Below are 57,671 nucleotides of genomic sequence, written 5' to 3'. Positions count from 1 at the left end.
ATCAACGCCCACTCCAGGCGACCAGTTATCAATAACCGCATCATAATCGCGGTTATTGTCACGCATGGCCTGATCGAACTGGTTGCGGAACGTCAGTCCGAGATTGATGCCGTTGACAATCACATTAACAACTCGCCACCTACCATCAGAAAGACGAAGGCTGTAGCTGACGGGATAGACAGTGCCATCATTCGCCACGATTTCCATATCCACGCTGGCTTGGTCTTCATAACGCTGGGCGCGCTGGTTGTCCAGAACACGGATCTCATCGTAGTCAAATGTCACCAGACCCTGGGTGTAGGTATCGATTAGGGTCTGGCGGAAAACTTTTACAAACTTACTGCGCTGCTCGGGGGTCGCATTGCGAAAGTAGCTACCCATGACGCTTGCCCCGATATAGCGAAAATCAGCCACATTCTCCAGATTTTCGTCGACAAGCTTTTTCAACTCATCAACGTTATTGGCGTAATAGTCTTTGCGCGATTCCAGCTCACCCATAAAGGTGTCGATATTATTACGCACGACTTCTTCAGGCCCCATGGATTGAGCCTGAGCCGTTGGCGCAAGCGCCAGCAGGAGAGCAAATAATGTTGCCAGCCATACGATTGGCTTACGAAGTCCGTTGTTACTTACCATCATCATGCTGTTCCTTTTAATTACTGATTCACGCAGTGTCATTTATAAAAAGATAAGACACTGCGTAGCGTCAACCGTTCGCCATACTCGACACAAACTGCTGTATCAATTCTTCCAGCACCACGGCTGACTGGGTATCACGTATGGTGTCTCCATCTGCCAACATCTCCGGGTCACCACCAATGCTCAGGCCAATATACTGCTCACCCAACAGGCCAGCCGTCAGAATCGCGGCGGTTGAATCACGGCTGATCTGCCCTTCAAGATCACTGTTGAGCTTCATGACAACCCGAGCATCATACCATTCGGTATCCAGCTCAATGGATTCCACCCGCCCTACGGTAACGCCTGCCATGGTGACCCGCGCACGCGGTTTCAGACTACCGATATTGGCAAAGTTGGCTTCGAGGTGAAATGTCTGTGTTGAAGAAGTGAGCGACAGGCCACTGACCCTCAAGCCTAGAAAAATCAGCCCGACAATACCAGCCAACATGAAAAGTCCAACGCCCAACTCCATGGTTTTACTGCGTTTCATGTATTTTCTCCAACGTTAAAGGCCGCCAAACATCACGGCGGTCAAGACAAAATCCAACCCTAGTACTGCCAGCGACGAATACACCACGGTGCGGGTTGTAGCGCGTGAAATACCTTCGGATGTTGGCACCAGGTCATATCCCTGAAAAACGGCAATCCAGGTCACCACCACAGCAAACACCATGCTTTTGATCATGCCATTGCCCACATCATTCAAGAAGGTAACGCTGGCCTGCATGTTGCTCCAGTAAGAGCCTTCAAATACGCCCAGCCATTGCACACCCACCAGATAACCGCCCCAGACCCCTACAACGCTGAAACCAACAGTAAGAATCGGCAGCGACACAAACCCGGCCCAAAGACGAGGCGCTACCACACGGCGGAGTGGGTCGACTCCGATCATCTCCATGCTCGACAACTGTTCAGTGGCTTTCATCAGGCCAATTTCAGCGGTCAAGGCTGAGCCCGCTCGGCCCGCAAACAAGAGTGCCGCCACCACAGGTGCCAGTTCACGCAGCAAGGATAAGGCGACCATCTGGCCCAGCGCTTCCTCAGCGCCAAACTCAACGAGGATGGTGTAGCCCTGGAGTGAAATCACCATGCCAATAAATAACCCTGACACCAGCACGATCGCCAACGACAGAACGCCGACAAAATGCATCTGCTGCATCCATAGCCGCCAGCCTTCCCGCGAAGGAAAACTGATCGCCGACTGGCCAAGAAACAGGCCAGCCCGACCCAGGGCTTCCAACAGGTCGCATCCCTTGCGTCCCAGCCTGGTTACCCGTGCAAGGGCGTGGGAAAAGTTTGCATCCATCTAACCGATCCTTGTGGTTGCATCGTCATTAAGAATGTCGTCGTAAAACGGCTGTGCCGGATAGTGAAAGGGCACAGGCCCATCCGGCTGGCCATGCATGAACTGCTCGACCCGCGGATCTTGATGCGTATCCAGCATCTGCGGTGTCCCGTGGGCGACAACCTCGCCGTCAGCAATCAGATACAGGTAATCCGCAATACTCAAGGTTTCCTTGATATCGTGAGATACCACCACTGAGGTCAGCTCAAGCGCCTGATTAAGCCGCTTGATCAGCTGCACCAGCACCCCCATTGAAATAGGGTCCTGGCCGACGAAAGGCTCGTCATACAGAATCAGCTCAGGGTCCAGGGCTACCGCACGGGCCAGGGCTACGCGGCGAGCCATGCCCCGGAAAGCTCGGACGGCATCAACTCCCGAGCCCCTCTGAGGCCCACTGCCTGCAGTTTCAGAAGCACGATATCGCGCACCATGGCATCTGGCAGATTGGTATGCACCCGAAGAGGAAACGCCACATTTTCGAACACATCCAGATCGGAAAACAAAGCGCCGCTCTGGAACAGCATTCCCATACGTTGACGCAGTTTGAACAACGCCTTCCTGGAAAGCGTATTGACATCCTGACCGTCGATCAGGATTCGTCCACTGTCTGGCGTTAACTGCCCGCCAATCAGCTTCAACAGGGTGGTTTTGCCCGTACCGCTCGGGCCCATGATGGCGGTGACTCTACCGCGAGGAATGGACATATTCACGCCACGAAAGATCTCGTGATCCCCTCGCGTAAAGTACAGATCCTGTATTTCAATAAAAGCAGTATCAGTCATATAAAACCCGGCACTCACCTTGTGCGCAGAAATCATCAGATACTTGACGACAGGTTAAGCGTGGCCAAGCATCTAACGTTGAAGGGCGTTCAAAAAGATTATCGAACATTGTATTCTAACTCAATTCAAAGACCCTGAAACATCTATTGTCGCACGCAAGCGGGAATAAATATGCGGCCATCTAGCTGCAGATGTTAATATTGAATGCTTTCATTTACCGATCTGTGATCGTCAATTGAGTCACACCATGCCCCATGCGATACCCCCAACCACCAGCTTGATGCGTGAAAGCGCACTGCGCACGCTGCAGATAGAACAGGAAGCAATCGGTCACCTACAGGCCAAGCTTGACGAACACTTTGACCGCGCCTGCGAATTGATCCTGGCCTGTAAAGGGCGCGTGGTCGTCACGGGCATGGGCAAATCCGGGCATATTGCTGGCAAACTGGCCGCCACCCTGGCCAGCACCGGCACGCCCGCGTTTTTTGTCCATCCCGGAGAAGCCAGCCACGGTGACCTTGGCATGATTACCCGCAGCGATGTGGTCATTGCCCTGTCCAATTCTGGCGAAACCAGCGAAGTAACCGCCCTGCTGCCGCTTCTCAAGCGCCTGGGAGTGCCATTGATCAGCATGACTGGGCGGGCGCATTCCACCCTGGCGCGCCATGCTGATGCCCACCTTGACAGCGGCGTTGACCGAGAAGCCTGCCCTCTGGATCTGGCGCCGACCAGTTCCACAACAGCAGCGCTCGCCCTGGGGGACGCTCTTGCAGTGGCACTGCTCGAAGCGCGGGGGTTTACCGCTGAAGATTTTGCCCTTTCCCACCCAGGCGGCACCCTCGGCAAGCGCTTGCTACTGTGCGTCAAGGATGTGATGCACGACGGCGAACGCCTGCCTAGCATCCCCTTGGGCAGCCCTTTACGGGATGCCCTGCTGGAAATCACCCGTAAGGGGTTAGGCTTTACCTGTGTGACCGATCCTCAGGGTCGGCTTGCCGGGGTATACACGGACGGTGATTTACGCCGCACCCTGGATCACCACTATGACCTGCGTGACGTTCTGGTGGATGATGTCATGACTCGCCCCGGCAAACGCATCGCTCCCAGCATGCTCGCCGCTGAGGCCGTGCGCCTGATGGAAGAAAGCAAGATTACCGCCCTTGCAGTCGTCGATGATGAACAGCGCCCGATCGGCGCACTGCACATGCATGACTTGCTCGTCAGTGGCGTTATCTAGCATGCTGGCATGCCAAAGACATCAACTACTTTTTTAAACTGGAGCCCTTATGAGCCTACCTGCCAACCTGATTGATCAACTGCGCCGTGTGCGCCTATTCGCCATGGACGTCGACGGCGTGCTGACTGACGGTCGGCTGTATTTTCAGGCTGATGGCGTGGAAATCAAGGCCTTTCATACTCAGGATGGACAAGGCCTTAAGCTACTCAAACGGGCCGGATTACACGTCGCCATCATCACCGGGCGAGATTCCCCATGGTCAGCCAACGGGCTGCTGCGTTGGGCATTCCACACGTCTATCAAGGCTGTGAAGATAAACTGACCACCCTGCGTCAGCTTTGCCAGCGCCTTAATATCGAACTCGATCAGGTCGCCTACTGTGGCGATGATCTGCCTGACCTGGCCGCTATCAAGCGTTCTGGCATCGGTATCACGGTACCCAATGCCCCCGATTACCTGCACACTCATGCAGACTGGGTCACTGAGCGGCTGGGCGGACACGGTGCGGTGCGCGAAGTGTGCGATACCCTGCTCGAAGCTCAGGGCCACTGGGGTGCCGTGATTGACACCTATCTGCACGGTCGTCGCTAAAAATGTCCCAGGGCAGCCCAGTCGTTACCTTGCAGCGTCTGATCCTAGCCGGGGTTATTCTCGCTTTGGGTGGCCTGCTAGCCTGGTTTGACTGGCAGTCAGGCTCACCCTCGGCAATCGACCCTGACGCAAGAGCTGAGGAGCCCGGGCATGTGGTCGAAAACGCCACTCTCACCCTGTATAACGAGCAAGGCAATCGCCATCAGCGTATAGCGGTCGAGCAACTTACCCACACGCCCCAACGCCAGGTCACTCAGCTTGAATCACCGCGCGCCTTGCTGGTCGATAGCCAACAGCGCGAATGGCATGCTCAAGCACAAAGGGGGCATATCGACAATCAGGGAGAGCATCTTGTCTTGCGCGGTGATGTGCGTCTTCAGGAGCCTCAGGAAACCTGGCAGCTGACGACTCAACGCCTTGAATATCACAGCGCCGAGGCGCATGCCTTCAGCAATAGCCCCGTCACATTAGAACAACCGCCTCAATCCATGCAGGCCCAGCGGATGGATTTATGGCTTAATGAAGACCGCTTGCAGCTAGGTGGTCAGGTGCGTGGTTATCACCCGACCGAGACGGCCCCGTAAAGGAGCAATACTTGATGAATATCCATGCCTTGATCCTTCGTGTGTTTTGCAGCCTGATACTCAGCGCTGTCAGCTTTCAGTTACTGTATGCCGCGCCCGGTGACCCTGTTGAAGTGGAAGCCGACCAGCTGGATATTGACCAGAACGCAGGCACCGCCGTTTACAGTGGTGATGTGCGCATCCGCCAGGGTGACCTGCATATCAATGGAGCACGCGTGGAAATTCAGCGCAACGCCAATGGCGAACTATCCAGGGCCATTGCCATCGGCGATCGCGCCTATATACGCAACCGCTTCGAAGACCAGGAAGGCATCACCGAAGGCCAGGCCAAGCGCATCACCTACCATGTCGCCGAGCGCCGTGTGGAACTGATAGACCGCGCTGAACTCAGCCAGGGAGGCGACCGTTTCACCGGCGGTAAATTGGAATATTTCATCGACCGGGGCGTTGTTCAGGCCCGCTCGGATGTCGAAGGCAGTGAAAATCAGCGCATCCGCATGATCCTGCAACCTGAGCAGCAATAGGAGCCTTTAGTGTCTTTTGATGATGTAACGGCCTCAGCGCCGAGCCCATCCGGCAAAACGCTTTCGGCACGCCACCTGGCCAAAAGCTATAAGCGTCGCCGGGTGGTCAAGGATATCAATCTCGATATTGCCCAAGGTAGCATTGTCGGGCTTCTCGGCCCCAATGGCGCGGGCAAGACCACCTCTTTCTACATGATTGTTGGCCTGGTCAAAGCAGATGCTGGGAAGGTATATATTGATGAACTGGACCTGACTCGGGCGCCCATGCATGAACGCGCGATTGCCGGTATCGGCTACCTGCCACAGGAAGCCTCGATTTTCCGCAAGCTGAGCGTTGCCGACAACATCATGGCGATCCTGGAAACCCGCAAGGGGCTTTCCCGCGCTGAACGCAAAGGTCTACTGGAGCAGTTACTCGAAGACTTTCATATTACCCATATCCGCGACAATCTTGGTATGAGCCTGTCTGGCGGTGAAAGGCGCCGGGTTGAAATTGCCCGATCGCTGGCCACTGACCCGCATTTTATTTTACTTGATGAACCTTTTGCCGGGGTTGACCCGATTTCCGTCGGTGATATCAAGACCATCATCCGTGCGCTCAAGGCACGTAATATCGGCGTATTGATTACTGACCACAACGTCAGGGAAACCCTGGATATCTGTGATACCGCCTATATCGTCGGCGATGGTTATATCATTGCCAGCGGTTCCCCGCATACGATTCTGGATAATCAGCAGGTCCGGGATATCTATCTCGGCGAAGATTTCAAACTGTGATTTCTGCTGCTATGCAGCCTGTTAGCCGCCACGCCCACTGGTAACTTTTTATCGATGGCATGCTTATTGCTACTTGCGCCTGAAGGCCACTGCTTTTAGGGTAAAGCTTTACATGCCACGGGTGGTTCACGAATGGTCATGAAAGCGTCCCTTCAACTGCGTCTTGGCACTCAACTGACAATGACACCTCAGTTGCAGCAGGCAATCGCCTTGCTGCAGCTATCGACTTTGGATCTTCGTCAGGAAATCCAGAACGCACTCGACACCAATCCCTTGCTGGAACAGGAAGAGGAGTTTGGCGAGCAGGTTAGCCAGGAAGACAAGGAGGCTGACTGGTCAGAAGATATTCCCAGCGAGCTTTCTGTCGATAGCGACTGGTCAGACACCTACCAAGATGTCGCCAGCGCAGGCAGTAGCAGCCAGGAAGGCCCAGACTTCGAACGCGACGCAGCGGTGCAAAGCCTGCACGGGCATTTGTTGTGGCAGCTTGCCATGACGGATATCAGCGCCCGAGAATACAGCATCGCCGAAACGCTGATTGATGCCGTCGATAACAATGGCTATCTGTCACTTTCGTTAAGCGAGATTCGCGAGAGTTTGCAAGCCACTGCCCATGAAGGCATTCAGCAACGTGAGATCGAAGGCGTCCTGTTGCGCCTGCAACAGTTTGAGCCTACCGGCGTCTTTGCCCGCGACTTACGCGAATGTTTGATGCTCCAGCTGGCAACGCTGCCCGACACGACCCCCTTGCTCATCCCGGCCAAGCGGCTGGTCAGACAGTTTCTGGAAATACTCGGCAAACATGATAGCCGCACCCTGAAACGCCGCCTGAATCTGGACGACGACCAGCTCAGCGAGGTGATTGGCCTGATACGTAGCCTTGACCCTCGCCCAGGTAGCACTTTTGGCGGCGCCGTCAGCGGCTATATCACCCCGGATCTGGTCGTACACTACGATCACCAAGGCTGGCATCTAACGCTTAACCCGGAAGCCATGCCTCGGCTGCGCATCCAGCCAGAATATGCAAGCCTGATCAAGCGCGCCGACAAAAGTGAGGACAACCAGTTTCTCAAAGATCACCTGCAGGAAGCGCGCTGGCTGATCAAGAGCCTGGCCAGCCGCAACGACACCTTGCTGCGGGTAGGCCAGGAAATCATTGTTCGCCAAATCGGATTTCTGGAACATGGCGAAGAGGCCATGAAACCGCTGATTCTTGCCGATATCGCCAGCGCCGTAGACATGCACGAATCAACCATTTCCCGTGTCACTACCCAGAAGTTCATTCATACACCGCGTGGCGTATTCGAGCTTAAGTACTTTTTCTCAAGCCATGTCAGCAACCAAGAGGGAGATCATCACTCCAGCACCGCCATCCGCGCACGGATCAAAAAACTGATTCAGGATGAACCACCTCACAAACCACTATCCGATAGTCGCTTGGTGACCCTGTTGAATGAGGATGGTGTCAGTGTGGCCCGTCGCACCGTTGCCAAATACCGTGAAGCCATGGGCATCCCCTCTTCCAGCGAACGCCGTCATCTGAGTTAATTCATAACCGTCGCTAGGATCTGTTGAAAAATTTTGTGAAGAAGTCGCTGAGTTAAAAGGAAACTTGCCCTAAAGGGCTTTGCTTCATAAAAAAAAGGGTTACAATCAAAGTACAGTCCGATGATAGGAGTACGCTAATGCAAGTCAATATTACAGGCCATCACGTAGAATTGACCGACGCCCTGCGCGACTACGTCAATGAGAAGCTCGCCCGCGTCGAGCGCCATTACGACAACATCACCACGGTTCAGGTCACCCTGTCGGTAGAGAAAGAGCGTCAACAAGCTGCCTGTACTCTGCACGCTTCCGGCGCAGACTTGCATGCTGAAGCTACGGATGTCGATATGTACGCAGCTATCGATGCCCTGGCAGACAAGATTGACCGTCAGCTGGTCAAGCACAAGGAAAAAGCACAAGCTCGCGCCCAGGGCGCAGGTGTGCGGTAACCCGATGACATTAGAAACCATCTTGCCTCCTGAGCGCATTCTTTATGATGTGCCTGGAGGCAGCAAAAAAGGGTGCTGGAGTTTTTCAGCACCTTTATTGCCCAGAATACGCCTAGCCTCGACAGCCAGGAAGTATTTGGTCGTCTAATCAACCGGGAGCGACTGGGCAGCACTGGTATCGGCAATGGTGTTGCCATTCCGCATGCCCGCAGCCCGCACTGTTCAACCCCGATTGGCAGCTTTCTTAAACTTACCGAAGCCGTTGATTTTGACGCTATTGATGGCGAACCGGTCGATCTGGTATTTGTGCTTCTGGTACCTGAAGAAGCAGACGATACCCATTTGGCGCTGCTTGGCCAGGTCGCCACTATCATGAATGACGCAAACGTTAGGGCTCAACTTCGCAAGGCTGGCAGTCAACGGGAGCTCCTTGACCTGATCAGTGAGAAAATACGCGATAGCGCCTTCTGATCCTGATGCTTTCAGTACACCCGAAAACACTTTCAGGGTGAACCCACGCAAGAGAGACGCTATGCAACTGGTCATTATCAGCGGCCGCTCCGGCTCGGGAAAATCCATTGCCCTGCAAGCGCTGGAAGACCTTGGCTACTACGCCATTGATAACCTTCCTGCCATGCTGCTAGGCTCATTGGTTGATGAATTGCGCGACCAGGGAGAACAATCGCGCTTAGCCGTCAGTATTGATGCCCGCAACCTTCCCGGCGCACTTGAAAAGCTCCCCGGCTACTCACCGAGCTGCATCAGCGTGATATCCATTTCCAAATTGTCTACCTAACCACAGATGCACGTATTCTGCTTGAACGCTACTCGGCAACCCGTCGTCGCCACCCGTTGACCCGCAATAGTGACCTGACGCTTGAGGAAGCCATCAGCAAGGAAGAAGACACATTGAGTGAGGTGCGCGATCTTGCCGATCTGACCATTGATACCTCAAGGATGACCGTTCATGATCTGCGTAGCCGCATCACTGACCAGGTAGCGTTGCACAAGAGCGACAAGCTGACCATCACCTTTGAATCCTTTGGCTACAAGCGCGGCGTTCCATTAGATGCCGATCTGGTGTTTGATGTGCGCTGCCTGCCCAATCCCTACTGGGACCCGATGCTGCGCGAGTCCACCGGACGCGATGCCGATGTTCAGGCCTTCTTGAGTGAGTACCCGATTGTCAAAGCAATGGGCGACGATATTCATGCCTGGATCAGCCGCTGGCTACCCGCTTACCAGAGCAGCCAGCGCAGCTATATGACCATTGCCATTGGCTGTACTGGCGGGCAGCATAGGTCAGTGTATACCGTAGAGCAATTGGCCAAACGCATGGCTGAGGATGGCATTGAAACCCATATTCGCCATCGTGAACTGGGGCTGACGTATTCAACCGCGACAGATGCAAAGGTGGCGGATAGCAGTACTGCCAAATGAGCTGACCGCCGACACCGCTTGGAAAAAGGAACCAGGGTGCCTGAAAGAACACTGACACTGACCAACAAACGCGGCCTGCACGCCCGCGCCGCCACCAAACTCGTCACTTGCTGCCAACCCTTTGATGCTTGCATCAAGGTGAGCAAAGGCACTCAAGAGGCGGATGCCAGCAACATCATGGCGTTACTGATGCTTGCCGCCCCCTGCGGCACCCAGCTGAACATCAAGGCCGAAGGGGACGAGGCAGAACAGGCCCTGGAAGCCATAGAAGCCCTGTTCACTGCCCGCTTTGATGAAGACGCCTGACAGCCAACCTTCGTCTGTCAGTCCCCGGCAACGGTCATATTGTCAATCAACCAACTACCGGTGTGAATGCTTCCTCGCGTATCGGTATCATTACCCACCGCCACCAGCCCGCTGAACATGGTGTTCAGATTGCCCGCAATGGTGAATTCTTCAACCGGGTATTGCACCTGGCCATTTTCGATCCAGAATCCGGCCGCGCCCCGCGAATAATCTCCCGTCACGCTGTTAACCCCCTGACCCATCAGCTCGGTTACCCAGACACCACGATCCATTTCCTTGAGCAAGGCCTCAAATGAGCGCAACGGAGCAGTCAGCCGCAAGTTACGCGCGCCACCAGCGTTACCCGTGGTTTGCATCCCCAGGCGTCGTGCACTGTAGGAAGACAGCATATAGCTGGCTACCTGGCCATCGACAATAAAGCGATTATTGCGAGTCTGTACGCCTTCACCATCAAAGGGGAACTGGCAGTGGCACCCACTTCCATGGGGCGTTCTTCCAAGCTGAACCACTCAGGGAAAAGAGGCGTACCGAGCCGATCACACAAAAAGGAGGCTTCGCGATACAGGGCACCGCCGGCCAGAGCTCCCATCAGATGACCGACCAGCCCGCTGGCCAGCGTCGGATCAAACAGCACAGGAAAACTGCCGGTTTTAGGCCGCTGCGCGCCCAGGCGGCGTAAGGTGCGCCGAGCTGCTTCTTCACCTACTGCACTTGGCGCTCTCAACGCTTGGGAGTCACGTGCCGACGTATAGTCGTAATCACGCTGCATGCCCTTATCGTCTTCGGCGATCAACATACACGAAAGCGAATGGCGACTGCCTTTCTGTGTACCCAGAAAGCCATGACTGTTGGCATACACCCGAACGCCTTCACCGGTGGAAAGAGAGGCGCCGTCAGACTTGGTGATACCTGGGTAGTCACGCCCGGCCCGTTCGCACGCCAGGGCAATAGCGGTTGCTTCCTCGATGCTCAGTGCCCAGGGGTAATGGACTTTAAGATCCGGCAGCTCACGCGCCATCAGCTCAGCATCGGCCAAACCGGCCGCGGGGTCTTCACCGGTGTAGCGGGCAATCGACAAGGCTTTTTCAACCGTTGCACGGATTGATTCAGCGCCAGCATCGGTTGATGACGCACTGCCTTTACGCTGGCCCACATAGACGGTAACGGCAATCCCCTGATCTCGGGATAACTCGACGGTTTCCACTTCGCCCAGACGCACACTGACGCCAACACCCTGATCGACACTGGCGCCTACTTCAGCACTATCGGCCCCCAGCTGCCTGGCGAGCTGCAGCGCCTGTTCAGCGCGTGAAGCGAGCAGCGCTTGCTGTGCGTTTGCATCAAATGCCTGTGCCATACTGTCTCCTTTACCTTATCTCGATAGGCGAGATAACCTGTTATTTCAAAACGGGCTGTTATAATGCCGTCTTTAAAATCCACGTTGTGAATGATCCATGCCCAAAAAACGTCCGCTGCACGATGAAATTGATGATCAGCCAGTACCGCCCAGTAAATCGCAGCTCAAGCGGGAAATGCACGCTCTCCAGCAGTTAGGCGAAACTCTGATTGCCATGACACCTAACGAGCGCAGCCGCTTTCCGCTGTCTGATGACCTACTGCGGGCCATTGATGAGACTGCGCGTATCCACTCCCATGAAGGGCGCCGGCGCCATATGCAATACGTTGGCAAGCTGATGCGCAAGGAAGACCTTGATGCCATACAGGCCCAATTCGACGCCATCGAAAACGAGCGTGAACAGCGCGACCACGCCTTTCATCGTCTCGAAAAATGGCGTGATCGGCTGGTCGACGAAGGAGACGCAGCCGTTGATCTCTTCCTTAAAGATTACCCTGAAGCCGACCGCCAGACGCTGCGCCAGTTAGTGCGCAATGCCCAGCGTGAGCGCGAACAGTCCAAACCGCCAACCAGTGCCCGCAAGCTTTTCAAGCACCTGCGCGATGCAGCCGCCCTCTAAACCTGGCGGCTATCAGGACTGAGTGCCGCCAACGGTCAGCTCATCCAGCTTGATGGTAGGCTGACCCACCCCTACCGGCACCCCTTGGCCCTCCTTGCCACAGACACCAATACCAGGATCGATTTCCAGGTCATGGCCCACCATGGAAACATGCTGCATGGCTTCCGGCCCGTTGCCGATCAGGGTGGCGCCTTTTACCGGCGCGGTAATTTTGCCGTCCTCGATCAGGTAAGCTTCGCTGGCAGAAAAGACAAATTTGCCGGAGGTAATATCTACCTGGCCACCGCCAAAACTGACTGCATAAATACCGCGTTTAACGCTGGATATAATGTCATCCGGGCTTTCCTGGCCCGCCAGCATCACGGTATTGGTCATCCTCGGCATGGGCAGATGGGCAAAGGATTCACGCCGCGCATTGCCGGTAGGCGCCATACCCATCAAACGGGCATTGAGCTTGTCCTGCATATAGCCGGTCAGGATGCCGTCCTCGATAAGCGGCGTGTTCTGTCCCGGCGTGCCTTCATCATCAACGCTCAGCGATCCCCGCGAATCTGCCAGGGTGGCATCATCCACCACTGTCACACCCCGCGCCGCAACGCGCTGGCCCATTTTACCAGCAAAGGCAGAACTGCCCTTACGGTTGAAGTCGCCTTCCAGGCCATGGCCCACCGCCTCGTGCAGCAGAATGCCCGGCCAACCTGCGCCCAACACGACCGGCATCTGCCCTGCTGGGGCATCGATGGCCTCACAATTGACCAGCGCCTGGCGCACGGCCTCCTTGGCGAAACGCTCGGCAACGTTGTCATCGCGCAGCCTGGCCATTGAGTAACGTCCACCGCCTCCGGCGCTACCCCGCTCACGACGGCCATTCTTGCTGACAATCACACTGACATTGAAACGCACCAGCGGGCGAATGTCTGCTGCCAGGGTGCCGTCGCTGGCACGCACCAGCACGACTTCATAAGTACCGGAAAGCGAGGCGCTCACCTGGATAACGCTAGGGTCTGCCCCACGGGCAATGCGGTCAGCCTGTTTAAGCATTGCCACCTTGTCATCGGCACTCAAGCCAGCAAGCGGGTCAACACCGGCATAGAAAGGCATGGCGCTGACAATATTCATCGCCTGCCCGGGTAATTGCTTACCGCTGCGTACGATGCCAGCGGCTGTTTTACCGGTATCCAGCAGAGCATCCGCGGTGATCTGGTTGGAATAGGCAAAACCGGTTTTTCGCCCGCCAGCGCCCGCACGCCAACTCCACCGTCAATGTTGTAGCTGGCTTCCTTGACCTTACCGTCTTCCAGCATCCAGCCTTCTTCCCAGGTGCGCTGAAAATACAGATCTGCATAATCAATGCCGGCGCCCATGGCATGGCCAAGCCCCGCATCCAGAGCATCAATATCCAGGCCACCCGGTGTCAGAAGAACCGAAACAGCCTGATCAAGATCAGAAGCATAGTGCGTCATTGAGAACCTTTTCGAATAACTTGCGGTGCGGCCCAAGGGCCCTGAATAAGATAGTTGATCGTTGTCACTTGCCCCAGCGTATCACCGAACAGGGAGTGTGCAAGCAGCAGCGCCCCACCTACCACGGGAGCGCCTACCGCCAGAGCGGCAATCGGCAGGCTCTGGCTGATGGGCAGCGCAATCGACAGACGCTGGTCAAGCTCACGGCTGAGCAGGTCAGCGCTCCCTGCGACGCGGATCTGGGTGGCCGGTGCTTCAATGATAAGTGGGCCATCAAGACGCAAGTGACCATGACCCACATTGGCGCTACCATAAACACGGTCAAATGCCGTACCTTCGCCAGTGAGGTCGGAGAAATCCAGACGCAGGCGGCGCAGAATATTGTCCATATTCAAGAGTCCGACCAGCCGAGCAGTCGTCGAGTTCAAGCTGACAAAACGTCCGTCGCGCACATCGGTTGTCAAGCGACCCTGAGCACGGGTCAGCGAGAACTGCCAGGGAGCACCGGGCCAGTTCAGGTCGGCCTGCACATCCGTGGTACGGCTGCGCATTACCACCGGCTGGCCAAGGCGCTCAAGCGCCGTCCCCACATCGCCGCCCTGAATCGTCACATCGGCGCTGGTGGTACTGCGGGCTGATGAGCCTGCCCATTCAAGTTCACCACGCAGCGAAAGCTGGCCCAGTGTCAGGCCCACCGGGGCCAGGGTAAAGCGCTGACCCCGGGTATGCCAGTAGGCTGTCATCGGCCCCAGGCGTTGCCCCACAACGCCCACTTCTGCCAGGCGTAAACGCCCATTCGGCAACTTGGAAAGCCATTCAGGCATCCCTGCCAAGGTGGGTTTTTGAGTTTCCACCTCGTCCCACCAGGCATCCGGCTGAGCGACTTGCGGCTCCTCCAGCGGCGATGAGGGTATCTCCAGCAAGGTATCCAGATCGATATGACCAACCGCTATGTCCAGCGGGTATTGAGCCTGCTGACGGTAGCGCACTCGGCCTGAGAACACCTCACCATCGACATTAAGGTCAATGCCTTCAGCGGTTTGCTTACCGCTGGCTGACAGACTACCCAGGCAGGTTTCCTGCCACTCAAGGCAGCCGGTATTGAAGGCAATCTGCCAATCAGGCACTCCGCCCGACGGCCCAGCAGCTGAAGATGAGCCTTGCCCCAGTGGTGCCAACGCTGCCTGCCAGCCTAATAGATCAAACCGCTCCAGATCCGCCCGCAGCTGCCAATCCGGCTGAGAAGGCCACTCAGGCGTATCAACTGACTCACCCAGGTGCAGGTTGGCTGCCATCTGGCCGCTGACCGGCTGGCTGCGCCAATGCGCCCGCCCATTCAGGTTACTTTCAATCCGCCCGCTGGCCATATCAGCGGTCAGCGTCCACGGCCAGGCTTCGCGCGCTGGTTTAGCAAATGGCGCTGGCAGATCCATACGTACCCCCTCTAGCGCGCTTTCAATCTGGAGTCTGGGCTCCTCGCGCCAGTCCAGCTGTCCTTGCCAACGGGTAGTGCCCGAAAGCCATGGCAGCTGTGTTGCGACATTCATCCGGGTCAGCAGGGCCGACAGCGCCAACTGCCCTTCAAGCGCCACCTGACGATCAGCTTTGAGTGTTGCCTGCACCTCGCCATCCAGCCAGCGCCCAGCCAGGTTGCCCAGTAGCTCCCCTGGCTGGCCTGCTGCTTGCTGCCAGTTCAGTTCGCCGTCTATGTCCTCGAAACTCAGGTCATGGGGAAGATAGGTCACTTCACGGATATCGGGAGTAATGCGTACTGCCAGCTCAAGTTTTTCAGGCGCATCAATTGGCAGTGCCAGCTCAAGTTCTGCGGCAAGCCGCCCTTCAGCGCGAACGTCATCCAGTTGCCCATCGGCTAGCAGAGGCGTCGCCGCAAGAAATTGCTGCAGTGATGCCATGTCACTACCCAGCTGGCCATCCACCTGTAAACGTCCATTCTGAATTCTGACCTCACCCTGGCGGACTTCAACACCCTGGCTGAAGGCCTGCTCAACTTGCGCATGCAGCCCCTCTTCCGGGCGCCAGCTCAACGTTCCTGCAATATCGGTTAACCGTGGCCAGTCGGGCAAAAGCGGCAGGCTTCCCTGGCTGATCTCCAGATCCACGATTGCCGTTGGCGTGGTGTCAAATCCGGAAGCCCCCAACGGCAGGCCGACTTGAAGACTACCCTGATCAACGACGCCGTTGACGCCGGATAGCCAGTCACGCAGCCCGGCATCAATGACCGATACCGGCAACCATTCATCCAGCGAACGGTTAACCGCATCCACATCGCTAAAGGCCAGATCCAGACCAAAACGCCCCTGCTCTTGAGTATTCACCAGGCCAAAGCCGCCGCTCACCTCAGCGTCATTCCAGTTGACCTTTAGCTGCTTTCCGCTGACCAGCGCCGTCGGACCATCGTACACCCATTGAATCTCGCCTTCTGCGTGGGTTAACTCAAGCGGGTCTGCAAACAGCTCAGGTAAATTCAGGGTACTTTCCCCTGCGCTTGAAAACAGTACCCGGCCGCGTACATCGCGTGCCTGAACCCAAGCGTCAAAGGGTCCACCGCCGGGCGCCTGCTGCCAGGGAGACGCCATCAGACGGCTAATCGCCGCATCCACGCGCCATTCGCCATCCTGTTGGCCGAGGCGCAGACCGTTCACCTGGCCGCGTGGGTTCAAGGTGCGCAGTGCCCGGGTCACCGATTCAGGCAACAGCATGTATTCCCGCCAGGCGGCCAGAGACGCTAACTCAAACTCACTGGTCAGTAACTCCCAGCGACCTGGCTGATGAGTAAATTGCCAGTGGCGTGGCAACGCCGGGCCTTCTCCCACCGCCTCCGGCTGCACCCATTCAACACTTTCAGCATCACCGCTCAGCCACGCCTTGCCGCCTTCGCCATCACGCTGCCAGATCCCACTGGCCTGGATGTTACTAAGCACAGCGCGCTGCTGATCCTGCTTTAGTGTCAGCCGAGGCATATCCAGCCCAAGGCGCGCCTCCTGCAGCCTTGCTGATTGCCAGCGCCCCCACAGCTGCACCTCACCACCGGCTTCGGTAAACTGAGGGGTATCTTCTGGCTGCAGAATAGCGGCCAGTAGGGCCAAGTGATCAAGTTGCATATCCAGTTGCATGGCGGCAGAAAAGTCGCGCAGACCCTCATTGCCCGGCTGAACCTCGGCACGCAGATGGGCGGCCGGCAACTCTAACGCTTGATTCATCTGGCTGGCGGGCGTATTGATATTGATCTGCCCCTGCAGGCGGGTGCGACGCTGGTCGCCGGAAAGGCTCAGCAAGGGGGCATGCAAGGTCAGCTGATCGCTGGCACCGTGAAGCACGATGCGAGAATGCTCAACCTGGATTTGCTGACGCAGAATCATGCCTACCCAGGCATCGATCACTGCCAGATCAATATCCGGCTCTTCCCCCAGAGCAAGCGGCAACTTGGCTGGCTTCGGCCACTCCCAGGCCATGCCGGATGCCTGGTAAAGATGCACGGCAAAGCCTTGCATATAGGCATCATTGAATACCGGGGTAAGGGTTTTTAGCGTTTGCCAGCTGTCCAAGCGCAAGTGTAATTCATCTAGCGCAAACAGCCTCTCTCCCGCCGGGGTAGTGGCGCTAACACCACTAAGCGTCAGGGAAGGATCATTACCTTTTAGCGATAACGCCAGATGCTGAATATCCACCGGCGCCAAGGCGGCTTTCAAGCAGCGTTTCCAGATGCGGTTCTAGCCACTCCGCCTGGCTCATGGCCAGGCGGAGCAACAGCAGGGCCCCCGCCAGAATGCCAAGGCAAGACGCCAGAAAAAACACAAGCCATTTGCGCAGGACAGGAAGATTCATCTATTTACATTAGCACAATATCATACTGCTCTTGCGAGTAGTGTTGCTCAACCTGAAAGCGAATGGTCTTATTGATAAAGATTTCCAGGTCAGCCACTGAAGCAGACTCTTCATCAAGCAGGCGGTCAACCACCGGTTGCGACGCCAATACCATATAGGTTTCAGCACTGTAGGCGCGCTCTTCACGTAGAATCTCGCGGAATATTTCATAACAGATGGTTTCAGGGGTTTTCAGCGTGCCCCGGCCTGCACAGGTGGGGCAGGCTTCGCACAGGGTCTGCTCAAGGCTCTCACGGGTACGCTTGCGTGTCAGCTGCACCAACCCAAGCTCGGTGACCCCGGTACACTTGGTTTTGGCGTGATCTTTTTCCAGTGCCTTTTCCAACACGCGCAACACCTGACGCTGGTGCTCAACATCCTCCATATCGATGAAATCAATAATGATGATGCCTCCCAGGTTACGCAGGCGCAGCTGCCGGGCAATGGCCGTTGCGGCTTCCAGGTTGGTCTTGAAGATGGTCTCTTCCAGATTGCGGTGCCCGACGTATCCCCCTGTATTGACATCGATGGTAGTCATCGCCTCAGTTGGGTCAATCACCAGATAGCCACCCGACTTCAGCTGCACCTTGCGCCCCAACGCTTTTTGAATCTCGTCCTCAACGCTGTAAAGGTCAAAGATCGGCCGCTCGCCGGGGTAGTACTCGATGCGCTCCACCGCGTCCGGCATGAACTCCTCGGCAAACTCGACCAGGCGGGTAAAGTTTTCCCGGGAATCAATACGTACCTTCTCTATGTCATCGCGCATGACATCCCGCAGAGTGCGCATAAAGAGCGGCAGGTCATCATAGATAACTGAAGACGGCGCGGCGGTCTCCTTGCGCTGGCTGACTTTTCGCCACAAGCGCAAGAGAAAATACATATCACTGGCAATTTCTTCTTCGCTGACGCCTTCGGCGGCCGTGCGCACAATAAAACCACCGCTGACCTCAATGCTCTGTTGAGCAATGCCTGTTTCCAGGGCGACTTTCAGGCGCTCACGCTCGCGCTCATCTTCAATGCGCTGTGAAACACCGTGATGGGGCGAATCCGGCATATACACCAGATAACGCGAAGGCACAGACAAATGGGTCGTCAGGCGCGCCCCCTTGGAGCCAATCGGGTCTTTGGTGACCTGCACTACCAGAGCTTGGCCTTCGTGCAGTAACTGACCGATGGTTGACTGCTCATCACTGGGCGTTCCTGAGGGCGTCACCTCATGGGCATGGATAAAGGCGGCGCGTTCCAGGCCAATATCGACAAAGGCAGCCTGCATGCCAGGCAATACCCGAACCACCTTGCCTTTGTAGATATTGCCCACGATACCGCGACGACGTGACCTTTCGATCAAGGCTTCCTGCAAGACACCGTTTTCAACCAGCGCTACGCGGGTTTCCATCGGCGTCAGATTGATGAGAACCTCACCACTCATTCCCGTTCCTTACTGGTTAGAAAAAGGGTTAAAAAACTGCTTGCTGATCTGCCTGGAAAACCCACCCAGGCCTGACCACGATTAGCTAAGCACATTATTCCATATCGGGACGCCCTGCTGGCTAAGCAGTGCCGCTGTTTCGTAGAGCGGCAAGCCCACAACAGCAGAGTAACTGCCTTCAATAGATGCCACAAACACGGACGCTAACCCCTGAATAGCGTAGCCGCCCGCTTTATCGAGAGGTTCTCCCGTCTGCCAGTAGGCGGCTATTTGCTCATCATTGATCTCACCAAGGCGTACCTGGGTTGTCACGCAGCATGCCAACACACCGGCAGGGCCTGTTAGCGCAACTGCCGTCAGCACTTCATGACGACGCCCGGAAAGCGCGGCCAGCATCTCAGCGCCATGTGCCTGGTCACGCGGCTTACCCAGGATATGGCCGTCAAGCACCACGGCTGTATCAGAGCCCAAGGTCGGCAACGGCGTCAAAGCGTCGGCAGCCAGTGCCTTTTCAACCGCCAGACGCACGACATAATCACCGGGAGATTCGTTAGGCTTGGGTGTTTCATCAATATCGCAGGGACGGATATCGGCGTCCACACCAATTGACAACAGCAGGTCACGGCGACGTGGCGATGCTGATGCCAGACATACCAGAGGTTGACGGGCAGGCGTCATCTTCGCACCTCGACTCTATGGCTATCAGGAAAACAGACGACGTTCCAGCGCCAAGAACATGGTCGCCAACCAGGGCCAGAGTACAGCACTGATAAAAGAGGGGATCAAGAATGCCAGATGGATTGAAAAATCCCCCGACAGCGTACGCACCCATTGCTCTAGCAGCTGCACCAATCCCAGCAGCACCAACACCAACAGCGCTTGCTGAACCAGTGAATAGGTACGAAAACGCGTGTAGACCAGCGCACACAGAAAAGCCAGTACCGAAAGCGTCAGGGCATTCTGGCCCAGTGGCACGCCTTCAATCAGATCCAACAGCAGCCCAAGCACGAAACCGTGAAAGACACCCACTCGATCAGGTGCACGCATGCACCAGTAGATAAACAACAACCCTAACCATTCAGGCCGGTATACCTGCCAGCCTTCAGCCAGCGGCATCACCTGCAGGCACAAGGCGAACAGCAGAGTGAACCATACCATTATTAACGGTACGACCGGTGCTTTCGCCATCAGGGCAGCTCCATGGTTGACGGGTCGGCTGACAGCGGAAAGAGCCCATTAATCTGCAGTACACTTTGCAGGGTTTCATAGGACAGCGCGAATGAATCGTCCCAGATCGCGATCTCCGCATAGGGTAAGGGCTGAGGAAACAGCAACAAGAAATAGCGCGAACGCTGCAAGCGTGCCAGCGGTTCAGCCCGCACCTGGGCAAATGGCTCGCCAGGGTCATGAACCACAGAGGTGACTCTAGCCACCGGGTAACCGGCAGGAAAACGCCCTGCAAGACCTGAGGTGGTGAGCAGGTCACCTTCGCGCACATCGGCCGTATCCGGCACATGAAGCACATCAAGGGCGTCATAGTTACCCGAACCTTGAACGATATAACGCAAGCCATTGCGGTTGATACGCACGGGCAGCGCATGGCTGGCATCCCCCAGCAGCAGCACTCGGCTGGAATAAGCGGATACTGCCGTCACCTGGCCGACCAGACCAAAGGCATCAATTAACGGCTGACCAACGTACACGCCATTACGATGACCGCGATCAATCACCATCTGGTGGCTGAAGGGGTCATTGTCGAGAGAAATCAGCTCAGTGCTGATGAAATCAACCTCCCGGTACTCAGCGGCATTCAGCAGGCGGCGCAACTCGGCATTTTCAGATACCAGGCTGGCGATGCGCTGGCCACGATGGGACAGGGTCAGCATCTGCTCACGCAAGCGCTGATTTTCATCCAGCAGTGCCTGATGATCAGAAAGCGTTACCGTCCCCCAACTGAGCAAGTCGCTTGGCAGGCTGACCACCCATTGTACCGGGGCCACCACCATCGATAGCTGAGCGCGTACCGCTTCCATTCGCGTAAAGCGTTGATCGACAAACATCAGGGCGCTGGCCGCCAGCACGCAGAAAAACAACCGGTAACCGGGCAGTGCCCCATGTGAAAACAGCGGCTTGATAATCAATCCCCCGCAGATCAAGCGCTGACGTTAATCACTGGATAGCAGCTCAAAGGTGTGCTGATCAATCATTTCCAGTGCTTTACCGCCACCACGCGCCACGCAAGTCAGTGGATCTTCAGCGACGATAACAGGCAAGCCGGTTTCTTCAGCAATCAGCTTATCGAGATCACGCAATAGTGCGCCACCACCGGTCAGCACCAAGCCTCGTTCAGCAATATCTGACGCCAGTTCCGGCGGAGATTGCTCAAGGGCGCTTTTGATGGCCGCCACGATGGAACTCAGCGTTTCCTGCAAAGCTTCCAGAATCTCATGGGAATTCAGGGTGAAGCTGCGTGGAATGCCTTCCGCCAGATTGCGACCACGCACATCAATCTCGCGTAGTTCGCCGCCTGGGTAGGCGCAGCCAATTTCTTCCTTGATGCGCTCTGCGGTGGCTTCACCAATCAGGCTGCCGTAATGACGACGCACATAAGCGGTGATGGCTTCATCAAAGCGGTCGCCACCGACGCGGATGGATTCGGAATAAACCACGCCATTAAGCGAAATGATCGCAATTTCGGAGGTTCCTCCCCGATATCCACCACCATTGAACCTTGGGCTTCTTCAACGGGCAGACCAGCACCAATGGCAGCAGCCATAGGCTCTTCAATCAGAAAAACTTCACGGGCGCCAGCCCCTTCTGCTGATTCACGAATAGCCCGCCGCTCGACCTGGGTCGACATGCAGGGTACGCAAACCAGCACGCGCGGGCTGGGTGTCAGAAAAGTACTCTGGTGTACTTTACGAATAAAGTGTTGAAGCATCTGCTCGGTGACGGTGAAGTCAGCGATGACGCCATCTTTCATCGGACGGATAGCGGTAATATTGCCGGGGTACGCCCCAGCATCCGCTTTGCATCGGCCCCGACTGAAGCAACGCTGCGCATGTTGCCTGACTGGCGAATGGCAACGACGGACGGCTCATCGAGGACAATACCGCGACCGCGTACATATATAAGTGTGTTGGCCGTACCCAGGTCGATTGATAAATCGCTGGAAAACAGCCCCCTTAAACGTTTGAACATGGATGTTGTTACCTAGTGCAGACCGGGAACCCTGTGCGGATGCAAACGGTATCACCGCAACCCACTGTCAGCAAGCAGAACAGCGGCCGATACTGCCCGACGCAAGGAAATATGGTATATTTTTACGCTATTTGATGATCAGAATAACTCAGCTTCCTATATTGTACAGGGCCTGAGGAAATTTACACGGCGCACAGTCAATGCGCTTATCACTTGTTAACGAGGATGTTCCCACCATGGCGCTTGAAGAAACACACGTGCGTCGGGCTGCCCACCTGGCCCGGCTAGCGGTTAGCGATGATCAGGCCAAGGGGTTTGTTGATGACCTGGGCCAGATCCTGGAGATGGTCGATCAGCTGCAGCGTGTTGACACCCAGGGTGTCGCCCCCTGGCGCACCCGCTTGATGCAACCCAGCGCCTGCGCGCCGATGAGGTCACCGAAACCGATCAGCGTGATCAGTTCCAGCGCTGCGCTCCTGCGGTTGAAAACGGTCTTTATCTGGTTCCCCGAGTGGTTGAGTAAGTTATTTCCTCTCTCCTCTTCTAATCGTCACCCGAACGGAGTTTCCGGGTTATGCATGACAAGACATTGACGCAAGTCGCTGCGGCACTTGCCAGCGGTGAAGTATCCAGCCGCGAACTTACCGCGCACTATCTGAAGCGCATTGAGCAAACCAACAGCGAACTCAACAGCTTTATCAGCGTGACCAGCGAGCAGGCATTGCAGCAGGCTGATCAGGCTGACCAGGCCAGGGCCAGTGGCAATGCAGGGCTGCTAACCGGGGTTCCCCTTGCACTCAAGGATATTTTCTGCACCCAAGGGATTAAAACCAGCTGCGGTTCCAGAATGCTGGATAACTTTATTGCCCCCTATGACGCCCACGTGGTCGAAAAACTCAAGGCCGCTGGCTGCGTCAGCCTGGGTAAGACCAATATGGATGAGTTCGCCATGGGCTCCTCCAACGAAAACAGCTTTTATGGCGCGGTAAAAAACCCCTGGGATACCACGGCCGTTCCCGGCGGCAGCTCTGGTGGCAGCGCGGCGGCAGTGGCGGCTGGTATAACGCCTGCGGCATTAGGTACCGACACCGGTGGTTCAATCCGCCAGCCAGCCGCATTCTGCGGCATTACTGGCCTGAAGCCGACCTATGGGCGGGTCTCTCGCTACGGCATGATTGCCTATGCCTCAAGCCTTGACCAGGCAGGCCCGATGGCGCGCAGCGCTGAAGACTGTGCCCACCTGCTTAACGTGATAGCTGGCCAGGATCTGCGTGATTCCACCAGCGTTGCTCGCGGCGTCCCTGATTATACCGACACCCTGAATGCCCCCTTGTCAGGCCTCAAGATCGGCCTGCCAAAAGAGTATTTCGGTGACGGCCTTGATCCCGGCGTTGAAAAGGCGGTACGCGAAGCGGTCAAGGTTTATGAATCCCTAGGGGCAACGATCAAGGATGTCAGTCTGCCGCATACCCATTTTGCGATTCCTGCCTACTATGTGATTGCACCGGCTGAGGCGTCCTCCAACCTTTCACGCTTCGACGGCGTGCGTTTCGGCCATCGCTGCGACGATCCTCAGGATCTGATGGACCTTTACAAGCGCTCCCGCGCTGAAGGGTTTGGCGATGAGGTCAAGCGCCGCATCCTGATCGGCACGCATACCCTGTCGGAAGGTTTTTTGACGCCTATTACACCAAGGCTCAACAGGTACGCCGCCTGATTCGCCAGGACTTTCTGGATGCCTTTGAAGATGTGGATGTCCTGATGGGGCCTGCCTCACCCACTCCGGCTTTTGACTTGGGCGCCAAGAAAGATCCGGTTTCCATGTATCTGCAGGATATCTATACCATCGCCGTTAACCTGGCCGGGATTCCGGGTATCAGCGTGCCTGCTGGCATGGTCGGGCGTCGCCCGGTAGGGCTACAGATTTTGGGCACGCATTTTGCTGAAGCCCAGCTACTGAACGTGGCGCATCAGTTCCAGCAAGCGACCAACTGGCATCAACAACGTCCAAATTTTGCTGAGGAGAAGGCCTGATGGAATGGGAAACCGTAATCGGGCTGGAAGTTCACGTTCAGCTCGCCACTAAATCGAAGATTTTCTCCGGCGCGTCCACGGCGTTCGGCGCAGAGCCTAACTCGCAGGCCTGCGCCGTCGACCTGGGCTTGCCCGGCATCCTGCCTGTCGTCAATGAGCAAGCAGTTGCCATGGCCGTGCAGTTTGGCCTGGCCGTGCATGCCGATATTCCTGAAGTGTCAGTGTTTGACCGCAAGAATTACTTCTACCCTGACCTGCCCAAGGGCTACCAGACCAGCCAGATGTATCACCCCATTGTTGGCCCAGGCAGCATTGACGTAACGCTGGATGATCATTCAACCCGGAAGATCCGCATCCATCATGCGCATCTGGAGGAAGACGCGGGTAAATCGCTCCACGAAGACTTCCACGGCATGACCGGCATTGACCTTAACCGCGCGGGCACTCCTCTGCTGGAAATTGTCTCCGAGCCGGATATGCGCAGCGCCAAGGAAGCTGCCGCCTACCTCAAAGCGATTCACTCGATTGTCACCTATCTGGGCATTTCCGATGGCAACATGGCAGAAGGCTCGATGCGCTGCGACGTCAATGTCTCGGTGCGCCCCAAGGGTCAGGAAAGCTTTGGCACCCGGGCGGAGGTCAAGAACGTCAACTCTTTCCGCTTTGTCGAACGCGCCATTGCCTTTGAAGTCGAGCGCCAGATTGAGCTGATTGAAGACGGTGGCAAGGTCGTTCAGGAAACCCGCCTGTATGACCCGGAGCGCGACGAGACCCGCAGCATGCGCACCAAGGAAGAAGCCAATGATTACCGCTACTTCCCCTGCCCGGACCTGCTACCGGTGGTACTTGACCAGGCCTATGTGGATCATCTGCGCGAACAGCTACCCGAACTGCCTGCTGACAAGCGCGAGCGTTTTCAGAACGCGCTTGGCTTATCCGCCTATGACGCCCACGTCCTGTCAGCCAGCCGTGCCATGGCCGATTACTTCGAAGAGGTCAAGGATGTCTGCGGTGATGCCAAGCAGGCCGCTAACTGGGTGCAGGGCGAGCTCTCCGGCGCCCTGAACCGGGAAAACCTGAGCATTGAGCAGAGCCCGATCAATGCCCGACAACTGGGTGAACTGCTCGCTCGGGTGATTGACGATACAATCAACGGCAAGGCGGCAAAACAGGTCTTCCAGGCGCTGTGGAATAATCAAGGCGCCAGCGCCGATGAAATCATCGAGGCCAAGGGTCTCAAGCAAGTGACTGACAGCGGCGCCATTGAAGCCATGATTGATCAGGTGATTGCTGACAGCCCCGCTCAGGTGGCTCAGTACTGCGATGCCGAGCCGGACAAGCGCGGCAAAATGATCGGCTATTTCGTTGGCCAGGTAATGAAGGCTTCACGCGGTACTGCCAACCCTCAGCAGGTCAACACTCTGCTCAAGGAGAAGCTCGACGCTAAACTTTAAGCGTGAGGCGTGAGGTAAAGCAGTCATCTACCGGCCCCTCCGTCAGGGGCCGGTTTTTTATATTTTGATCAGCTTAACTGGCGAGGGTCGGTCATGCTGATCAGCTCAGCACAGCCCGACGCCCAGACATCGGCGCTTAATTCCGCCACCCCTGCCGTGGCAAAACTGACACCAAAGCCTGCATGCCCTCTGGTCAAGACGCCGGTCAGCTCGCCCAATAGCGGCATATGGCTGACCAGCAACAAGGTATCGCTATCAGGCTGGGCCATCAGCCAATCACACACGGCATTAGGTGAGTCGTCCGGGGTGATACCCTGATAAGTCTCCACTTCACTCCCCAGGGCCTGGACAACCGCCTGGGCGCTTTGCTGGGCGCGCGTATAGGGGCTGGCGATGATCCGTAATCGCCCTAACTCCTTGCTGGCCACCCGGTCTGCTAGCCAGCGAGCCATCCGGGTGACTTCCTGCTCACCACGTGTGCTCAAACGGCGCAAATTATCCGGCGCCCCGGCAACAGCTTCGCCATGGCGCATCAATAATAATTTATTGCTGACTTCCTTCATGCCAATCTCCTGTTTCTCGATGAGCCTGATGGACGGCTTCGCGTGGCAGCACGAATTCAACGTCGCTGCTTTGCTCGCCCATCATCAGCATTCTTGCCATATCCTGTGCCGGAACACCGTCAAACAGCACATGGTACAAACCTTCTGCCATCGGCATATAAACGCCCATCTGGGCAGCCTTGGCGCATACCAGCCTGACGGTATTCACCCCTTCAGCTACCTGACCCAATGCCTCCACTGCCTGATCAAGACTGCGGCCTTCTCCCATAGCGTACCCCACTCGATAGTTACGCGAGAGGTTGGAAGAGCAGGTAACGATCAGGTCGCCAACCCCGGCCAAGCCCAGAAAGGTCATCGGGTTGGCACCATGAGCCACCGCAAATCGGCTCATTTCTGCCAGTGCGCGGGTCATCAGCATGCTACGAGTGTTTTCCCCCATACCCAGCGCAGCGGCCATACCGGCAGCAATGGCGTAGATATTTTTCAAGGCGCCGCCCAGCTCAACGCCATGACGATCATTGCTGGCATACACCCGGAAGTAGCGGCACCCCAGCGCCTGTTGCACCCGGGTACGGGTCAGTGGATCAGCACTGGCAATCACTGTCGCCGTTAATTGCTTGTCGGCGATTTCAGAGGCCAGGTTAGGCCCGGCAATCACACCGATATGAGCAAATCCGGTTTCTTGGTGCAGCACATCACTCATCAGCATAAAGCTGTCCTGCTCAATACCCTTGGTAGTACTAACCAATATCTGCTCGGCACTGATGTAAGGTTTGGCAGCCTGAACTACGCTACGAAAAGCACTCGACGGAATGGCCACCAGCACTAACTCAGCGCCACTCAAGACAGCGCCAATATCGGTGGAGGCCTCAACGGCTGCGTTAATTTCATAATCGGGCAGATAGCGACCGTTACGATGTTCGTGGTTGATTTGAGCAACCAGGCGCTCGTCACGCATCCACTGGCGCACCTTGGCTCCATTGTCAGCGGCAATGCTCGCCAGTGCCGTGCCAAAGCTACCGCCACCCAGCACGGCCACGCTAATCTGCTGTTCCGCCATATGCCTGTGTCCTTGCTTACTTGGGATATCTGGCCATATTGTGACCGATAGGTATTATCAAGACGTCTTGCTAAAGTGCTTTATGAGAAATCAGTCTAGCAAAACAAAGGGCCCGCCAAGGAATCCTGACGGGCCACAGCCTACTTAAACACGGATTTAAGCCGTTAGTACACTATTAAGGCGTTTGACGTAAGCCGCCGGGTCGTCCAGATGCCCACCTTCCGCAATGATCGCCTGATCCAGCAGGATATGCGCCAAATCCGTGAAGGTATCGCCTTCAGCCCCTTCCAGGCGGCCTACCAGGGCATGCTCGGGGTTAAGCTCAAGAATCGGCTTGACCTCGGGCAACGGCTGGCCTGCCGCTTCCATGATGCGGCGCATCTGAAAGCCCATCTCATGCTCAGGCAGAACAACACAGGCGGGTGAGTCGGTCAGGCGATGAGTGACCTTGACTTCCTGCACGCCTTCACCCAGCGCTTCTTTAACCCGCTTGACCAGATCTTCCTTGGATTTTGCGGTTTCTTCTTGCGCTTTCTTCTCTTCTTCGTCTTCCACATCGCCCAGATCAAGTTCACCCTTGGCGACATCGGCTAATGATTTACCGTCAAATTCGCTGAGGTGGCTCATTAGCCATTCATCGATGCGGTCATGCAGCAATAGGACTTCGATGCCTTTCTTGCGGAAGATTTCCAGGTGCGGGCTGTTTTTCGCCGCATTGAAGCCGTCAGCCACAATGTAGTAAATCTTCTGCTGGCCTTCCTTCATGCGCTCGATGTAGTCCGCCAGCGACTGATCCTGGGTACTGCTATCGGTGTGGGTTGAAGAAAACCGCAGCAAGCCGGCGATTTTTTCCCGGTTAGATGGGTCTTCACCCGGGCCTTCTTTCAATACACTGCCGAAGGTGTTCCAGAAGGTCTGATAGCCGTCTTTATCCTTGGCCAGCTTCTTGAGCATATCCAGGGCGCGCTTGGTGAGTGCTCCCTTGATCTTATCGACCTTGGGATCCTGTTGGAGCAGTTCGCGGGACACGTTCAACGAGAGATCGCGGGTGTCCAATACGCCCTTGATAAAGCGCAGGTAAAGCGGCAGGAACTGTTCAGCGTCATCCATGATGAAGACGCGCTGCACATAAAGCTTGACGCCACGGGCACCGTCACGCTCATACAGATCGAAAGGAGCACGGCCTGGTACATACAGAAGGCTGGTGTACTCCAACTTGCCTTCTACCTTGTTATGGCTCCATGTCAGCGGATCGCTAAAGTCGTGGGCGACATGCTTATAGAAAGCCTTGTACTCTTCATCGGAAATTTCACCCTTGGGGCGCACCCACAACGCCGTGGCTTCGTTGACGGTTTCCCAGGTAGTCACTTCACTACCTTCGATTTCGTTGCCGTCATCATCCTTGGCGGTTTCGGTTTTGGGCATGCGCACCGGTACTTCGATGTGATCGGAGTACTTACGCACCAGGCTCTGCAGGCGGTAATCGTCGGCAAACTCCTTGGCATCTTCCTTCAAGTGAAGAATGATTTCGGTGCCATGAATCTCGCGTTCGATATCCGCTACCGTGAATTCGCCCTCACCCTTGGAGCGCCATTCAACGCCTTCGCTTTTTCACTACCAGCCTTACGAGTGCGCACAGTCACTTCATCGGCGACGATAAAGCCAGAATAGAAACCCACCCCGAACTGGCCGATCAAACGGGCATCTTTTGCTGTTCGCCGGAAAGCTGCTTGAGAAAATCAGCCGTGCCACTGCGCGCAATGGTACCCAGATTGCTGATAACATCATCACGATTCATGCCGATGCCGTTATCGCGGACGGTGACGGTGTTTGCTTCGCTGTCGTGTTCGATTTCGATACGCAGCTCGCTGTCACCTTCATACAAGCCATCATTATCCAAAGCGGCATAGCGCAGCTTGTCGCAGGCATCCGCCGCGTTGGAAATCATTTCACGCAGAAAAATTTCACGGTTAGAGTACAGCGAGTGAATCATCAGATTCAGAAGCTGTTTAACCTCTGTCTGAAAGCCAAGTGTTTCTTCGTGGGTGGCGGTGGTCATTCGTTCAGCCCTCAACAAGTGATTGCATATTGTTTATGGAACAGCAGACAACGGACGTTGCCTGTTGCTATGTGAATCAAGTGTTGCAGATATGGGGCTGCACGGTTTTTTTTCAAGGCGTGGTGGACGATGCGTCCTGACCGTCATCAGGCCCCTGCTTCCAGAGGCGGTAATCCGCTAAATGCAGGTCAATACGATTGAGCAGCCAGCCAACAATCACGACGTCATCCACCAGGCCGATTAACAGCAAAAAGTCGGGAATCAGATCAAAGGGCAGCACAAGATAGACCAACGCCAACATCATATAGCCGAAGGCGCGCCACGGAACAGGGCGAAAATCACCACGCACGACATCCCGGGTCATGGGGAAAAACCATTTCAGCGCACGAACAATGCGTTTAATCACCCAGGCGCGGGAGGTCAGGCGCCGCATCAGCCAGCCACCAGATAAAGGCTTCATCGTAATATCGTTCTCCTTTTTGCTAATATATTGGAAAGTCATTAAAACGATTCGTTCATCTCCTGACCACGTTAAGCTATCTTAAAACATGCCGTTAAACGGCTCCCTGGAGAAATTATTTATGCCACGCTGTTTCCTGCCTAGACACCCAGCTTGCGGCATTGGCCGTGTGCTGGCCTTACTGGGCACCCTGTCGCTGGCTGCGCCCGCTGCCGGGCAATTCATCAGCGATGCCGATATGCGCAGTGCCCTCAATGATGCCCGCGCCCAACGCTGGGAACGTATCGACATTCAGGACACAAGCCAGCATATTCTGGGCGGCTATATTGAGTACCATCAGCTTAAAGGGCGTTTGCCTGGTTTGGCGCCTGAACGTGTTAAAGGTTACATGGACAGACACAGCGACGCTCCCCTGGCGGACTGGTTACAGGGGCAGGCCATCAGTGAGTATGGTAAAGCTCGCCAGTGGGCTGACCTCAGGGCCATCGCGACACACCCCCTTCAACGACCGAACGACAATGCTATTTCTACACGGCCTGGCTGGATCTAACCCCTCAGCAAGCCTACGAAGGTGGAAAAGAGCTGTGGCTGACTGGGCGTTCCCAGCCGGATGCCTGCGATAGCCTGTTTGATAGCCTGCGCAGCCGCGGAGTGATTGATCAGCACGCCATCTGGGAGCGCAAGATGCTGGCATGGGAAGCTGGCGAACGCGGCCTGATGAGCTACCTGGGAGGCCTGCTCGACAGCCGCTGGCAGGCTGCCATCCAGCGCGCAGAATCAACGGCTAGTGTCGGTTCCCTTTATGATGCGCCGAGTTGCCTTGGCCCTGAGTGCGCGGCAACCCCTGCTTTTTATCGTGCAGCCATGCAGCGACTGACCAGGGAGGATACCCAGGGTGCCCTATCCGTATGGCCATCGCTGGCCAATCGGCTGTCACTGCCATCCGCTACCCGGCAAACTATTGAAGAGGAACTGGCTTTCTATGCGTTGCTCAGGGAAGTCCCCGGTTCATACGCCTGGGTCGACCGTATCTTACCGACGCTTGAGAGTGAACGAGTGCTGGAACTACGTGTGCGCCGCGCCTTGCAAGCCAGGGACTGGACGGCCGTGCAGCAGTGGATCGCCAGCATGAGCGATGAACAGCGTAACGACAGCCGCTGGCAGTATTGGCTCGGGCGTGCCAGCGAGCAGCAAGGCAACCAGCAAGCCGCCGAGGCGCACTTCTTTAAGGCCGCAGGCCAACGCGACTTTTTGGCTTCGCCGCCGCTGAACGCACCAATCAACCGCTTCCTTTGAATATCGAGACCTACAACTCAGACTCTGCCAGTCGCCAGCGCATCGCCAACCTGCCAGCGGTTCAGCGCACCGAGGCACTAATGCGCATCGGCGAACCCGGCCTGGCTAACAGTGAATGGCTCAATGCTGTTCGTCATGCCTCAGATGAGACGGCTCGAGCCATGGCAGATTATGCCGATTCACGCGGCTGGGATGCCCTTCTGGTACAAACCACCATAGCCGCGCAACTCTGGGATGCCCTTGCCTGGCGTTTCCCCGAGGCTTACCGCGACCAGTTCATGCACTGGGGACGCATGACAGGCGTCGACCCTTACCTACTGATGGCCATTGCCCGGCGTGAAAGTGCCTATAATCCTGCAGCACTTTCACCCGCCGGTGCACGCGGTTTGATGCAACTGATGCCAGATACCGCCACACAGCTTAGCCGAGAGCTGGGCATTGCCGACCCTGGCCCCTACGGTGTGCTCGACCCTGAGCTGAATATTCGCCTGGGCAGCACCTACATCCGCGATAAACTTGAGCGTTATCGGGGCAATCGGCTAGCAGCCACCGCTGCCTACAATGCTGGCCCCGGACGGGTTGACCGTTGGCTAAGGGAACAGGGTACTCGTGAGTTTGACCTGTTTGTTGAGCAGATCCCTTTTCGTGAAACCCGTCATTATGTGCAGGCCGTGCTGACCTATCGGGCAATTTTCGCAGCTCTCAGTCAGGGTGGTAGCACCCAGGGAATCTCTCTGCTTAACCCGCAAGAGCAAGGCGTACGCTATGATGTCAGCCTACTGAATCGCCCATAAGGCTCACCGGCCTGTCATACCGGCCTTTGCTCCATAGCAAGTTTGATACCAAAAGCCACCAGGACACTGCCTGTCAGACCATTAAGCGCCCGAGCAAAGCGGGCGCTGGCCAACCATTGGCTGGCGCCTCCTATCATCAGGGCAACGCTGATCTGCCAGGCATTGGCAATCATGAAGTGGATACCCGCCAGCCATAAGGATTTGGCCAAGGCAGGGTCGCCTGGGGCAATAAACTGAGGCAGAAAAGCCATATAAAACACTATCGTCTTGGGGTTGAGCACATTGGACAAAAGGCCTTCCTTGGCGGGCTGCCAGCGTCCTACAGGCTTGGCGCCGTGCAACACACCTTCCACCCGAAGCCCCTGACCGCGCCATGCGGCTTTCAGGCTGGACACCCCCAGCCATACCAGGTAGGCCGCCCCCAGTATTTTGAGGGCATGAAAGGCCCAGGCCGACTGAAGTAAGATCAGCGAGATGCCCAGCGCCGAAATAGTGGCGTGGACAAACAGGCCGCTACAGATTGCCAGACTGGTAATAATCCCGTCCTTGACGCCACCGCGGGCGGTGTTACGAATCACCAGCAAAGTATCCACGCCCGGGCTGATTGAAAGTAGTGTTACCGCTATCAGAAACGCCCAGAACTGACCATCAACAAATTCCCAGACTGGCATTGGCCCCTCTCTTGCATAAAGAAAATACTCGACGTTTGATCGAGAATGTAAATGATAGGCGCCCAAGATAGCTTATTTACTTACTTTCAGTAGGGTTAAAATATTAAAAAAATCATCTTTATTTCACTGGACGTCCATGAGCAGAACATCTACATTGTCAATGCAAGCGGGAGATGCCTGCTTGCACTATCATTAAGCATGTAAGGAAATTGATAATGGCAACTGGTACTGTCAAGTGGTTTAACGATACAAAAGGTTTCGGCTTCATCTCTCCTGATGACGGTGGCGACGATCTTTTTGCCCACTTCTCTGAAATTCAGGCTGAAGGCTTCAAATCCCTTCAAGACGGTCAAAAGGTTTCTTTTGACGTCACGCAAGGCAAGAAGGGCCTTCAGGCCTCCAATATTCGTCCTGCTTAATAGCTAGCGTTTATTGAACTATCGCTGAACGTATTTCACGATGGTTATTAAAAAAGGCCCACGGATTTATCTGTGGGCCTTCTCGTTGGAAAACACTTCCAATCAACTGCTATTCGCTTGCAGATTCTTCCTCTTGATTTGCATTGTTCTGATTCATACTGTCCTGAGCAGCTTCGTCTGAATCCAGCACTTCACTGCCTTGCTCTTTGAGTTGATTGAATTGCTCTTCAAGCTCTTGCTGAGCTTCTTCGAAACGACGTTCGGTATCATCAATAAATTCCTGAACATTCTCAGCTGCCTGGCTGTCTTGTGGCGTCGCTTCGTTACCCGTTTCCGAAGAGAATTCATCCGCCGCTGTATTCAACTCGGACTCAACATATTCTGTGGCGTCATCAAGCTGGGCTTCAGCATCCTGGAGTGTCTCGTTTGCCTGGGACTGAGCTTCTTCAAACTGCTGATCCAACGCTTCCTGGGCTTCATCAAAACGCTGTTCCGTGGCATTGATCACCTCATCAACCTCTGAGGACGTCACTTCACCGGGCAAGGCAGAATCTTCATCCAGTACAGATTCCGGATCAGTTGTCAGCGTTTCCTCATCGGCGGTAACGTCTTCCCCACCGGACACAACCGGCTCTTCGGATACGTCTTCCGCCTGTTGTTCTACGGATGCTTCCTCAGCAGAGGCACCTTCAATCTGCTCAGCTGACACTTCATCAGCAGCAGTTTCCTGCTCAGCGACAGTGTTATCCTGCTGCTCTACCTGCTCACTCGCGGTGGTGCTTTCATCTGTAGCCGTGCTTTCAGATTCCGTGCTGTCGCCGCAGGCGCTTAACAGAAGTGAAACAGCTATCAGGGTGGGAAGCCAAAAACGGTTTGCCATGTCCATATTCTCCATATCATCAAATTTAATTGCTGTGTATTCCTTTAAGGCACCAGCAGGGCAGAGTCGGCGCACATAGCCACTGACAGTGCCAACGGCTCTACCTCTGCTGTAAAAGCCTCAAAATGACGTGTCTCACCATCCAATGTCAACGGCCAGCAAGCCTCCATAGGCTGACTTGTCACTGAGATTTTGCGGGTTGCAAAGTAACTCACAAATTCTCCCTCAGCGGGAAACGACTTTAATTCTTCCAGTAACCGAGGCAATTTGGCGATGCTACTAAAATCACGCACCATCAGGACATCAAGGTAGCCATCGTTCAACCTTGCCCTGGGGGCTAACAGCTGCCCACCCCCAGACTGGCGCCCATTGCCCAACCCAAGCAGCAGCAAAGACGTTTCAACCTCTCCTGCCCCCAGTTAAGAGTACCCTGATAGCTGCGATGTCGCCACGCCTTGGCTGCCCCCATGATCGAGTAGGCCCCACCCCCAGCAGACGTTTCAACCGCTTGGGTGTGGAAGAGGTCACTTCAGCACCAAAACCGCCCGTCAGCATGTTGACATAGTACTGATTGACATAGTGCTGATTGACATAGTACTGATTGACATAGTGCTGATTGACATAACGCTGGTTAACAGGGTTTTGGGTACCCTCGTCCTGGGCCGTAATGTGGGCTTTTGACTGAGTGGCATTGATCAGCACCACATCAATTGCTTGTGGATCAAACTCGCAGACTGCCTCCAGCGCCTGTTGCGGTGCCAACGGTAGCCCTATCGAACGGGCAAAGTCATTGGCACTTCCCAACGGCACAACTCCCATCACCGGGCGCTGCTCTCTGGGCAAGCGCATCAAGCCGTTAACCACCTCATTAACCGTTCCGTCACCGCCACCGGCGATCACATGGGTAAAACCTTGCTGACCAGCCTGATGAGTAAACACGGTTGCGTCACCCTCTTCCCAGGTGACGCGCACGGTGAGATCCATGCCGACGTTGCGCTGCTGATAGACAGCGTTGCGCAGTGCAAGTTCACCTGATGACTTACCGTTGACGATCAAGAGGTAACGAGGAGCAGGCTGACTCAATATGATTTCCTTTGTCCGGCTATTGTTGGTGTCCTGATCAATCTAGGCCAGGGCCTTCTCAACGACCTCATAGACATTGGCTGAAAGCGGTTCTTGCTGAATGCGTAACAAGGCTTCTTTCATCAAGGCCTGACGCGTCTCATCAAAACGCTGCCAGCGAGTCAGAGGTGTCACCAGGCGCGCCGCAATTTCAGGATTCAGACGATTGAGCTCAATCACCACATTGGCCAACAGGCGGTAGCCTTCACCATCAATGCGGTGGAAGTTGACCCGGTTCTGGGTAAAGGCACCAATCAGGGCGCGTACCCGATTGGGATTTTTAGCGAGAAGGCGGGATGCTGCATCAGATATTTGACCCGCTCCAGCGCATCTTGCTGGGGTCTTGTGACCTGTACGCTAAACCACTGATCCATCACCAGAGGATCATGTGCCCACTTCTCGCCAAACGCCTTCAATGTTGGGCTCGCCAGATCGTCACGGGAACTATGCACCAGCAGCATCAAGGCATGGCGTACATCGGTCATATTGTGAGCCGCCTCAAATTGCTGCTGGCAAAGCGCAATCGCTTCGGCATCTTCAATCGCCATCAGGTAGGCAAGTGCTACGTTTTTGAGGCTACGCTGGCCAATCTGCTGGGGCGTCGGCGCATAGGGCTCTGCGCTGATATTCGCCTGATAGACAGCCAGCAGCTCATCACGCAGCGCAAAGGCCAATGACTGCCTGACAAACTCACGCGCCGCATGAATAGCATCCACATCCACCAGCGGCTGCTGCTCGGCAATATAGGCTTCGGACGGCAATGCCAGCATCTCAGCCAGAACCGCTTTATCGTCGGTGTGAGTGGTCAGCAACAGGCGATAGGCGTCGGTGACCCGGCTGTCCATGACTTTCTCAACCCCGTTGCGGTGAGCTGCAATCAGGTCGTCCAGTGCCAACATAGCAAGGCGCTGACCCGCATCCCAGCGGTTGAAGCCATCGCTGTCATGGGTCAGCAGAAAGGCCAGCTCTTCGCGTGAATAGGGGAACTGCAGCTTCACCGGTGCAGAGAAGTTGCGCAGCAGAGACGGCACGGGAGCCTCAGCCACATCGGTAAACACAAAGGTCTGTTCAGCTTCATGCAAATGTATAACGGTATCCTTACCGTGTTTTTCACCGTCCAGCGTCAGGGTCAGGTCCTGGCCAGACTTGGTGCCGACGAGCCCCATCCTGACCGGAATATGCAAGGGTTGTTTGTCAGTCTGGCCTGGCGTTGCTGGCGTTCGCTGGCGCAGGGTCAGATGATACTCGGCATGGGCGTAATCATATTCACCGTGAGCGTCGATTTCCGGCGTACCTGCCTGATCATACCAGCGCATGAACTGGCCAAGATCCAGATGGGAGACTTCAGCCATACAGGCAACAAAATCTTCGATAGTCACCGCCTGGCCATCAAAGCGTTCAAAGTACAGATCACTGCCTTGACGGAAAGTGTCCCACCCGACCAGATTGCATAGCATACGAACGATTTCAGCACCCTTTTCGTAAATCGTCAGGGTATAGAAGTTGGTAATTTCAATGTAGTGGTCAGGCCTGACAGGATGAGCGCTCGGCCCCGCATCTTCAGCAAACTGGGCAGTGCGGTAGAAAGACACATCCTGAATGCGCTTGACCGGCGCTGAGTTGGTATCCGCTGAAAAGCATTGATCACGAAAAACCGTAAAGCCTTCCTTGAGAGACAGCTGAAACCAGTCACGGCAGGTCACCCGATTACCTGACCAGTTATGGAAATACTCATGGGCGACAATGCCTTCAACCTGCTGAAAAGCCGCATCGGTGGCGGTATCAGGGTGGGTCAGCACTGCAGCAGAGTTAAAAATATTCAGGCCTTTGTTTTCCATGGCCCCCATATTGAAGTCGTTGACCGCCACGATCATGAACAGATCCAGATCATACTCACGCCCGTAGGTCTTTTCGTCCCATTCCATGGCCCGCTTGAGCGATGCCAGAGCGTGGTCAGTCTTGCTGAGGTTTTCTTCTTCCACCCATAGCTGCAAAGTCACCTCGCGGCCGTTCATGGTGGTGAAGTGATCTTCAACCTTGCGCAAATCTCCCGCCACCAGGGCAAACAGATAGCAAGGCTTGGGGTGAGGGTCTTCCCAGGTCACAAAGTGGCGCCCACCTTCGAGCGCGCCCTCTTCCACCGGGTTCCCGTTGGCCAACAGCACGGGTTCCTGATCTTGGTTACCGATCACGGTCACCCGGAAGGTCGCCATCACATCGGGGCGGTCAGGATAAAAGGTGATCCGCCGGAATCCCTGCGCTTCACACTGGGTGCAATACATGCCATTTGACTGGTAAAGCCCCTCAAGCGCCGTGTTTTGCTCAGGGGCAATCATCACCTCACTGTCGAGTACAAAGGCGGCCGGTACCGTGTTGATCACCAGCCCGTGGTCATCAACCCGGTATTCATGCTCTCCCAGCGGCTGGCCATCAATCGCCAGCGCTTCAAGAGTGAGCTTTTCACCTTCAAGCACCAAGGGGGTCGTGCTGGTCACTTCTGGGTGGCGCTCTATCGACAGGCGGGCACGAACGCGGGTATGGGAAGGGTCAAGATCAAAGGTCAGCTCGGTATGGGTCACCCGGTAAGCAGGCGGTTGATAGTCGCTGAGGTAAACCGGCTGGGGTTCGGACATGATGCATGACTCCTGATGCTATAAAAGCAGTTGAAATAATGAAAGGAAGGCAAGCGCCTTCGCTGTCCATGGCGCTGGGTTTAATCGCGGAAGTTGTCGAACTGCAAGGGTAAATCCGGCCCTTCTTCGCTGCGCAAAAGCGCCATGATACCTTGCAGGTCATCACGCTTTTTACCGGTCACGCGCACCTTTTCGCCCTGAATCTGGGCCTGCACCTTGGCTTTAGTGGCCTTGATACGCTTGACGATATCCTTGGCATCAGCGGCTTCCAACCCTTGCTTGAGCTTAACCGTCTGCCGCGCTTTGACACCTGACAACTCAGGGTCTTCAGGTTCCATGCAGCGCGCATCAATACCGCGGGCAATCAACCGATTGCGCAATACATCAAGCATCTGCTTGAGCTGGAAATCAACTTCCGCTTCCAGCGTTACGCTTTCTCCTTCCAGTGTAAAGCTGGCATCAACGCCCTTGAAATCAAAGCGTGACTGGACTTCGCGGTTGGCTTGATCCACTGCATTAGTGGCTTCGTGCTGATCAAACTCAGAGACAATATCAAATGAAGGCATGGTGTATTCCTGATTTAAGATAGTTTTCCATTCTAGAGCAGCAACCCTATTCACGGCCAACGCTAAGGCCATTTTGACTGGTCTGGCATTGTCAGAGCCGTTGACTGGTCGGCGAAAAATCCACAAGGCTTCTACATCAGACGTATTTATTACCAAGAAACCTATAACAAATTGTTGCTGCGGATTCCCTTGGCCATGATCAATCAGGCATACTAGCGCTACTCAATTTTGATCATCAATTCCCAAGAGCAGGTGCAAGCCGCCGTTACTTGGCAAAGAGGAGCTTCATGAGCGATCGCGATTCACGTCACAAGGCGTCGATGGAGAAACTAAAAGCCCATGTCGACGAAAAAGTCGCCAATGCGACCGAGCAGCGCGGACTTTTGCTGATCAATACTGGCAATGGCAAAGGCAAAACCACTGCCGCATGGGGCACCGTTACACGTGCGCTGGGCTATGGTTACCGTGTTGGTGTCGTACAGTTTATCAAAGGACTTTGGGAATGCGGTGAACGCAATCGCCTGGAAGACGACAGCAACCTGGAAGTCGCCATCATGGCAACGGGCTTTACCTGGGACACCCAAAACCGCGAAGAAGACACTCGTGCCTGCACAGAAGTGTGGCAATCAGCCGCCAAAATGCTGGCAGATCCGGACGTCTATCTGGTGGTACTGGATGAAATCACCTATATGCTGAAATTCGGCTATCTGGATATCGAAACGGTCAAGCAGGCGCTGGAAAACCGCCCCCACGAACAGACCGTCGTGATCACCGGACGCAACGCCCACCGGGAACTGATTGACATGGCCGATACGGTGACTGAAATGCAGGAAGTCCGCCACGCTTTCAATAACGGCATCCAGGCCCGTCGCGGTATTGATTACTGAACCATCGAGGCAGCCGTAAAATCAAAAAGGCGCCAATGGGCGCCTTTTTGCTGTTCAAGCCATTTTCAGCCATCAAACGGATTGCGCAATACAATCGTTTCGATACGGTCAGGCCCTGTCGAAATAATATCAATGCTGGTGCCCACCTGCTCTTCAAGAAAGCTGATGTAGGAACGCGCATTGGCAGGCAGATCTTCTACCCGCTTCACCCCAAGGGTGGACTCTTTCCAGCCCGGCAGATCTTCATAAAGCGGCTCAACCGCTTCATAGCCTTCTGAATCGACCGGCGTATCCAGAACATCACCGTCCTTGCTGCGATAGCCCACGCAGACGCGGATATTTTCAAGACCGTCCAGCACGTCCAGCTTGGTCAGACAGATGCCCGATACCGAGTTAATCTGCACCGCATGGCGCAGGGCAACCGCATCAAACCAGCCGCAGCGCCGCGGACGCCCCGTGGTAGCCCCAAATTCATGGCCCCTTTCAGCCAGATGACGACCGTGGTCATCAAACAGCTCGGTCGGGAATGGCCCCGAACCCACCCGGGTGGTGTACGCCTTGGTGATACCCAGCACGTAATCCAGATACAGCGGGCCAACGCCAGAACCTGTTGCAGTGCCGCCTGCCGTGGTGTTAGAGCTGGTCACAAAGGGATAGGTGCCATGGTCAATATCCAGCAGCGAGCCTTGCGCGCCCTCAAACAGGATATTGTCACCCTGACGGCGCAGAGCATGTACCAGGCCTACGGTATCGCTGACCATGGGGCGCAGCTCTTCGGCCATACGCATGGCGTCATCAAGCACTTCCTGGAAATCAACGGCTTCTTCACCGTGATAGCGAGTCAGCACGAAGTTGTGATAATCGAGCACTTCACCCAGCTTGGAAGCAAAACGCTCACGGTGCAGCATATCACCCAGGCGCAAGCCGCGACGTGCCACCTTATCCTCGTAGGCCGGCCCGATACCACGCCCTGTAGTGCCAATTTTGGCGATACCACGGGCTTTTTCACGCGCCTGATCCAGGCGTACATGGTAAGGCAGAATCAACGGGCAGGCTGGCGACAGCCGCAGGCGCTTGCGTACCGGTACATCTTTGGCCTCAAGCTCAAGAATTTCCTTGAGCAGCGCTTCCGGTGAAAGCACAACGCCGTTGCCGATGACGCAGGTTTTGTCCTGACGCAGAATCCCCGAGGGAATCAGGTGCAGAACCGTCTTTTCGCCATCAATCACCAGGGTATGGCCAGCGTTATGGCCGCCCTGAAAGCGTACCACCGCTGACGCCGATTCAGTCAAAAGATCGACGATCTTGCCTTTACCTTCATCACCCCACTGGGTGCCTAGTACTACGACATTCTTACCCATTATGCTCTCGTCTCATCTGCCAGCGTCGTTGGCTGCCAACGACCATCAATTAACTCAAGATGGCGGTCGCATGAATGCGCCGCCGGCCCGGTGTCCTGCCCAGGCAGCGCCTGAATAACTCTTTCGCCACGCTCACGCAGCGTTGCAATTGCCTGATTCAGTGCTTCATCTTCCTGCGCCGGTGCCCAGATAGCACCCTTGGCGGCTGCAGCGGGTGCCAGAGAAGCCAGTTGCTTGAGATCCATAGAGAACCCCGTCGCTGGCCGTGCCCGCCCAAAGGCTCGGCCCGTATCATCATAACGCCCGCCCTTAGCCAGCGCCTGACCATACCCCGGCGCATAAGCAGCAAACATCATGCCAGTGTGGTACTGATAACCGCGCAGTTCAGCCAGATCCAGATATAGTTCAACATCATAGCGAACGCGAATGCCTTCATACAGTGCTCTTAATTCGTCCAGAGCGGCGCTCACACGCGGCGGTGCTCCAGCGAACAGATGACGCGCCTGATCAAGGATCGAAATATCACCGTGCAATTCAACCAACGCATTGAACATGCTGGCCAATGCCGGGTCCTTAACGCTGTCATTCACATGCTCAGCCAGCATCCCAGGGGATTTCAGCGCCAGGGCATCAAAGATGGCCGCTTCCTGATCATCATCAAGACCGGCAGCTTCCACCAGGCTACGGTAGATGCCGATGTGGCCAAGCGCCAGATGAATCTCGTCAGCACCCGCTGCCGTCAGGCTGGAAATCGCCAGATGAATGATTTCACTATCAGCTTCAAGGCCTGCATGCCCAAACAGTTCAACCCCCACCTGAACAGGGCTTCGGCCGCCCTGATTCTGGTCGGCCTGGGCACGTAGCACATTGGTGCAATAGCAAAGCCTGACCGGCCCCTGGCGGCGCATTGAATGGGCATCCATACGCGCGACCTGAGGGGTAACGTCAGCGGTGGCGCCCATCATTCGGCCAGTCAACTGGTCTGTCAGCTTGAAGGTCTGTAGATCAAGATCTGTCCCTGTGCCGGTCAGCAGAGAATCCAGAAACTCAACTGGAGGCGGCATTACCAGATCGTAACCCCAGCAGTAATAGAGATCCAAAAGGGTACGGCGCAGCTCTTCCATGCGGCTTGCCTGAGGCGGAAGCACCTCATCCATGCCGTCGGGCAATAGCCAGCGGTCAGCAATGGTCATGTCAACAATCCTGCGAGACGACAGTGAAGGCCCAACAATGTAATGATTCAGATCACCATGTTAAGACCACAAGGTATGGACCACAAAAAAACCGGGCGACGCCCGGTTACTAGGTCAACAGATATAAAAGTCTACCACGTTTCGTTTATGGGTGAACCCCACCAAGGCAGCAGGGTTACCCGAAACGCCTGGGTTATTGCTTCATTCCTCGGCAGAGGATGGCATGGCACTACGCAGATACTGGAAGAACTCGCTATCCGGCTCCAGCACCAGGAGATTATCGCTGTCAGCGAAGCTCTCACGGTAAGCATTCAGGCTGCGCCAGAAGGAGAAGAACTCGGCATCCTGGCTATACGCTTCAGAGAACACTCTGGCCGCTTCCGCATCACCTTCACCGCGTAGTGTTTCAGCACGCTCATTGGCCTGGGCGATCAGTACCGTACGGCGGCGGTCGGCGTTGGCGCGAATACGTTCGGCTTCTTCCTGACCTTGAGCGCGCCACTCGCGAGCTTCACGTTCACGCTCAGAGCGCATCCGCTCAAATACCGCTGCAGATACGTCATCTGGCAAGTCGATACGTTTGATACGAATATCGCGAATGGCAACACCGAGCTCTTCGCGCATCAGGCTATCAAGCTCTGCTGTTGGTCCTGTCATCAGATCATCACGCCGTTCAGCAATGATTTCCTGCAGATTCAAGCGGCCAAATTCATTACGCAGGCTTTCGTCAACGCGGGGCTGAATCAGGCGGATAGCCATCAGTTCATCGCCCGCTGTTGCTTCATAGTAGCGGGTTGGGTTGATCACTTGCCACTTGACGTAAGAATCCACAATAACCGCTTTCTGCTCCAGCGTAAGATAGCGGCTGGTATCCGTATCCAGCGTCAGCAGACGGGTATCGAACTTGCGAATCGTCTGGGTAATCGGCACTTTAAAATGCAGGCCCGGCTGAATATTTTCTTCAACCACTTCACCAAAGCGAAGCTTTACAGCACGCTGCGTTTCGTCGACGACATAAAGGCTGTTACTGGCTAACCAGGCAACGGCGGCCAAACCGCCGACGATCAGCAGGGATCGATTATTAATCATTTAGCGGCCCTCCCTGCGAATAGAGCTATTACTAGAGTTGGACGATGAACTGCTGCTCTGACCACTGCTCATGCGTTCCAGCACGCGCGGATCAAGTTCTTCATCGTTATTGCTGCTTGAAGACGAATTGCTGTTACCGCGCATCTGATCCAGCGGCAAATACATCAGGGGGCATTTTCACTGACGTCCAGAAGGACTTTTGGCGTACCGCCAAAGACTTCTTCGATGGCATCCAGATACATGCGTTCACGCATGATGGCTGGAGAATTACGGTATTCAACCAGCAGGGAATTGAAGCGGTTGGCTTGACCCTGGGCTTCTGCCACCACTGATTCACGATACCCCTGACCCTGCTCTACCAGGCGCTGAGCCTGACCCTGAGCTTCCGGAATAATCGCGTTGGCGTAGGCAATACCTTGGTTGATTGTGCGTTGACGGTCTTCACGAGCACGAATAACGTCATCAAAGGCATCGATAACCGGATCGGGTGCTGACGTAGACTCAATGTTGATTGTCTGCAGACGAATACCCGCCCCGTAAGAATCCAGGTAGGACTGCAAGCGGCTGGATACCGAGCTGCCCAGAATCTCACGACCTGAGGTCAAAATATCGATCATGTCAGTCCCGCCCACCACGTGACGAAGCGATGAATCGAGGGCATTTTCGATCGACAGGTTCGGGTCGCGCAGGTTGAGGACGAAATCACTCGGGTTGGAAACCTGGTACTGAGCCGAAATTTCCACTTCAACGATGTTTTCGTCACGGGTCAGCATGGACTGCGTCTGGGTCAAGGAGCGAACCCGTGTGACGTTAACCATACGCACGTCATCAATCAGTGGCGGATTCCACTGTAGACCCGGCGTGACGACTTCCTGGAATTTACCAAAACGCAGTACGACACCGCGCTCAGACTGGTCAACCAGATAGAAGCCGGAAGCTGCCCAGATGGCCAGACCGACGACAATCAGCAGGCCAGGCAGTGCAAAGGTGTTACGCGGCTTGTTACCGCCACCGCCTTGGCCGCTGCCACCTTTCTTCTTGCCACCACCGCCCAACATGGTGTTGAGCTTATCCTGAAACTTTTTCAGTGCTTCATCCAGATCAGGCGGGCCTTGGTTGTTTCCACCACCGTTATTCCCACCGTTATTACCGTTTTCAGGCCCCTTGTTGCCACCATTGCCACCGCGGCGGCCGCCGCTGCTCCAAGGGTCGTGCTGGTTACCACCACCAGGCTCATTCCAGGCCATACGTTTTCTCCGCTAAGGTGTCCTACTAAATAATACTGATTGATGCGGCTACAAGAACGACTGATAAAAATTGCTGTTTGACGTCGCTGTAAAATATCATCCAGATAAACTTATACCATTCTAATACAAATGATAAAAGATGTTGTACTCACCATTCCACAGATGTCTGTAATGAAGTAGGTAGATAAGTATCCGCGCGTTCGCCAGTCTGCGCCATTAACTGGTTGAAATCACGCCTTGGCAAACGGATGTCCAGTACAGAGCGTCCCTGTTCATCAAAATATTCTTTCTGCACCGCATTCAGGTCGTGAAGCCCAGCCCTCAACCGCCCCTGTTCCGGGTCAAGCGTCAAAGAAAAGCTGATAACATCCACTGCCAAACGCTCACTCAAGGCCTGCTCTAGTAGCTCAAGCCCCTGACGTGTCTGGGCTGATAGCCATACAACCTCCGGCACGCCCTGACCATCGCGCTCAATCCTCGGGGCGCTGTCCAACTGGTCAATCTTGTTCATTACCTTAAGCATGGGAACATCGTCAGCGCCAATTTCTTTCAGAACGCTGTTGACCTGCTCCACATTCAGGTCTCGGTCAGGGTCGGCAGCGTCGATCACATGCACCAGCAATGAGGCTTCAGCGGCCTCCTGCAGGGTTGCCTGAAATGCTTCAACCAGCTTGTGTGGCAGGTGACGAATAAAGCCTACCGTATCTGCCATCACCACCGGCCCCACATCGTCAATTTCCAGACGCCGCAGCGTGGGGTCAAGGGTGGCAAATAATTGATCAGCTGCATAGACATGAGCATCTGTCAGCGCATTAAAAAGCGTTGACTTGCCCGCATTGGTGTATCCCACCAGCGAGACACTATGAATCTCGGCCCTTGAACGGGCACGACGGTTCTGTTCGCGCTGGCTGCGCACCTTATCAAGGCGCTTGTGAATTGACTTGATGCGTCCACGCAGCAGGCGACGGTCGGTTTCCAGCTGGGTTTCACCTGGACCACGCAAACCAATACCGCCTTTTTGGCGTTCAAGGTGCGTCCAACCACGCACCAGGCGTGTCGACATGTATTCAAGCTGGGCTAGCTCAACCTGCAGCTTACCTTCGTGGGTACGTGCACGCTGGGCAAAAATATCCAGAATAAGCCCAGTGCGATCAAGGACACGGCATTTAAGTTCATGTTCAAGATTACGCTGCTGAGAAGGACTTAAACCATGATTGAAAATCACCAGTTCAGCCTGGTGAGCAGCGAGCATTGCCCGCAGCTCATCAAGCTTGCCTGAACCGATAAAGGTGCGCGAGTCCGGTCGGCTTCGGCTGGCTGTCAGCAGTGTTGCCGCTTCTGCTCCAGCAGAACGCACAAGTTCCAGGAATTCACCGGCGTCTTCGCGTGCCTGGTCATCATGAAAATCAACATGAACAAGAACTGCCGTTTCACCGGCATCTGGGCGCTCAAAAACAATCAATACCTCGTAGATTGGCTGACCGAACTCAAGGTTCTAGTCTTCAGATTCTGCTGCCGGATCCTGCACTGGCAGACGTACATTACGTGATGGCACTACGGTCGAAATAGCGTGCTTGTAAACCATCTGACTCACGGTGTTGCGCAGCAGGATCACAAACTGATCAAAGGACTCGATCTGGCCCTGCAACTTAATGCCGTTCACCAAAAAGATGGAGACCGGAATGCGCTCCTTGCGCAAGATATTCAAGTATGGGTCTTGAAGGGACTGCCCTTTGGACATGTTACTCTCCCTAAAACTGTCGTTGGGGTTGGTTGTTAAAGGAGTGCCACCTGGACACACCACAATCTTGTTACCCGAACGGCCTGCTATCGCATGACCCTTCGAATGGCTATCTTATAAGCCGTCATGAAAAACCGCTTAAAAAAACCAGCAATGAATTAACCATCTTACGCTAAGCACTGCTTTCACGCACGAGTTTCAGCACCTTATCAAGCGTGTCGGGTTGCTGAATGTTAAACCAGCAGGCATTTTCCCAGCGCCGCAACCAGGTCAGCTGACGCTTAGCCAGTTGGCGCGTTGCAATAATACCAAGCTCTTCAAGGCTTGCCCTGTCATAGCGGCCCTCAAGATACTCCCACACCTGACGATAACCCACGCTTTTCAATGCGGGTAGGTCTGAGTGTAGATCACTACGCTTTCTAAGGGCACTGACCTCATCAATCAAGCCCTCAGCCAACATTTGTCGAAAGCGTAAGGCAATGCGCTGATGCAGAAAGCTTCGCTCTTCAGGCGCCAACACCATAGAGACGACTCGCCAGGGAAAAGGTGTCACCGCCTGTTCAGCCCACAGCTCGCTCATTGGCCGACCTGCCACCCTATACACCTCCAGCGCCCGAAGTGTCCGCTGCGGGTCGTTGGGGTGTATGCGCTGCCCGGCAAGCGGGTCAACTTGCTGCAGCTTGGCATGCAGGTCTGCCAGGCCGTCGCGCGCCAACTCCTGCTCAAGCTCAGCGCGTACGTCAGGCGAGGACGGCGGCAGGTTTCCACCACCTTCCAACAGCTGCTTGAAATAAAGCATGGTGCCGCCCACTAGCAGAGGCACCTTTCCGGCTGCGCTTATTTGTCGCATCTCACGTAGCGCATCGGTGCGAAAATCTGCCGCCGAATAAGGGTCAGCCGGATCGCGGATATCAATCAAGCGGTGAGGCGCACGTTGGAGCTCTTCTGCGCTGGGTTTAGCGCTACCGATATCCAAGCCACGATAAACCATGGCGGAATCCACGCTGATCAGCTCGCAGCCACACTGCTCGTGAAGTGCCATGGCCGCCTCGGTTTTACCTGCAGCTGTCGGCCCCATCAGAAAAAGCGCCAGCGGGCGTTCATCAATCATGCATTTGCCTTGTTAAATGACCTTGATCGAAAAAATCACTGCCCACGCAGAAAGAGCTTATCAAGGGCTTTCATATTCATCTGGGTCCAGGTTGGGCGACCGTGATTGCATTGATCGCTGCGCTCGGTACTTTCCATATCGCGCAGCAGTGCATTCATTTCATCCAGCGCCAACCTGCGGTTGGCGCGCACACTGCCATGGCAGGCCATGGTGGAAAGCAGCGCCTGAATGCGCGCCTCTACCTGCTGAGAACGCCCGAAACGGGCCAGTTCATCCAACAGGCTACGCACCAGCGGCTCAGGGTCAGCATTGGCCAGCAGCGCGGGAAGCTGGCGCACCAGCAGGGTTTCAGGCCCGGCAATATCTATTTCAATACCCAGCTGAGCAATCGCCGCCTGCTCGCTTTCCACCGTAGCGACCTCCCCTCGGCTGGCTGCCAGTGATACCGGTACCAGAAGCGGCTGGGTATCAATGCCATTCTGGCCCCACTGGGTTTTCATGCGCTCATAGACAATCCGTTCGTGGGCGGCATGCATATCCACCACCACCAGCCCTTCCTGGTTCTGGGCCAGAATATAGACCCCATGCAGCTGACCTAGCGCATAGCCAAGCGGAGGGGCGGCGGTTGGGTCTTCGGCGGGCATTAGATTAGCTAGCGGCTGTTCATTGACCTGGTGCTCGGGGTCAGGTGTCGCGTTTTCTGACGCCCTGGTTTGTGGCGTCAACAGGGATGCTTCATGGTCAGGATGCAGCGCCTGATAGCCCTGCATGAAACGCCGCACCCGCGCCGCACCGGGGTGTCGTTCGCCATGAGACGATAGGGCCATGCCCTGCTGCTCCCAACGCGCCTCAGGCGCTGACGGGGTGCTCGTATCGTCCCCTGGCTGAGCAGCGCTTGTTTGATCACTACCTGCATCCATGAGTGGCTTATCAATGCTGTGACTACCAGCACCTTGACTATCAGCGCCTTGATTATTGACGTCTTGATTCTCAGCCGCTTCGTGGGGTTGGGTATGCGCCAGACAGTGGTGCAGGCTGGAAAACAGAAAATCGTGCACCATACGGCCATCTCGAAAACGCACTTCGTGTTTGGTTGGGTGAACGTTGACATCGACAACATCCGGATCAAGATCCAGATACAGCACAAAAACCGGATGGCGACCGTTGTAGAGCACATCCCGATACGCCTGGCGCACAGCGTGTGCCACCAGGCGATCCCGCACGACGCGGCCGTTAACAAAGAAATACTGCTGGTCAGCCTGGGAGCGGGAGTGGGTGGGCAGGCCAACCCAGCCGGACAGACGTAATGAACCGGCCTGACGTTCTATATAACGGGCATGTTCAATGAAATTACGCCCGAGCAGCGAGCTTATCCGGCGTTCACGCGACGCAGCGGAATCGACTGCCGGCAGTTGGTGCACCACTTTCTGGTTATGCCTTAGCACCCAGCTAATGTCATAGCGTGAAAGCGCCTGGCGGCGAAACGCTTCCTCAACGTGGGCAAACTCGGTTTTTTCAGTGCGCAGAAACTTACGCCGGGCCGGTGTATTGAAGAACAGGTCGCGTACGCTGACGCTGGTACCCCGCGGGTGAGGTGCAGGCGACACACGTGCCTCCATGCTGCGCCCTTCTGCTACCACCCGCCAGCCATCGGTAGGGTCTTCGGAGGCATTAGACACCAGCTCAAGGCGAGAAACAGAACTGATTGAGGCCAGCGCCTCGCCACGAAACCCAAGCGAACTCACGCCCTCCAGATCCTCTAAGCTGCCAATCTTGCTGGTGGCGTGTCGCGCCAGCGCCAGCGGCAAGTCCTGCTGGCCAATACCAATACCGTCGTCGCGCACCTTGATCAGGCGAGCGCCGCCCTGCTCAATGTCCACCTCGATACGATGACTACCGGCATCTATGGCATTCTCAATCAACTCCTTGGTCACCGATGCTGGGCGCTCGACCACTTCGCCAGCAGCAATCTGGTTAGCAAGGCGCGCATCCAGTACCTGAATACGCGTTACCGGCGTTTGCGCTGTAGACGCCACCTGAGTATCGGACACAATCACCTCGTGTTTAAAACCTTCTCAGAACCTTCTCAGAAACTTCAGACATATCGTCGGTACCAAAGCCGATTTGTCCGACGTTACCCAGTACAGGAAAGCGGCTCAAGAGCGCGGAATACGTAGCACTTGCCCGACGCGGATCACGTCACCGTTGAGGTTATTGGCCTGCTTTAACTGGGGCAGCGGCACTCCGTGACGCGCGGCAATGGTTGAAAGCGTGTCGCCGGTTTCAATGCGGTACTCGTTACCTTGCGGGTTGCGCTGATTATCCCGTTGCCAGGCCAGCAGGCTGGCCGGTGGCGGGTTGCGCTCAAAGTGAGCCCGCAGCCCATTAAATACCGCCGTGGCAATATTTTCCTGATGCCGCGCTGTTTTCAGGCGGCGCTCTTCCTCAGGGTTGGAAATAAATCCGGCTTCGATCAGCAAGGAAGGAATATCCGGCGACTTGAGCACCATAAAACCGGCCTGCTCGACCCGCGATTTATGAAGTCGATTAATCCTGCCCAGCTGATCCAGCACCTGCCCGCCAATTGACAGAGAATCGTTAAGGGTCGCTGTCATGGTCAGATCAAGCAGTACGCCGCGTAACACATGATCCTTGTCCCTTAGCGACAGGCTGCCATCTACGCCACCAATCAGATCTGAACGGTTTTCGCTGTCAGCTAGCCACTGAGCCGTTTCTGAAGTGGCGCCGCGCTGCGAAAGCGCGTAGACGGAGCTACCGTTGGGGCGAGGGCTGGTAAAGGCATCAGCATGGATAGACACAAAGAAGTCAGCTTTCTGGTCGCGGGCCAGCTGGGTGCGCTGGCGTAAACCAATGTAATAATCGCCATCACGAATCATCACCGCCCGGAACCCGGGTGTCGCATTAATCTGAGCTGCCAGACGCTGGCTGATCTGCAGCACAATATCCTTTTCCCGGGTACCCTTGGGTCCGATCGCCCCCGGATCTTCGCCACCGTGACCCGGGTCGACGGCAATAATGATATCTCGGCGTGGGTGTGGCTGCGCCTCACGACTCACCACTTCTTCGGAGACTGTCGGTGGAGTGCCGCTGGCCGCCGCTTCAACCTTGGTACGCTGCGCTTCAATCTCCTGCTCGCGAACCATTGCTTCGATGGGATCAATCGGGTTTTCAACTGGCGCCTCTCCCGGATATTCAAGGTCCACCACCAAACGATGACCGTACTGGTCATTAGGCGACAGCATGAAATGCCGTGGCGATACTTCCCGGTTGAGATCCAGAACAATGCGCAGATCCGTGCCGTTACGGATTCCGCTGCGAATACTTGAAATGGCACTGCCTTCCAGTGGCAGAGTGCTGGTATCCGTCTCCAATTGGCTATTATCCAGATCAATCACCAAACGGCTCGGCGAGTCCAGTTCAAACACAGTGGCACTACCCGGCTTGGAAAGATCAAACACCAGGCGCGCATGATCCGGTGCTGCCCATAGGCGCATGCTTTCAACATCCGCCGCCAGCACCTTCCCGGTGATGGATAACAGCAGCCACATCAGACAGACGCCTGCTAGCTGGCGCCTATCTCCCCCTTTGTACGACCACCGCTGCTTCATAACGACTCACTACGTAGATTGACTGGTCAATGGTGACACCTGAATATCGCTACAAAGCTTATCGATTCAGGCCAATACTATCTGCCCAGTCAGTTAATATATTTTTAAAATTCGCCCACCGACAAATTTTTTAACCATTGCTGACCGCGCTGAGTGAGGCCTTCAAGGGTTGCCAGGCGCCCCCTGTCCGCCAAGGTCAGGTGGATATGAAGGTCTGCTTTGGGCAGCCAACCTTCCCCACGGCTTGGCCATTCCACCAGACACAGGGCGTTATCGTCGAGCACATCGCGCCCACCAATAAACTCAAGCTCTTCCGGGTCACCCAGGCGATACAGATCCAGATGATAAATCCGTTGATCTCCCAGTTCATAAGGCTCTATCAATGTATAGGTTGGGCTTTTGACCGCTCCCTGGTAGCCATAGGCACGCAGAATACCACGGGTCAGGGTCGTTTTACCGGCGCCCAGATCACCTTCCAGATACACCCGCCCGGCGCCTTCAAACACCCGCCCTAATGCTTCACCAAAGGCGACATGACGAGATTCATCAACCAAAGCCAGCTGCATACACTCAGAACCTCAAGGGTTGATCAATTGACGTGCATAGAATGCCAGATCACTGGCCAGCAGGCCACGTTCACCCTGCGCGTCCGCTGCTCTGTCAGCCGCCAGGGCATGCACCAGGGTTGCAAGCCAGGCACTTTGTTCAATGTCATAGCCTTGTGCCAGCAAGGCGCCCAGAATACCGCTCAGGGCGTCGCCCATGCCGCCGCTGGCCATCCCAGGGTTACCATACGGGCACACCACCAGGCCGCTGGGCCCGGCCACCAGAGTGCCTGCCCCCTTTAAAATCACGCTTCCACCGTAGTGTTTTTGCAATGCCCGAACAGCGGCCGGGCGATCCTCCTGCACGGCGGCCGTGGTGATATTCAACAGCCGGGCGGCTTCCCTGGATGAGGCGTCAACACCCAGTCATCACGCTGCATCTCTGGCCAGTAGCGCGCAAGAAGGTTGAGGCCATCAGCGTCGATCACCAGCGGACGATGAGTCTCCAGAGCAGACTGAAGCATTGCCTGCCCCCAGGCACCCTGCCCCAAGCCAGGGCCGACCACCAGGACATCACTCTGGGTTGTAAGCTCACCCAGATCAGCCACGCCGCGCACACTGTGCGCCATCACCTCAGGGCAACGTACCAGGCTGACCGTGATATGCTCTGGTGCCGTGGCGAGGCTGACCTTGCCCGCTCCAAGGCGTGCTGCCGCCTGGGAGGCGATCAGTGCAGCGCCGCCAAAGCCAGGAGCGCCCCCGAGCACCAGCAGATGGCCCATATCGCCTTTATGGGCAATACGCTGGCGCGGCGAAAAGGCTTCTTCCAGCAGGCACTCATCCAGCAGCCAGGCGCTGGGCGGAATATCAAAAAACGCCTGGGATTTAACCCCCAGCGGGCGAAAATCAACATCGCCCGTGTAGGCTGGCGCATCACCGGTGTGCAGGCCAATCTTGTCGCCAATAAAGGTCACCGTGCAGTCAGACTGGATGGCACACCCAAGCACAGCGCCTGTATCAGCCTCTACGCCAGACGGAATATCAATCGCCAGCACCGGCTTGCGCGCCAGATTAATCGCCTTTATCACCTGGCGAAAAACACCTTCCACCGAGCCACGCAAACCGGTTCCAAGCAGTGCATCAACAATGACCTCACCGTGAAAAGCAGTATCACGGTGCCAGTTTTCACAGCCGACACCGGCGGCTGTGGCCAGTTCGGCGGCCTTGGCAGCATCCCCGCCCAGCTCTTCCAGTGGCGCTGTGGTAATGCGCTGCACCTTCAGGCCGGACTGGGCAGCCAAGGCGGCCAACACGTGTCCGTCGCCGCCATTGTTGCCACGCCCACACACCACGCTGATGCTGCGAACCTGCGGCCAACGGGCACGAAAACCATGCCAGGCGCTGGACGCCGCTCGCTGCATGAGTGCAAAGCCATCAATGCCACCGGCAATGGTGCGGCGATCCAGTTCGCGCACCTGCTCTGCGCGGTAAAGCGGTCTCAACCGGGAGGTATTCAAGAGACTCACGGGCGCTCCTTTAGCCAATAATCAGCGTGCATGTTGTCACTCGGGTTAATCGGTTAGCATAAGACGCTCATTCTGACCGCCTGATACTTGCGCTGTTCCTATCATGAAGAATACACCTACACCTGCAAACCTTGAAACAGCGGCTCAATCGCGTACTGTTCTGGCCCCTGATCAGCTTGATCAGCTCGCCGCCGATATCAAACGCTGGGGGCAGGAACTGGGATTTCAGCAGGTCGGTATCAGTGATATCGACCTGCATGCCCACGAACAGCATCTGGACGACTGGCTGGCCCAAGGCTATCACGGCGACATGGGCTTTATGGCCAAGCACGGTACCCGCCGCACACGCCCTGCAGAGCTTGAACCTGGCACCCAGCGGGTCATCTGTGCGCGGATGGATTACCTGCCCGCCGATACCCAAAGCATCGAACAGCTCAACGGCGCCGCAAACGCCTATATCTCACGTTACGCCCTGGGCCGTGACTATCATAAACTGATGCGCAAGCGCCTGGCCCAACTGGCTCAAAAAATTGAACAGGCCGTGGGCCCCATCGGCTATCGTGCCTTTGTTGACTCTGCCCCTGTCATGGAACGCGCTCTGGCTCAGAAAGCCGGGCTTGGCTGGTTTGGCAAAAACGCCATGCTGCTTAACCCGAGCGCCGGTTCGCTGTTCTTTCTCGGCGAGCTGTATACCGACCTGCCGCTTCCCGTTGACCCGGCGTTCGAGAACGAGCACTGCGGCAGCTGCAATGCCTGCCAGACCGCCTGCCCCACTGGGGCTATCGTGGCCAACAAAGTCGTCGATTCAAGGCTGTGCATTTCCTACCTGACCATCGAACTGCATGAGGCGATTCCCGAACACCTGCGTCGCGCCATCGGCAATCGCATCTACGGCTGCGATGACTGCCAGCTTTTCTGCCCTTTCACACGCTTTGCGAAGCCGACCCAGGAAGCCGACTTCCACCCCCGCCATCAGCTTGAGCGGGCTGAACTGCTCACCCTGTTTGCCTGGAGCGAGACAGAATTTCTCGACAAGACGGCAGGCAGTGCCATACGGCGCATTGGTTATCAGCGCTGGCTGCGCAATATTGCCGTGGCGCTGGGCAATGCTCCCTGGAGCCAGGCAACCGAAGCTGCGCTGTGGGCGCGCCGCAGTTACCCCAGCGCCCTGGTGCGTGAACACGTGGCCTGGGCGCTCAGTGAACAGCATAGCAAACGCCGTGACGTGATTGCCTCAGGCTGATCGCGGCGCTGTCACTCTTCTTCGTCATTACCCTCAGGCAGGCGCAGAAAGGTATTGCGGTAGTGCGCCAGCTCATCAATGGATTCCTTGATGTCGTCCATGGCCAGATGCACGTTGCGCTTTTTAAAGCCGGCCAGGGCACCGGGGTTCCAGCGCTTGGCCAGCTCCTTGAGGGTCGAGACATCCAGGTTGCGGTAATGGAAAAACGCCAGCAGCTCCGGCATTTCGCGTTCAAGGAAACGACGGTCCTGATGAATACTGTTGCCACACATGGGTGATGACCCCGGCTCCACGTATTGGCGCAAAAATGACAAAGTTTCACGCTCAGCCGTTGCGGTATCGGTCTGGCTGGCCTTGACCCGGGCCGTCAGGCCAGATTCCCCGTGGGTCTTGGTACACCACTCATCCATCTCTGCCAGCAGCGAATCCGGCTGTTTGACGGCAATCACCGGGCCTTCCGCGACAACATTAAGGTCGGCATCGGTGATCAGGGTCGCCACCTCGATAATGCGCTCCTTTTCCGGGTTCAGGCCGGTCATTTCCAGATCAATCCAGACCAGCCGATCTTTACGCGGCGCGCTTTTTTCGCTCATGCTTTGCTCCATGGGTAAAAGGTGTGACAAAAAGTTGTGAAAAGTGATTTTGATAAATAGTGCATCACTGGTCTGACGAAAATCCGTACAATGGTGGCTATTGTACCTGTGAATGGTACCGACAATCAGGTGGTCATGAGTAAACGTAAATTAAGTCGCCAACAGCGCTGGCGCGTTGAAAAGATTCAGGCAGAACGCGAAAAGCGTTCCCACAAGCAGCAGGCCAACGAAGACGAAAAGCTGGCAGCCGGTGAATACGGTGCAGAACAGCCTGGCCGCGTCATGGCCCATTTTGGCCGCACCCTGGAAGTACAGGATGCTGACTTCAAGGCAGTGCGCTGCCATTTGCGCGCCAACCTTGATGGCCTGGTCACCGGCGACAATGTCATCTGGCGCGCAGGCCAGGACGGCTCCGGCGTCGTCGTTGCGCGCAGTGAACGCAACAGCGTACTGAAGCGCCCCGACGCTCGCGGGCAGCTGAAACCGGTAGCGGCCAATGTCGATCAGCTGCTGATTGTGTTTGCTGTGGAGCCTGCCCCCCACGCCAATCTGATCGACCGCTATCTGGTCGCCGCTGAGGCAACCGGCATCAAGCCGGTGCTGGTACTTAACAAGGTAGACCTGCTGCCCGAAGATGGCGGCGAACTGGGGTTGCTGCTGGCCCGCTATCAACAGCTGGGTTACCCGGTCGTCAAATCCACCACCGCCAGCGAAGCCGGCCTCACCACCCTGCGCCAGCAGCTTTCCGGGTGTACCTCGGTGTTTGTCGGCCAGAGCGGCGTGGGTAAGTCTTCGTTGATCGATCAGCTGTTGCCGGATGAAACCCTGCGCATTGGCGCCCTGTCAGAAGACTCACGCAAAGGCACCCACACGACCACAACGGCGCGCCTTTACCACATGCAGAAAGAAGGCAACCTTCAGGGTGAGTTGATTGATTCCCCTGGGATTCGCGAGTTCGGCCTGACCCACTTGGATGAACAGGCCGTCACAGAAGGCTTTATCGAATTCCATGATTTTCTGGGCCATTGCCGTTTTCGCGATTGCCGTCATATCAACGAGCCGGGCTGTGCTTTACTTGAGGCCGTTGAGGCAGGCAAGATTCATCCTCAGCGCTTTACCAGTTACCGCCGTATTCTCGCCAGTCTGGATACCGACCGTTAAAGGAGGCCATCATGAGCCAAGTGTCTCACCCGTCAACAGGGTCTGAAGCCAACCTGCTGCCGCTGGTTGTTGAACCCGAGCAGCTGAACGCCCATCTTGATGACCCACAGCTACTGATCATCGATGTGCCGATCAACCCGGACAGCTACGGCGAAGGCCATGTCCCTGGCGCTATTTTCCTGGATTTCCGCTTTCTGATGCGTGGCGAAGGGCCTGTGCCCAATGACGTGCCGGACGTGGAGGCTCTTTCCCGGCTGTTCAGCGCTCTAGGGCTGACCCGAGATACCCACGTGGTGGCCTATGACGATGAAGGCGGTGGCTGGGCCGCACGCCTGCTGTGGACTCTGGAGTTGATCGGCCACACGCGCTACTCCTACCTGAACGGCGGCATTCACGCCTGGCGGGGAGCAGGTATGCCACAAAGCACCGAACCCAGCGCACCGACACCCAGTGATTACCGCGCCGAGATCCTCAATCCGGATACCCTGATTAGCGCTGATGATATCAAGGAAAAGCTGGGTAACCCGGGCTTTGCCATCTGGGATGCCCGCTCAGCAGGTGAATACCGCGGCGAGGCGGGTAATAACCGCCACCTTGGGCACATCCCCGGTGCCGTCAATATGGATTGGTTGAATGCCATGGATCGTCATCGTGATCTACGTATTCGCGATTACGCCGAACTGATCACCGAGCTTCAGGCCATCGGCCTGACCCCGGAAATGGAAATTGCCACCCACTGCCAGAGCCACCACCGTAGCAGCTTCACCTGGCTGGTAGGCAAGGCGCTGGGCTTTAACATGCGCGGTTACGCGGGCTCCTGGAATGACTGGGGCAACCGTAATGATACCCCCATAGAGAAGTGAACAAGACACCGTGACTTTTGCACAGCAAGCCTTTGCGCTACTCCAGTACCCACTGCCGCATCATGCGCTTTCGCGTTTGATCGGCAAGCTGGCAGAGTGTGATTCGCCCAAACTGAAGAACGCCTTGATCAAGGCGTTCATCCAGCGTTTTAACGTCGATATGCGTGAAGCGTTGAGCGAAGATATCAATGCTTATACGAGCTTCAATGATTTTTTTACTCGCCCACTGAAAGACGCTGCCCGCCCCATCGGCGAGGGCATTGTCAGCCCGGCGGATGGCACCCTTTCCCAGTTCGGGCCGATTCGTGCCGGCCAGCTGGTGCAGGCCAAAGGGCATATCTTTTCGGCCCAGACCCTGCTCGGCGGTGATGCCAGCCTGGCGGAAGCATTTCTTGGCGGCAGCTTTGCCACTGTGTACCTGTCGCCGCGCGACTACCATCGCGTGCATATGCCCATGACCGGCACCTTAAGGGAAATGATCTACGTTCCCGGCAGGCTGTTTTCAGTCAATCAGGCCACCGCCAACCATGTGCCGGGGCTGTTTGCCCGCAATGAACGACTGGTGTGTATATTTGATACTGAACAGGGGCCAATGGCAGTGGTACTGGTCGGTGCCATGATAGTCGCGGCCATTGAAACCGTGTGGGCCGGGCAGATCACACCGCTTGCGGGCTCACCACAGCGTACCCGCTTTGACCAGCCCATCACCCTGGAGAAAGGCGCTGAAATGGGCCGTTTCAAACTCGGCTCCACCGTGGTGATGTGTTTTGCAGAACCGTTGGCCTTCGATGACTGGGCAGCCAATAGCAAGATCCAGATGGGCCAGGCGTTTACTGAGGCAGGAGGTTAACAGCTCGGCGTGGCGAAGCTGATCACATCCTCCAGGCGCGGCTTACCCAGCGCCTGCTGAATCAGTCGATCCATGCCCAAGGCAACGCCGGCACCTTCTGGCAGGCCATGTGCCAGCGCCTGAAGCAGCCGCTCATCGATATCGACTTCCTCAAGCCCCAGCGCTTGGCGCTGGGCATTATCCGCCTCAAAACGCTGGCGCTGCTCGTCGGCATCAGTCAACTCGTCATAGCCGTTGGCAAGCTCAACGCCGTTCAGATAAAGCTCAAAACGTGATGCCACCCAATCCCCACGGTCATCCTGATGGCGCTTGGCAAGGGCCGCCTGGCTGGCCGGGTAATCCACGACGACCGTTAATTCCTGATCGCCCAGATGTGGTTCAATCCGGGCGCTCATCAGTATATCCA

At 55.9% G+C, this 57,671-nt stretch carries 46 protein-coding genes and 12 pseudogenes (2 of these 58 only partly in view); 23 read left to right on the top strand and 35 right to left on the bottom strand.

The features are described 5' to 3' along the window. The 4 genes and pseudogenes from HLB35_RS02495 to HLB35_RS02480 form a co-directional block, all read right to left on the bottom strand. Positions 1-639, bottom strand: partial view of an MlaC/ttg2D family ABC transporter substrate-binding protein gene (locus HLB35_RS02495; protein ID WP_235936945.1) — the 5' portion only. The gene continues 27 nt to the left of window position 1, outside the view; 639 of the gene's 666 nt are visible here — the first part of the coding sequence; its start codon is at positions 637-639; its stop codon lies off the left edge, out of view. Positions 640-706: 67 nt separating this feature from the next. Beyond that, on the bottom strand, positions 707-1,171 hold the full coding sequence (gene mlaD, locus HLB35_RS02490) for an outer membrane lipid asymmetry maintenance protein MlaD (RefSeq protein ID WP_171701363.1): 465 nt from the start codon (positions 1,169-1,171) through the stop codon (positions 707-709). 15 nt (positions 1,172-1,186) lie between these two features. Further along, positions 1,187-1,987: a lipid asymmetry maintenance ABC transporter permease subunit MlaE gene (mlaE, locus tag HLB35_RS02485; protein ID WP_171701362.1), complete on the bottom strand. Its 801-nt coding sequence runs from the start codon at positions 1,985-1,987 to the stop codon at positions 1,187-1,189. After that, positions 1,988-2,808, bottom strand: a pseudogene (locus HLB35_RS02480) (ATP-binding cassette domain-containing protein). Between the two features lie 247 nt (positions 2,809-3,055). On the opposite strand from HLB35_RS02480, the gene HLB35_RS02475 reads away from it, so the two are divergent. The 10 genes and pseudogenes from HLB35_RS02475 to HLB35_RS02430 all read left to right on the top strand — a co-directional run bounded on the left by HLB35_RS02475 (position 3,056) and on the right by HLB35_RS02430 (position 10,261). Continuing rightward, complete coding sequence (locus tag HLB35_RS02475) at positions 3,056-4,045, top strand: KpsF/GutQ family sugar-phosphate isomerase (RefSeq protein WP_235936944.1); 990 nt, start codon at positions 3,056-3,058, stop codon at positions 4,043-4,045. 49 nt (positions 4,046-4,094) lie between these two features. Then, positions 4,095-4,636: pseudogene (locus HLB35_RS02470) on the top strand (KdsC family phosphatase). A 29-nt stretch (positions 4,637-4,665) separates the two neighbouring features. Next, on the top strand, positions 4,666-5,220 hold the full coding sequence (gene lptC, locus HLB35_RS02465; protein WP_235936943.1) for an LPS export ABC transporter periplasmic protein LptC: 555 nt from the start codon (positions 4,666-4,668) through the stop codon (positions 5,218-5,220). 14 nt (positions 5,221-5,234) lie between these two features. Next, entirely contained in the window at positions 5,235-5,744 is a 510-nt protein-coding gene (gene lptA / locus HLB35_RS02460) for a lipopolysaccharide transport periplasmic protein LptA (RefSeq protein ID WP_171701360.1), read from the top strand. Between the two features lie 9 nt (positions 5,745-5,753). Further along, positions 5,754-6,521, top strand: coding sequence for an LPS export ABC transporter ATP-binding protein (gene lptB / locus HLB35_RS02455; RefSeq protein WP_171701359.1), 768 nt, complete (start codon positions 5,754-5,756; stop codon positions 6,519-6,521). Between the two features lie 132 nt (positions 6,522-6,653). Next, positions 6,654-8,069 carry an RNA polymerase factor sigma-54 gene (locus HLB35_RS02450; protein ID WP_171701358.1) on the top strand — a complete coding sequence of 472 codons (1,416 nt, stop codon included), beginning with the start codon at positions 6,654-6,656 and terminating at the stop codon, positions 8,067-8,069. Between the two features lie 137 nt (positions 8,070-8,206). After that, positions 8,207-8,515 (top strand): ribosome hibernation-promoting factor, HPF/YfiA family, encoded by a 309-nt coding sequence (gene hpf, locus HLB35_RS02445; protein ID WP_171701357.1) that lies wholly within the window; start codon positions 8,207-8,209, stop codon positions 8,513-8,515. Between the two features lie 4 nt (positions 8,516-8,519). Further along, positions 8,520-8,986 (top strand): annotated as a pseudogene (locus HLB35_RS02440) (PTS sugar transporter subunit IIA). A 61-nt stretch (positions 8,987-9,047) separates the two neighbouring features. Then, a pseudogene (gene rapZ, locus HLB35_RS02435) lies at positions 9,048-9,955 on the top strand (RNase adapter RapZ). 36 nt (positions 9,956-9,991) lie between these two features. After that, positions 9,992-10,261 (top strand): HPr family phosphocarrier protein, encoded by a 270-nt coding sequence (locus HLB35_RS02430; RefSeq protein ID WP_171701356.1) that lies wholly within the window; start codon positions 9,992-9,994, stop codon positions 10,259-10,261. A 17-nt stretch (positions 10,262-10,278) separates the two neighbouring features. On the opposite strand, the pseudogene pmbA reads toward HLB35_RS02430, so the two are convergent. Continuing rightward, positions 10,279-11,618: pseudogene (gene pmbA / locus HLB35_RS02425) on the bottom strand (metalloprotease PmbA). Between the two features lie 97 nt (positions 11,619-11,715). Here pmbA and yjgA point away from each other — a divergent pair. Beyond that, entirely contained in the window at positions 11,716-12,237 is a 522-nt protein-coding gene (gene yjgA, locus HLB35_RS02420; RefSeq protein WP_171701355.1) for a ribosome biogenesis factor YjgA, read from the top strand. A 12-nt stretch (positions 12,238-12,249) separates the two neighbouring features. Here yjgA and tldD read toward each other — a convergent pair. The 7 genes and pseudogenes from tldD to HLB35_RS02385 all read right to left on the bottom strand — a co-directional run bounded on the left by tldD (position 12,250) and on the right by HLB35_RS02385 (position 22,215). Then, positions 12,250-13,700, bottom strand: a pseudogene (gene tldD, locus HLB35_RS02415) (metalloprotease TldD). Next, complete coding sequence (locus tag HLB35_RS02410; RefSeq protein ID WP_235936942.1) at positions 13,697-17,410, bottom strand: YhdP family phospholipid transporter; 3,714 nt, start codon at positions 17,408-17,410, stop codon at positions 13,697-13,699. The pseudogene tldD and the gene HLB35_RS02410 overlap by 4 nt, the downstream one beginning before the upstream one ends. Before the next feature lie 140 nt (positions 17,411-17,550). Beyond that, positions 17,551-19,014 (bottom strand): ribonuclease G, encoded by a 1,464-nt coding sequence (rng, locus tag HLB35_RS02405; protein ID WP_171701354.1) that lies wholly within the window; start codon positions 19,012-19,014, stop codon positions 17,551-17,553. Positions 19,015-19,095: 81 nt separating this feature from the next. Continuing rightward, positions 19,096-19,692, bottom strand: a complete 597-nt coding sequence (locus HLB35_RS02400; protein ID WP_171701353.1) for a Maf family protein — start codon at positions 19,690-19,692, stop codon at positions 19,096-19,098. A 24-nt stretch (positions 19,693-19,716) separates the two neighbouring features. Continuing rightward, complete coding sequence (mreD, locus tag HLB35_RS02395) at positions 19,717-20,202, bottom strand: rod shape-determining protein MreD (RefSeq protein ID WP_171701352.1); 486 nt, start codon at positions 20,200-20,202, stop codon at positions 19,717-19,719. Further along, positions 20,202-21,155 (bottom strand): rod shape-determining protein MreC, encoded by a 954-nt coding sequence (gene mreC / locus HLB35_RS02390; protein WP_171701351.1) that lies wholly within the window; start codon positions 21,153-21,155, stop codon positions 20,202-20,204. The genes mreD and mreC overlap by 1 nt, the downstream gene beginning before the upstream one ends. 24 nt (positions 21,156-21,179) lie before the next feature. Next, a pseudogene (locus HLB35_RS02385) lies at positions 21,180-22,215 on the bottom strand (rod shape-determining protein). A 200-nt stretch (positions 22,216-22,415) separates the two neighbouring features. Between HLB35_RS02385 and gatC the strand changes: the two are divergent. From gatC to gatB, 3 genes and pseudogenes are all read left to right on the top strand, one after another. Continuing rightward, positions 22,416-22,808, top strand: a complete 393-nt coding sequence (gene gatC / locus HLB35_RS18720; RefSeq protein ID WP_422822407.1) for an Asp-tRNA(Asn)/Glu-tRNA(Gln) amidotransferase subunit GatC — start codon at positions 22,416-22,418, stop codon at positions 22,806-22,808. Beyond that, a pseudogene (gene gatA / locus HLB35_RS02375) lies at positions 22,790-24,249 on the top strand (Asp-tRNA(Asn)/Glu-tRNA(Gln) amidotransferase subunit GatA). The gene gatC and the pseudogene gatA overlap by 19 nt, the downstream one beginning before the upstream one ends. Further along, a complete protein-coding gene (gene gatB / locus HLB35_RS02370; protein WP_171701350.1) occupies positions 24,249-25,703 on the top strand; it encodes an Asp-tRNA(Asn)/Glu-tRNA(Gln) amidotransferase subunit GatB in 1,455 nt (484 codons plus the stop codon). Before gatA ends, gatB begins: the two are co-directional and overlap by 1 nt. 68 nt (positions 25,704-25,771) lie before the next feature. Here the strand turns inward: gatB and sixA are convergent, their stop codons facing one another. From sixA to HLB35_RS02350, 4 genes and pseudogenes are all read right to left on the bottom strand, one after another. Then, positions 25,772-26,266 carry a phosphohistidine phosphatase SixA gene (sixA, locus tag HLB35_RS02365; RefSeq protein WP_171701349.1) on the bottom strand — a complete coding sequence of 165 codons (495 nt, stop codon included), beginning with the start codon at positions 26,264-26,266 and terminating at the stop codon, positions 25,772-25,774. Next, on the bottom strand, positions 26,247-27,326 hold the full coding sequence (locus HLB35_RS02360; RefSeq protein ID WP_171701348.1) for an NAD(P)H-dependent glycerol-3-phosphate dehydrogenase: 1,080 nt from the start codon (positions 27,324-27,326) through the stop codon (positions 26,247-26,249). Before HLB35_RS02360 ends, sixA begins: the two co-directional genes overlap by 20 nt. Positions 27,327-27,482: 156 nt before the next feature. Continuing rightward, positions 27,483-29,385, bottom strand: a pseudogene (htpG, locus tag HLB35_RS02355) (molecular chaperone HtpG). A 112-nt stretch (positions 29,386-29,497) separates the two neighbouring features. Then, complete coding sequence (locus HLB35_RS02350; protein WP_171701347.1) at positions 29,498-29,845, bottom strand: YkvA family protein; 348 nt, start codon at positions 29,843-29,845, stop codon at positions 29,498-29,500. Between the two features lie 121 nt (positions 29,846-29,966). Here HLB35_RS02350 and HLB35_RS18090 point away from each other — a divergent pair, with 121 nt between their 5' ends. The 3 genes from HLB35_RS18090 (at position 29,967) to HLB35_RS18080 (ending at position 31,935) form a co-directional block, all read left to right on the top strand. Beyond that, the gene (locus HLB35_RS18090; RefSeq protein WP_328730840.1) at positions 29,967-30,395 is read left to right on the top strand and encodes a hypothetical protein; all 429 of its coding nucleotides are present in this window, start codon (positions 29,967-29,969) and stop codon (positions 30,393-30,395) included. A 101-nt stretch (positions 30,396-30,496) separates the two neighbouring features. Beyond that, complete coding sequence (locus HLB35_RS18085) at positions 30,497-31,141, top strand: hypothetical protein (RefSeq protein ID WP_328730838.1); 645 nt, start codon at positions 30,497-30,499, stop codon at positions 31,139-31,141. Beyond that, complete coding sequence (locus HLB35_RS18080; RefSeq protein ID WP_328730836.1) at positions 31,138-31,935, top strand: transglycosylase SLT domain-containing protein; 798 nt, start codon at positions 31,138-31,140, stop codon at positions 31,933-31,935. The genes HLB35_RS18085 and HLB35_RS18080 overlap by 4 nt, the downstream gene beginning before the upstream one ends. Positions 31,936-31,949: 14 nt before the next feature. Here HLB35_RS18080 and HLB35_RS02340 read toward each other — a convergent pair whose 3' ends face one another. Then, positions 31,950-32,606, bottom strand: coding sequence for a LysE family translocator (locus tag HLB35_RS02340; protein WP_171701346.1), 657 nt, complete (start codon positions 32,604-32,606; stop codon positions 31,950-31,952). 215 nt (positions 32,607-32,821) lie between these two features. Between HLB35_RS02340 and HLB35_RS02335 the strand changes: the two genes are divergently transcribed. Continuing rightward, positions 32,822-33,025 (top strand): cold-shock protein, encoded by a 204-nt coding sequence (locus tag HLB35_RS02335; protein WP_100819763.1) that lies wholly within the window; start codon positions 32,822-32,824, stop codon positions 33,023-33,025. 109 nt (positions 33,026-33,134) lie between these two features. Here HLB35_RS02335 and HLB35_RS02330 read toward each other — a convergent pair whose 3' ends face one another. The 5 genes and pseudogenes from HLB35_RS02330 to HLB35_RS02315 all read right to left on the bottom strand — a co-directional run bounded on the left by HLB35_RS02330 (position 33,135) and on the right by HLB35_RS02315 (position 38,226). Further along, positions 33,135-33,905: a hypothetical protein gene (locus tag HLB35_RS02330; protein ID WP_171701345.1), complete on the bottom strand. Its 771-nt coding sequence runs from the start codon at positions 33,903-33,905 to the stop codon at positions 33,135-33,137. A 44-nt stretch (positions 33,906-33,949) separates the two neighbouring features. Next, on the bottom strand, positions 33,950-34,282 hold the full coding sequence (locus HLB35_RS18075; protein WP_328730975.1) for a hypothetical protein: 333 nt from the start codon (positions 34,280-34,282) through the stop codon (positions 33,950-33,952). Between the two features lie 22 nt (positions 34,283-34,304). Then, the gene (locus HLB35_RS02325) at positions 34,305-34,988 is read right to left on the bottom strand and encodes a diacylglycerol kinase family protein (RefSeq protein ID WP_328730832.1); all 684 of its coding nucleotides are present in this window, start codon (positions 34,986-34,988) and stop codon (positions 34,305-34,307) included. A gap of 42 nt (positions 34,989-35,030) precedes the next feature. Beyond that, a pseudogene (gene pepN, locus HLB35_RS02320) lies at positions 35,031-37,660 on the bottom strand (aminopeptidase N). Positions 37,661-37,740: 80 nt separating this feature from the next. Next, positions 37,741-38,226 (bottom strand): YajQ family cyclic di-GMP-binding protein, encoded by a 486-nt coding sequence (locus HLB35_RS02315; RefSeq protein WP_171701344.1) that lies wholly within the window; start codon positions 38,224-38,226, stop codon positions 37,741-37,743. Between the two features lie 287 nt (positions 38,227-38,513). Here HLB35_RS02315 and cobO point away from each other — a divergent pair, with 287 nt between their 5' ends. Then, positions 38,514-39,113: a cob(I)yrinic acid a,c-diamide adenosyltransferase gene (gene cobO, locus HLB35_RS02310; protein WP_171701343.1), complete on the top strand. Its 600-nt coding sequence runs from the start codon at positions 38,514-38,516 to the stop codon at positions 39,111-39,113. 65 nt (positions 39,114-39,178) lie between these two features. Here cobO and HLB35_RS02305 read toward each other — a convergent pair whose 3' ends face one another. The 11 genes and pseudogenes from HLB35_RS02305 to HLB35_RS02255 form a co-directional block, all read right to left on the bottom strand. Further along, positions 39,179-40,474: an adenylosuccinate synthase gene (locus tag HLB35_RS02305; protein ID WP_171701342.1), complete on the bottom strand. Its 1,296-nt coding sequence runs from the start codon at positions 40,472-40,474 to the stop codon at positions 39,179-39,181. Continuing rightward, positions 40,474-41,667, bottom strand: coding sequence for an ATP phosphoribosyltransferase regulatory subunit (locus HLB35_RS02300; RefSeq protein ID WP_171701341.1), 1,194 nt, complete (start codon positions 41,665-41,667; stop codon positions 40,474-40,476). Before HLB35_RS02300 ends, HLB35_RS02305 begins: the two co-directional genes overlap by 1 nt. Before the next feature lie 201 nt (positions 41,668-41,868). Then, on the bottom strand, positions 41,869-42,756 hold the full coding sequence (gene hflC / locus HLB35_RS02295; RefSeq protein ID WP_171701340.1) for a protease modulator HflC: 888 nt from the start codon (positions 42,754-42,756) through the stop codon (positions 41,869-41,871). Further along, positions 42,757-44,003 (bottom strand): annotated as a pseudogene (gene hflK / locus HLB35_RS02290) (FtsH protease activity modulator HflK). A 148-nt stretch (positions 44,004-44,151) separates the two neighbouring features. Next, a complete protein-coding gene (hflX, locus tag HLB35_RS02285; RefSeq protein WP_171701585.1) occupies positions 44,152-45,462 on the bottom strand; it encodes a ribosome rescue GTPase HflX in 1,311 nt (436 codons plus the stop codon). 36 nt (positions 45,463-45,498) lie between these two features. Next, on the bottom strand, positions 45,499-45,744 hold the full coding sequence (hfq, locus tag HLB35_RS02280) for an RNA chaperone Hfq (protein WP_171701339.1): 246 nt from the start codon (positions 45,742-45,744) through the stop codon (positions 45,499-45,501). Between the two features lie 172 nt (positions 45,745-45,916). Continuing rightward, a complete protein-coding gene (gene miaA / locus HLB35_RS02275) occupies positions 45,917-46,855 on the bottom strand; it encodes a tRNA (adenosine(37)-N6)-dimethylallyltransferase MiaA (protein ID WP_171701338.1) in 939 nt (312 codons plus the stop codon). Between the two features lie 35 nt (positions 46,856-46,890). Then, positions 46,891-48,906, bottom strand: coding sequence for a DNA mismatch repair endonuclease MutL (gene mutL / locus HLB35_RS02270; RefSeq protein ID WP_328730827.1), 2,016 nt, complete (start codon positions 48,904-48,906; stop codon positions 46,891-46,893). Between the two features lie 105 nt (positions 48,907-49,011). After that, complete coding sequence (locus HLB35_RS02265) at positions 49,012-50,424, bottom strand: N-acetylmuramoyl-L-alanine amidase (protein WP_171701337.1); 1,413 nt, start codon at positions 50,422-50,424, stop codon at positions 49,012-49,014. A 164-nt stretch (positions 50,425-50,588) separates the two neighbouring features. Further along, positions 50,589-51,050 carry a tRNA (adenosine(37)-N6)-threonylcarbamoyltransferase complex ATPase subunit type 1 TsaE gene (gene tsaE / locus HLB35_RS02260; RefSeq protein WP_171701336.1) on the bottom strand — a complete coding sequence of 154 codons (462 nt, stop codon included), beginning with the start codon at positions 51,048-51,050 and terminating at the stop codon, positions 50,589-50,591. A gap of 12 nt (positions 51,051-51,062) precedes the next feature. Beyond that, positions 51,063-52,555: pseudogene (locus tag HLB35_RS02255) on the bottom strand (NAD(P)H-hydrate dehydratase). A gap of 103 nt (positions 52,556-52,658) precedes the next feature. Between HLB35_RS02255 and queG the strand changes: the two are divergent. Next, a complete protein-coding gene (gene queG / locus HLB35_RS02250; protein WP_171701335.1) occupies positions 52,659-53,798 on the top strand; it encodes a tRNA epoxyqueuosine(34) reductase QueG in 1,140 nt (379 codons plus the stop codon). Positions 53,799-53,809: 11 nt separating this feature from the next. Here queG and orn read toward each other — a convergent pair whose 3' ends face one another. Continuing rightward, positions 53,810-54,391 carry an oligoribonuclease gene (orn, locus tag HLB35_RS02245; RefSeq protein WP_171701334.1) on the bottom strand — a complete coding sequence of 194 codons (582 nt, stop codon included), beginning with the start codon at positions 54,389-54,391 and terminating at the stop codon, positions 53,810-53,812. A gap of 135 nt (positions 54,392-54,526) precedes the next feature. Here orn and rsgA point away from each other — a divergent pair, with 135 nt between their 5' ends. From rsgA to asd, 3 genes are read left to right on the top strand one after another with little or no spacing between them, the layout of a single operon-like run. Further along, positions 54,527-55,552, top strand: a complete 1,026-nt coding sequence (gene rsgA / locus HLB35_RS02240) for a small ribosomal subunit biogenesis GTPase RsgA (RefSeq protein WP_171701333.1) — start codon at positions 54,527-54,529, stop codon at positions 55,550-55,552. 11 nt (positions 55,553-55,563) lie between these two features. Then, the gene (locus tag HLB35_RS02235; protein WP_171701332.1) at positions 55,564-56,415 is read left to right on the top strand and encodes a sulfurtransferase; all 852 of its coding nucleotides are present in this window, start codon (positions 55,564-55,566) and stop codon (positions 56,413-56,415) included. 10 nt (positions 56,416-56,425) lie between these two features. Continuing rightward, a complete protein-coding gene (gene asd / locus HLB35_RS02230) occupies positions 56,426-57,265 on the top strand; it encodes an archaetidylserine decarboxylase (protein WP_171701331.1) in 840 nt (279 codons plus the stop codon). On the opposite strand, the gene epmA is transcribed toward asd, so the two are convergent. Then, positions 57,262-57,671 carry the final stretch of an EF-P lysine aminoacylase EpmA gene (gene epmA, locus HLB35_RS02225; RefSeq protein ID WP_171701330.1) on the bottom strand. Its footprint extends 574 nt past the window's final position, so 410 of the gene's 984 nt are visible here — the last part of the coding sequence; its start codon lies beyond the right edge, outside the window; it ends in the stop codon at positions 57,262-57,264. The genes asd and epmA overlap by 4 nt on opposite strands.

The organism is Vreelandella azerica (assembly GCF_013112225.1).
GTDB lineage: Bacteria > Pseudomonadota > Gammaproteobacteria > Pseudomonadales > Halomonadaceae > Vreelandella > Vreelandella azerica.
This window is presented reverse-complemented; position numbering and strand designations above follow the sequence as displayed.

Excerpts from the sequence above, each read along its gene's own strand:
- mlaD (WP_171701363.1), bottom strand. The coding sequence starts at position 1,171 with ATGAAACGCAGTAAAACCATGGAGTTGGGCGTTGGACTTTTCATGTTG.
- mlaE (WP_171701362.1), bottom strand. The coding sequence starts at position 1,987 with ATGGATGCAAACTTTTCCCACGCCCTTGCACGGGTAACCAGGCTGGGA.
- HLB35_RS02475 (WP_235936944.1), top strand. The coding sequence starts at position 3,056 with ATGCCCCATGCGATACCCCCAACCACCAGCTTGATGCGTGAAAGCGCA.
- lptA (WP_171701360.1), top strand. The coding sequence starts at position 5,235 with ATGAATATCCATGCCTTGATCCTTCGTGTGTTTTGCAGCCTGATACTC.
- HLB35_RS02450 (WP_171701358.1), top strand. The coding sequence starts at position 6,654 with ATGGTCATGAAAGCGTCCCTTCAACTGCGTCTTGGCACTCAACTGACA.
- hpf (WP_171701357.1), top strand. The coding sequence starts at position 8,207 with ATGCAAGTCAATATTACAGGCCATCACGTAGAATTGACCGACGCCCTG.
- yjgA (WP_171701355.1), top strand. The coding sequence starts at position 11,716 with ATGCCCAAAAAACGTCCGCTGCACGATGAAATTGATGATCAGCCAGTA.
- rng (WP_171701354.1), bottom strand. The coding sequence starts at position 19,014 with ATGAGTGGTGAGGTTCTCATCAATCTGACGCCGATGGAAACCCGCGTA.
- HLB35_RS02400 (WP_171701353.1), bottom strand. The coding sequence starts at position 19,692 with ATGACGCCTGCCCGTCAACCTCTGGTATGTCTGGCATCAGCATCGCCA.
- mreD (WP_171701352.1), bottom strand. The coding sequence starts at position 20,202 with ATGGCGAAAGCACCGGTCGTACCGTTAATAATGGTATGGTTCACTCTG.
- gatC (WP_422822407.1), top strand. The coding sequence starts at position 22,416 with ATGCGCTTATCACTTGTTAACGAGGATGTTCCCACCATGGCGCTTGAA.
- gatB (WP_171701350.1), top strand. The coding sequence starts at position 24,249 with ATGGAATGGGAAACCGTAATCGGGCTGGAAGTTCACGTTCAGCTCGCC.
- sixA (WP_171701349.1), bottom strand. The coding sequence starts at position 26,266 with ATGAAGGAAGTCAGCAATAAATTATTATTGATGCGCCATGGCGAAGCT.
- HLB35_RS02360 (WP_171701348.1), bottom strand. The coding sequence starts at position 27,326 with ATGGCGGAACAGCAGATTAGCGTGGCCGTGCTGGGTGGCGGTAGCTTT.
- HLB35_RS02350 (WP_171701347.1), bottom strand. The coding sequence starts at position 29,845 with ATGAAGCCTTTATCTGGTGGCTGGCTGATGCGGCGCCTGACCTCCCGC.
- HLB35_RS18090 (WP_328730840.1), top strand. The coding sequence starts at position 29,967 with ATGCCACGCTGTTTCCTGCCTAGACACCCAGCTTGCGGCATTGGCCGT.
- HLB35_RS02340 (WP_171701346.1), bottom strand. The coding sequence starts at position 32,606 with ATGCCAGTCTGGGAATTTGTTGATGGTCAGTTCTGGGCGTTTCTGATA.
- HLB35_RS02335 (WP_100819763.1), top strand. The coding sequence starts at position 32,822 with ATGGCAACTGGTACTGTCAAGTGGTTTAACGATACAAAAGGTTTCGGC.
- HLB35_RS02330 (WP_171701345.1), bottom strand. The coding sequence starts at position 33,905 with ATGGCAAACCGTTTTTGGCTTCCCACCCTGATAGCTGTTTCACTTCTG.
- HLB35_RS02315 (WP_171701344.1), bottom strand. The coding sequence starts at position 38,226 with ATGCCTTCATTTGATATTGTCTCTGAGTTTGATCAGCACGAAGCCACT.
- cobO (WP_171701343.1), top strand. The coding sequence starts at position 38,514 with ATGAGCGATCGCGATTCACGTCACAAGGCGTCGATGGAGAAACTAAAA.
- HLB35_RS02305 (WP_171701342.1), bottom strand. The coding sequence starts at position 40,474 with ATGGGTAAGAATGTCGTAGTACTAGGCACCCAGTGGGGTGATGAAGGT.
- HLB35_RS02300 (WP_171701341.1), bottom strand. The coding sequence starts at position 41,667 with ATGACCATTGCTGACCGCTGGCTATTGCCCGACGGCATGGATGAGGTG.
- hflC (WP_171701340.1), bottom strand. The coding sequence starts at position 42,756 with ATGATTAATAATCGATCCCTGCTGATCGTCGGCGGTTTGGCCGCCGTT.
- hfq (WP_171701339.1), bottom strand. The coding sequence starts at position 45,744 with ATGTCCAAAGGGCAGTCCCTTCAAGACCCATACTTGAATATCTTGCGC.
- miaA (WP_171701338.1), bottom strand. The coding sequence starts at position 46,855 with ATGATTGATGAACGCCCGCTGGCGCTTTTTCTGATGGGGCCGACAGCT.
- HLB35_RS02265 (WP_171701337.1), bottom strand. The coding sequence starts at position 50,424 with ATGTGGCTGCTGTTATCCATCACCGGGAAGGTGCTGGCGGCGGATGTT.
- tsaE (WP_171701336.1), bottom strand. The coding sequence starts at position 51,050 with ATGCAGCTGGCTTTGGTTGATGAATCTCGTCATGTCGCCTTTGGTGAA.
- queG (WP_171701335.1), top strand. The coding sequence starts at position 52,659 with ATGAAGAATACACCTACACCTGCAAACCTTGAAACAGCGGCTCAATCG.
- orn (WP_171701334.1), bottom strand. The coding sequence starts at position 54,391 with ATGAGCGAAAAAAGCGCGCCGCGTAAAGATCGGCTGGTCTGGATTGAT.
- rsgA (WP_171701333.1), top strand. The coding sequence starts at position 54,527 with ATGAGTAAACGTAAATTAAGTCGCCAACAGCGCTGGCGCGTTGAAAAG.
- HLB35_RS02235 (WP_171701332.1), top strand. The coding sequence starts at position 55,564 with ATGAGCCAAGTGTCTCACCCGTCAACAGGGTCTGAAGCCAACCTGCTG.